The 57,671-nt window shown below is 68.9% G+C and carries 39 protein-coding genes and 5 pseudogenes; 21 read left to right on the top strand and 23 right to left on the bottom strand.

Annotated elements, in window-relative coordinates:
• The coding region (locus ACIA8E_RS11365) for a transglycosylase SLT domain-containing protein (RefSeq protein ID WP_399296838.1) at positions 1-213 on the top strand (213 nt) is incomplete at its 5' end.
• 254 nt (positions 214-467) lie between these two features.
• On the opposite strand, the gene sph is transcribed toward ACIA8E_RS11365, so the two are convergent.
• Positions 468-1,448: a sphingomyelin phosphodiesterase gene (gene sph, locus ACIA8E_RS11370; protein WP_399296840.1), complete on the bottom strand. Its 981-nt coding sequence runs from the start codon at positions 1,446-1,448 to the stop codon at positions 468-470.
• Between the two features lie 702 nt (positions 1,449-2,150).
• Here sph and ACIA8E_RS11375 point away from each other — a divergent pair.
• Positions 2,151-4,238, top strand: a complete 2,088-nt coding sequence (locus ACIA8E_RS11375) for a hypothetical protein (protein ID WP_399296842.1) — start codon at positions 2,151-2,153, stop codon at positions 4,236-4,238.
• Between the two features lie 95 nt (positions 4,239-4,333).
• Here ACIA8E_RS11375 and ACIA8E_RS11380 read toward each other — a convergent pair whose 3' ends face one another.
• On the bottom strand, positions 4,334-4,807 hold the full coding sequence (locus tag ACIA8E_RS11380) for a hypothetical protein (RefSeq protein WP_399296844.1): 474 nt from the start codon (positions 4,805-4,807) through the stop codon (positions 4,334-4,336).
• 343 nt (positions 4,808-5,150) lie between these two features.
• Here ACIA8E_RS11380 and ACIA8E_RS11385 point away from each other — a divergent pair, with 343 nt between their 5' ends.
• Positions 5,151-6,167 (top strand): alcohol dehydrogenase catalytic domain-containing protein, encoded by a 1,017-nt coding sequence (locus tag ACIA8E_RS11385; protein ID WP_399296846.1) that lies wholly within the window; start codon positions 5,151-5,153, stop codon positions 6,165-6,167.
• A gap of 2 nt (positions 6,168-6,169) precedes the next feature.
• Positions 6,170-6,898: a hypothetical protein gene (locus tag ACIA8E_RS11390; protein WP_399296848.1), complete on the top strand. Its 729-nt coding sequence runs from the start codon at positions 6,170-6,172 to the stop codon at positions 6,896-6,898.
• A 98-nt stretch (positions 6,899-6,996) separates the two neighbouring features.
• Here the strand turns inward: ACIA8E_RS11390 and ACIA8E_RS11395 are convergent, their stop codons facing one another.
• The gene (locus tag ACIA8E_RS11395; protein ID WP_399296850.1) at positions 6,997-7,569 is read right to left on the bottom strand and encodes a TetR/AcrR family transcriptional regulator; all 573 of its coding nucleotides are present in this window, start codon (positions 7,567-7,569) and stop codon (positions 6,997-6,999) included.
• A 534-nt stretch (positions 7,570-8,103) separates the two neighbouring features.
• Between ACIA8E_RS11395 and ACIA8E_RS11400 the strand changes: the two genes are divergently transcribed.
• Both ACIA8E_RS11400 and ACIA8E_RS11405 read left to right on the top strand, forming a co-directional pair.
• On the top strand, positions 8,104-9,066 hold the full coding sequence (locus tag ACIA8E_RS11400; RefSeq protein ID WP_399296852.1) for a hypothetical protein: 963 nt from the start codon (positions 8,104-8,106) through the stop codon (positions 9,064-9,066).
• Positions 9,067-9,164: 98 nt separating this feature from the next.
• Positions 9,165-11,243 carry a PQQ-dependent sugar dehydrogenase gene (locus ACIA8E_RS11405; RefSeq protein WP_399296854.1) on the top strand — a complete coding sequence of 693 codons (2,079 nt, stop codon included), beginning with the start codon at positions 9,165-9,167 and terminating at the stop codon, positions 11,241-11,243.
• 96 nt (positions 11,244-11,339) lie between these two features.
• Here the strand turns inward: ACIA8E_RS11405 and ACIA8E_RS11410 are convergent, their stop codons facing one another.
• Positions 11,340-12,509 carry an ATP-grasp domain-containing protein gene (locus ACIA8E_RS11410; protein WP_399296856.1) on the bottom strand — a complete coding sequence of 390 codons (1,170 nt, stop codon included), beginning with the start codon at positions 12,507-12,509 and terminating at the stop codon, positions 11,340-11,342.
• Between the two features lie 391 nt (positions 12,510-12,900).
• Between ACIA8E_RS11410 and ACIA8E_RS11415 the strand changes: the two genes are divergently transcribed.
• Together ACIA8E_RS11415 and ACIA8E_RS11420 are read left to right on the top strand one after the other, a co-directional pair.
• The gene (locus ACIA8E_RS11415) at positions 12,901-13,893 is read left to right on the top strand and encodes an alpha/beta fold hydrolase (RefSeq protein ID WP_399296858.1); all 993 of its coding nucleotides are present in this window, start codon (positions 12,901-12,903) and stop codon (positions 13,891-13,893) included.
• 491 nt (positions 13,894-14,384) lie between these two features.
• Positions 14,385-15,710, top strand: coding sequence for an epoxide hydrolase family protein (locus ACIA8E_RS11420; protein ID WP_399296859.1), 1,326 nt, complete (start codon positions 14,385-14,387; stop codon positions 15,708-15,710).
• A gap of 16 nt (positions 15,711-15,726) precedes the next feature.
• On the opposite strand, the gene ACIA8E_RS11425 is transcribed toward ACIA8E_RS11420, so the two are convergent.
• Together ACIA8E_RS11425 and ACIA8E_RS11430 are read right to left on the bottom strand one after the other, a co-directional pair.
• A complete protein-coding gene (locus ACIA8E_RS11425; RefSeq protein ID WP_399296861.1) occupies positions 15,727-16,122 on the bottom strand; it encodes a VOC family protein in 396 nt (131 codons plus the stop codon).
• 108 nt (positions 16,123-16,230) lie between these two features.
• Positions 16,231-16,365 (bottom strand): annotated as a pseudogene (locus ACIA8E_RS11430) (helix-turn-helix domain-containing protein); the annotation flags it as partial.
• 228 nt (positions 16,366-16,593) lie between these two features.
• Here ACIA8E_RS11430 and ACIA8E_RS11435 point away from each other — a divergent pair.
• Positions 16,594-17,172, top strand: a pseudogene (locus tag ACIA8E_RS11435) (IS5 family transposase); the annotation flags it as partial.
• A gap of 14 nt (positions 17,173-17,186) precedes the next feature.
• On the opposite strand, the gene ACIA8E_RS11440 reads toward ACIA8E_RS11435, so the two are convergent.
• Complete coding sequence (locus ACIA8E_RS11440; RefSeq protein ID WP_399296863.1) at positions 17,187-17,702, bottom strand: DinB family protein; 516 nt, start codon at positions 17,700-17,702, stop codon at positions 17,187-17,189.
• A gap of 471 nt (positions 17,703-18,173) precedes the next feature.
• Here ACIA8E_RS11440 and ACIA8E_RS11445 point away from each other — a divergent pair, with 471 nt between their 5' ends.
• On the top strand, positions 18,174-18,686 hold the full coding sequence (locus tag ACIA8E_RS11445) for a hypothetical protein (RefSeq protein WP_392839706.1): 513 nt from the start codon (positions 18,174-18,176) through the stop codon (positions 18,684-18,686).
• Between the two features lie 187 nt (positions 18,687-18,873).
• Here the strand turns inward: ACIA8E_RS11445 and ACIA8E_RS11450 are convergent.
• Positions 18,874-19,337: pseudogene (locus tag ACIA8E_RS11450) on the bottom strand (ATP-binding protein).
• A gap of 166 nt (positions 19,338-19,503) precedes the next feature.
• On the opposite strand from ACIA8E_RS11450, the pseudogene ACIA8E_RS11455 reads away from it, so the two are divergent.
• Positions 19,504-20,342, top strand: a pseudogene (locus tag ACIA8E_RS11455) (helix-turn-helix domain-containing protein).
• On the top strand, positions 20,339-20,551 hold the full coding sequence (locus ACIA8E_RS11460; protein ID WP_399296866.1) for a DUF397 domain-containing protein: 213 nt from the start codon (positions 20,339-20,341) through the stop codon (positions 20,549-20,551). Before ACIA8E_RS11455 ends, ACIA8E_RS11460 begins: the two are co-directional and overlap by 4 nt.
• 145 nt (positions 20,552-20,696) lie before the next feature.
• Here ACIA8E_RS11460 and ACIA8E_RS11465 read toward each other — a convergent pair whose 3' ends face one another.
• On the bottom strand, positions 20,697-23,369 hold the full coding sequence (locus ACIA8E_RS11465; protein WP_399296868.1) for a TIM-barrel domain-containing protein: 2,673 nt from the start codon (positions 23,367-23,369) through the stop codon (positions 20,697-20,699).
• A gap of 263 nt (positions 23,370-23,632) precedes the next feature.
• Between ACIA8E_RS11465 and ACIA8E_RS11470 the strand changes: the two genes are divergently transcribed.
• Together ACIA8E_RS11470 and ACIA8E_RS11475 are read left to right on the top strand one after the other, a co-directional pair.
• The gene (locus ACIA8E_RS11470) at positions 23,633-24,931 is read left to right on the top strand and encodes a cytochrome P450 (RefSeq protein WP_399296870.1); all 1,299 of its coding nucleotides are present in this window, start codon (positions 23,633-23,635) and stop codon (positions 24,929-24,931) included.
• Entirely contained in the window at positions 24,928-26,181 is a 1,254-nt protein-coding gene (locus ACIA8E_RS11475) for a cytochrome P450 (protein ID WP_399296872.1), read from the top strand. The genes ACIA8E_RS11470 and ACIA8E_RS11475 overlap by 4 nt, the downstream gene beginning before the upstream one ends.
• Before the next feature lie 276 nt (positions 26,182-26,457).
• Here the strand turns inward: ACIA8E_RS11475 and ACIA8E_RS11480 are convergent, their stop codons facing one another.
• Positions 26,458-27,672, bottom strand: coding sequence for an acetyl-CoA carboxylase biotin carboxylase subunit family protein (locus tag ACIA8E_RS11480; protein WP_399296874.1), 1,215 nt, complete (start codon positions 27,670-27,672; stop codon positions 26,458-26,460).
• Between the two features lie 420 nt (positions 27,673-28,092).
• On the opposite strand from ACIA8E_RS11480, the gene ACIA8E_RS11485 reads away from it, so the two are divergent.
• The 4 genes from ACIA8E_RS11485 (at position 28,093) to ACIA8E_RS11500 (ending at position 32,538) form a co-directional block, all read left to right on the top strand.
• Entirely contained in the window at positions 28,093-29,439 is a 1,347-nt protein-coding gene (locus ACIA8E_RS11485; protein ID WP_399296875.1) for an extracellular solute-binding protein, read from the top strand.
• Entirely contained in the window at positions 29,436-30,383 is a 948-nt protein-coding gene (locus tag ACIA8E_RS11490; RefSeq protein WP_399296877.1) for a carbohydrate ABC transporter permease, read from the top strand. Before ACIA8E_RS11485 ends, ACIA8E_RS11490 begins: the two co-directional genes overlap by 4 nt.
• Positions 30,384-30,436: 53 nt before the next feature.
• Entirely contained in the window at positions 30,437-31,234 is a 798-nt protein-coding gene (locus ACIA8E_RS11495) for a carbohydrate ABC transporter permease (protein ID WP_399297575.1), read from the top strand.
• A gap of 293 nt (positions 31,235-31,527) precedes the next feature.
• Positions 31,528-32,538 (top strand): LacI family DNA-binding transcriptional regulator, encoded by a 1,011-nt coding sequence (locus ACIA8E_RS11500; protein ID WP_399296879.1) that lies wholly within the window; start codon positions 31,528-31,530, stop codon positions 32,536-32,538.
• 54 nt (positions 32,539-32,592) lie between these two features.
• Here the strand turns inward: ACIA8E_RS11500 and ACIA8E_RS11505 are convergent, their stop codons facing one another.
• The 7 genes from ACIA8E_RS11505 to ACIA8E_RS11535 form a co-directional block, all read right to left on the bottom strand.
• The gene (locus ACIA8E_RS11505) at positions 32,593-33,300 is read right to left on the bottom strand and encodes a hypothetical protein (RefSeq protein ID WP_399296881.1); all 708 of its coding nucleotides are present in this window, start codon (positions 33,298-33,300) and stop codon (positions 32,593-32,595) included.
• Between the two features lie 45 nt (positions 33,301-33,345).
• Complete coding sequence (locus tag ACIA8E_RS11510; protein WP_399296883.1) at positions 33,346-35,655, bottom strand: glycosyl hydrolase family 95 catalytic domain-containing protein; 2,310 nt, start codon at positions 35,653-35,655, stop codon at positions 33,346-33,348.
• Complete coding sequence (locus ACIA8E_RS11515) at positions 35,652-37,628, bottom strand: beta-galactosidase (RefSeq protein ID WP_399297577.1); 1,977 nt, start codon at positions 37,626-37,628, stop codon at positions 35,652-35,654. The genes ACIA8E_RS11510 and ACIA8E_RS11515 overlap by 4 nt, the downstream gene beginning before the upstream one ends.
• A gap of 14 nt (positions 37,629-37,642) precedes the next feature.
• The gene (locus ACIA8E_RS11520) at positions 37,643-39,913 is read right to left on the bottom strand and encodes a 1,4-beta-glucanase (protein WP_399296885.1); all 2,271 of its coding nucleotides are present in this window, start codon (positions 39,911-39,913) and stop codon (positions 37,643-37,645) included.
• A gap of 76 nt (positions 39,914-39,989) precedes the next feature.
• Positions 39,990-40,973, bottom strand: coding sequence for a carbohydrate ABC transporter permease (locus ACIA8E_RS11525; protein ID WP_399296887.1), 984 nt, complete (start codon positions 40,971-40,973; stop codon positions 39,990-39,992).
• Positions 40,970-42,061, bottom strand: a complete 1,092-nt coding sequence (locus ACIA8E_RS11530; protein WP_399296889.1) for an ABC transporter permease — start codon at positions 42,059-42,061, stop codon at positions 40,970-40,972. The genes ACIA8E_RS11525 and ACIA8E_RS11530 overlap by 4 nt, the downstream gene beginning before the upstream one ends.
• A gap of 102 nt (positions 42,062-42,163) precedes the next feature.
• Positions 42,164-43,834, bottom strand: a complete 1,671-nt coding sequence (locus tag ACIA8E_RS11535; protein WP_399296891.1) for an extracellular solute-binding protein — start codon at positions 43,832-43,834, stop codon at positions 42,164-42,166.
• Positions 43,835-44,340: 506 nt separating this feature from the next.
• Here ACIA8E_RS11535 and ACIA8E_RS11540 point away from each other — a divergent pair.
• Together ACIA8E_RS11540 and yicI are read left to right on the top strand one after the other, a co-directional pair.
• Entirely contained in the window at positions 44,341-47,238 is a 2,898-nt protein-coding gene (locus ACIA8E_RS11540) for a glycoside hydrolase family 3 C-terminal domain-containing protein (protein ID WP_399296892.1), read from the top strand.
• Positions 47,239-47,299: 61 nt separating this feature from the next.
• Entirely contained in the window at positions 47,300-49,585 is a 2,286-nt protein-coding gene (gene yicI / locus ACIA8E_RS11545) for an alpha-xylosidase (protein WP_399296894.1), read from the top strand.
• Between the two features lie 69 nt (positions 49,586-49,654).
• Here the strand turns inward: yicI and ACIA8E_RS11550 are convergent, their stop codons facing one another.
• From ACIA8E_RS11550 to ACIA8E_RS11565, 4 genes are all read right to left on the bottom strand, one after another.
• Complete coding sequence (locus ACIA8E_RS11550) at positions 49,655-50,158, bottom strand: DUF4232 domain-containing protein (protein ID WP_399296896.1); 504 nt, start codon at positions 50,156-50,158, stop codon at positions 49,655-49,657.
• 460 nt (positions 50,159-50,618) lie between these two features.
• Positions 50,619-51,017 carry a DUF6221 family protein gene (locus ACIA8E_RS11555; protein WP_399296898.1) on the bottom strand — a complete coding sequence of 133 codons (399 nt, stop codon included), beginning with the start codon at positions 51,015-51,017 and terminating at the stop codon, positions 50,619-50,621.
• Positions 51,018-51,178: 161 nt separating this feature from the next.
• Positions 51,179-52,546, bottom strand: a complete 1,368-nt coding sequence (locus ACIA8E_RS11560) for a cytochrome P450 (RefSeq protein WP_399296900.1) — start codon at positions 52,544-52,546, stop codon at positions 51,179-51,181.
• Between the two features lie 186 nt (positions 52,547-52,732).
• Complete coding sequence (locus tag ACIA8E_RS11565) at positions 52,733-54,541, bottom strand: ABC transporter ATP-binding protein (protein WP_399296902.1); 1,809 nt, start codon at positions 54,539-54,541, stop codon at positions 52,733-52,735.
• A gap of 152 nt (positions 54,542-54,693) precedes the next feature.
• On the opposite strand from ACIA8E_RS11565, the pseudogene ACIA8E_RS11570 reads away from it, so the two are divergent.
• Positions 54,694-55,347, top strand: a pseudogene (locus ACIA8E_RS11570) (ThuA domain-containing protein); the annotation flags it as partial.
• Positions 55,348-55,430: 83 nt separating this feature from the next.
• On the opposite strand, the gene ACIA8E_RS11575 reads toward ACIA8E_RS11570, so the two are convergent.
• Positions 55,431-56,276: a hypothetical protein gene (locus ACIA8E_RS11575; RefSeq protein WP_399296904.1), complete on the bottom strand. Its 846-nt coding sequence runs from the start codon at positions 56,274-56,276 to the stop codon at positions 55,431-55,433.
• Positions 56,276-57,562, bottom strand: coding sequence for a VWA domain-containing protein (locus tag ACIA8E_RS11580; RefSeq protein ID WP_399296906.1), 1,287 nt, complete (start codon positions 57,560-57,562; stop codon positions 56,276-56,278). The genes ACIA8E_RS11575 and ACIA8E_RS11580 overlap by 1 nt, the downstream gene beginning before the upstream one ends.
• Between the last annotated feature and the right edge of the window lie 109 nt (positions 57,563-57,671).

Consider the following 57,671-nt stretch of genomic DNA (forward strand, 5'->3'; position numbering starts at 1 on the left):
GGCAACCCCAACGCCATCAACAACTGGGACTCCAACGCCATGAAGGGCATCCCCTCCAAGGGCCTGATGCAGGTCATCGACCCCACCTTCAAGACGTACCACGTCGCCGGCACCTCGCAGAACATCTACGACCCGGTCGCCAACATCACGGCCTCCGCCAACTACGCCGCGCACCGCTACGGCTCGATCGACAACGTCAACTCGGCCTACTGATCCGGCCCGACGAAGCACCCCGGTCGCCCAGCAGGTCCCGGGCGACCACCGCCCGAACAAGACCCACCGGGCAAAGAACCGCAGGCCGCGCCCCCGCGACCGGCCTGCCGACCACGACCACAGCCGTTCCCGCAGCCACCGACGGCACGCCCCGACCCCGCGGCGCACCCCCGCATGGCTGCGGTCGAGGCGGCACCGGTCGGCACGACGTATGACGCGAATGATTCCGAGGCCGGCCGGTTGACACTGTCCCGCTAGCCGACGGAGCCGATCAGCGGGTAGTGGTCGGAGAGATTCGTGTACGTGTAGTCCGTGCCCCAGCTGGAGACGGTCCAGGGCGCGCTCTGCTCCTTGACCACCTCGTTGGTCCACCCGGACGGCTTCGCGTGCCCGGTGCGGTGGAGGACGTAGTCGAGATCCTCGCGGGGGTCGTCGGGATAGCGGTACGAGGCGATCGAGTTGTCCTGGGTGTCGAAGGAGTACGGGTGCCCGGTGCGGGCATCGGCTCCGGCAAGTCCGGCATCGGCGAGCATCGATGCGTACTCGGGGGAGCGGGAGTCGACGTTCATATCGCCTGCCACGATGACCTGTTCGGACGCGGGGATGTTCTTGGCGTCGAGGAAGGCGTCGATCTGCTTGAACTGCCGGCTGCGCATCTGCGCCGCCTCACCCGATGCGCATCCGGAGTCGGTCGACTGCGCGTGGGTTCCCACCACATGCACCGTCGTGCCGTTGACGTCCAGTTCGGCATAGACGAAGCCCTTGTTGGACCACCAGTCGCTGCCGCAGGCGTCCTTGTAGATGAACTGCTCCTTGCGGATGATCGGCCACTTGCTCAGTACGGTGACGCCGCCGTCCTCCGGAGTGGTGGCCGAGTAGGCGCCGCCCGTGGCGTCCCAGCCGCTCTTGCTCCGGCCCACCACCGGCGTCCGATACGGGTACTGGGCGGACGCGTTCTGTGCCAGCGCGTCGGAGGCGGAGTTGTCGAACGCCTCCTGCAGCACCACGACGTCATTCCCCTGGAAGAACGCTGCCCTCGCGATCTCCGTCGCCCGGTGGTCCTGACCCCAGTTCGGGTACAGGTTCTTGCTCATCAGGAACGTGTTGTAGGTGAGAACCTTCAGCGACGGGGTGTCGGCGGCCGATGCCTGAGGAGCATGTGCGGCCAGCGTGACGGCGACGAGCGCGGCGGACAGAGTCACGCCGGAAGTGCGACGGAGCGCGGTGAGCGGCACGGGGTCTCCTGCTTCTGCTGATGGGGGGTGGATCGAACAACCCACATCAAATCAGCGGGAGTTACCCATGGGTAGACGCCCGGTGTCCGGAGTCTCTCCATCGGCGTACCACTGGTGTTGGGGATCCGGCGCGCGCGTCGCAGTCGGTTCCGGTCAGCGGGCGGTCAGCGCGCCGACCCGCAGGGCGACTTCGGTAGTTCACCGACCAGTTGGTCCGCGTACGCCGCGGGCACTGTGCGGGCCGTGGCCCGAGGCCGGAGATGGCCGCGCACCGAGACATGGCATCCGCAGCCCCGGCACGGCGCACAGTGCGTCGGCCGCCGTCGCACAGCGCGAGGAGGCGGCGGCGAAGAGCGGCATCGACAAGGCGAGCACGCGCTCGCCGCCCGACGCCGTTCCGGTCGCAGGGACGCACCGGCCGCTGCGACCCGTGGGGCGCCATCGTCCGGACCCCATCTGCACCTGAGCCAAGCCCTCGCTCCCGCTTCCCGCACTTTTCACAGCGCCCTGAACCCAACGGGGACCCGTTGTCGGCAGCGCAGAATCATCTCGTCCTCCCGTCAGTCTCTGCGGTCGGCGGCGGACCGGTTACGGTTCAATAGTGACCGCCTGGTCCCGCGGAACCACGATCTCCACCGGGCCCGGGGCCGCTGGCATGCTGTGGGACGGCGGCCGTACGACAGGACAGGCAGGGTCCGTGTGATGAGGATGTTCTTCGCGCCCGAGGAGACCGAAGAATTCGAGGCGGCGCGTTCGCTGCTGATCCGCCGGATGGGCCAGTGGGCCCGCGAGCGGGGCGAGAGCGTGGACCCGTTCTTCGTCGAGACGGCGCTCGATTATCGCCACCGAGGTACCTGCGACGGGCGGCTGGGGCTGTGGGAGCCCCGGCACATCGAGGAGTATCTGCTGGACTGGGTGCCGCGCACAGTCACCGTGCTGCCCGGCGAAGAGCCGGCGGATGCGCCCGGCACACTTGCGGCCCTGCTGCGCTACGTCGATGCGATGGGCCTCAGCGACCCGCGCGGGGCCTCGTCGGCCGACAACCTTGCTGCGATCGAGACCCTCACACCGCAGTTCGCCCCCGCCATGGCTGACCGCCGCCGCTGGGGAATGGCGAAGTTCTGGGCGGTCACCGCAGCCGAGCAGGGGGTCGATGTCCAGGATCCGGCGGCGCTCGAAAGCTTCGTGGAGCAGGCTCAGCAAGGCGAGGTGCCGTACGACCAGGACGTACTGGACGAGGTGTTGCGCAACCACCTGACGCGCGGCCCGGCAGCCGTGACACGTGCCGAACCGCAGCTGCCGGTCCTGCTGCCCGCGGAGAAGGAGCTGCGTGCAAGCGCCGAGACGTCCCGCGCGCTGCGGTGGCTGCGAGGGATCGCCGACTGGGCGGGCCCTGAGGGGCGCGCGCTCACCGCGACGGGCAACCTGCGAATGGCGGACGCGCGAGCCCTCGTCGTCGAGCTGGGGACAGGCGACGCGGTGGAGACTGCGCGCTCCTCCACGCAGCTGCCGCGGCTGGGGCTGGCGGTCGAATGGGCGAAGAAGGCCCGGCTGGTACGGGTGGTCAAGGGGCGGCTGTACGCGGTCGCCAAGGCGCAGCCCCTGCTGCAGGACCCGCTCGCGTTGTGGCGGCACGCCTTCGAGACCTTCTCCGAGCTGCGCGTGCCACTCCTGGGCACCCGCAGTGGCCGACACGTCGGGTCGATGCTCTTCGACAGCTTCGAGGACATCGTGCCGGATGTTCTCAACACCCTCTACAGCCTGCCGCACGCCATGCCCTGGCCCCGGTTGCGCGATTCGCTGCACCTGAACTACCGCACCGAGTACGACCTGACCGGGCACTACGCCTGGCAGTTGGAACTCGGACATGCGGACCGTGATCTGCGCACCGCGTTGGACGTGCTGGAGGACCTGGGCGCGATCAAGCGGCACGAGGGCATGGCCGACCCGGTCTTCCTCGACATACCGCTCGAGGAGTCCGTGCTGCCGCCCGCCGGGATGCCACCGGAGCTCGCCGAGCTCTTCGGCGTCGTCGCCGTTGGACAGGGGGAGAGTGAGGATGCCGAAGAGCGGAGCAAGGCGCAGCGGGCGGAACTTGCCGACGGACCGGTCGAGTTGATCCGTCTCACCGCCCTCGGCCACGATTCGGTACGCCGTCGGCTGCTCGCCGAGGGGCGTGATGCCCCGCGCGTCGGTGAACTCGCCCACGTCCCCGCCGCCGGGCTCCTGGGTGTCATCGCAGAGCACTACGACCTGGATGCCGCCCGCACCGAACTCGCTGCCTGGGTCGCCGCCCGGGAGAGCTCTGCCGAGGCGCTGCAGAAGCTGACCGACGCCGTGCGCGCGACCCCGTTCCGTACTCGCGCCGAAGCCATGCTGGACGCGCTCGTCGACGCATGCCCGGACGGCGAGGCCCTGCTGCGCGGTCTGCGCGGCGACCCGCTCCTCGGCCCCACTGCCCTGAGTGTCCTGGTGCGCCGGGAGGTCCTCGGTGCCGAGGACCTCAATGAGCCCGAGAGCCTCGTCATGGTCGCCGAGAGTCTGCTCCAACTCCTGGAGACAGCGGGACCCGAAGGCTTGCTCGAAATCCTGGGAAGCCAGGAACTCTCCGCGCATAAGGCTCTTGAGGCCGCTCTCGCATCCGGTCACCCCGACCAGGCGGGTCTGGCGGATCTGAGGACGGTCGCCGAGCAGGCCCGTCGGCGGCCGGCCGCGCATCTCGGCCGCAGCCATCAGCGGCGCCGGCCGGGCGCAAGCGGCAGGGGCAGGGGCGGCAGGCGACGGCACTGACGCCGCCGGGAACGAGGCCGTGGAAGCAGCGAAGGCCGCGGGCCGGGAGCCGATTACGCAGCGACGCACTCCACGATTCCCGGAAGGCGGCGATCTCACGCAGCCATCGCCACCGCAGCCTTGCTGAGCGAGGCGTCGGGCGCGGGGGTCCGGTCGGCGAAGACGACGGCCCGCAGTAGCGCGAACCGTCCGATCCCCGCCAGAGCGGACGCCGACAGGTAGACCGTCTGCTCGACCAGGGCCGAGGGCTCGGACCGGACGGCGTAGAGGCAGAACAGCGCCCCTGTCGTGAACGCGTAGCTCACGGCGACGGTCACCCCGGACTGAAGATGGACGCCCCACCCCGTTCGCCCGCTCCGGAAGGAGACCCGCCCGTGCAACTCGGTGGCGATGACCGTGGAGACGACGGTGACCAGCGCGTTGGCGAGGGCCATCGGGATCCGGTCGTCGAGCAGTACGAGCACCCCGCTGGACGCCAGCCCGACACCGCCACCACACACGACGAACCGCACAAAGGCCGCGACGAGCGGATGAGGAGTGCGCGTCTGCGGACGCGAAGGGGCGGTCACGAGAGGCCTCCGTAGGCTGAGTGGAACGGTGTTCCGATTCCACCTCAGAACCTACGGACCGGGCGTCGTCCGAGCGACCGGGTTAATCCCCGACTTCATTGGGGGGTAACCCCCAGCTGTCCCCTGGGGGAAGCCCCTGAGGTGTCCCCGCTGAGATGCCGCAGGGGGCTTCAGAGGGCGAAAGCGGCGGTCGCTGCGGTGTCCCCGTTTGACTTGACGCTCCCGGGAAGACCAGCCATTGTGGAGGTAAGACGACCGGTCATATTGACCGGATGCGACATCTGTCCACGGACGGTATTCGCGGGCGATCCGGCGTGCGAGCCACCGACGAGCAAGGAGTGCCATGTCCACATACCGAGCGTTCGAGGTCACGGGGGCGCGGAAGTTCGAGCTGGTGGAGCGTGAGGTGCAGGAGCCGCCGCTGGGACATGTGCGCCTGCGGGTCGAGGCATGCGGGGTCTGCCACTCCGATGTGGTGGCCGTCGAGGGGATGCGGCCCGACCCGTCCTCGCCGGTGGTCCCCGGGCACGAGGTCGTCGGCGTGATCGACGCGGTCGGTCCCGGGGTGACGACATGGCGGGTCGGTGAGCGGGTGGGCGTGGGATTCCTGGGCGGCCAGTGCGGAGTGTGCGACTTCTGCCGGCGTGGCGATTTCGTCAACTGCGCGGACCAGCCACAGACGGGCAGTGACGTCGACGGCGGCTATGCGGAGTCGATGGTCGCCAGGGCCAGCGGCCTGGTCCGGATTCCTGAGGGGATCGGATCGATCGACGCTGCGCCGCTGTTGTGCGCGGGGCTGACGGTGTTCAGTGCGCTCCGGCAGATCGAATGCGTCCCGGGCGCGCTGGTGGCCGTGCAGGGTATCGGCGGCCTGGGGCACCTGGGCGTGCAGTACGCGAAGAAGCTCGGGTTCCGCGTCGCCGCGATCGCCCGGGGCATGGGGAAAGCGGAGTTGGCCGAGCGGCTCGGCGCCGACCACTACATCGACAGCTCCGCCGGGGACGCCGGCGCGCAGTTGCAGAAGCTGGGCGGCGCGGCCGCGGTCGTCGCGACTGCCGCGAGCGGTGCCTCGATGTCGCCGCTGGTCTCTGGGCTGGCGCCGCGCGGCCGCATGGTGGTCGTCGGTGCCGCCGCCGACCCGGTCCAGGTGCAGACCACCGACCTGATCTTCGGCACCCGCACGGTCACCGGAAGCCTGACCGGCAGCTCTATCGACAACGAGGACAGCCTCCGGTTCGCCGAGGCCCGAGATGTCCGCCCGATGACCGAAGTCATGCCGCTCGCCCAGGCGCCCCAGGCGTACGAGCGCATGATGTCCGGCGAAGCCCGTTTCCGTATCGTCCTGAATGTGGCGGTCTGACAATGAATGAAGACGGTAACCTCAAGGATCTGACCATCGCAGCGCACGGCGGCCTCGACCGGTGGAACGAGTTCACATCCCTCACCGCGCACATCCGCAACGGCGGACCACTGTGGGGGCTCAAGGGGCAGGAAGGTGTCCTTGCCGACGCTCATGTCCGCGTCGACCTGCACAGCCAGTTCGCAAGCCACTTCCCGATCAAGGAGGAGGGGCGGCGTACCGCTTTCACCCCCCAGCGCGTCGCGATCGAGACCGACGCGGGTGAGGTATTGGCCGAACGGGACAACCCGCGGGACTCCTTCACCGGACACGTCCTCAAATCCCCGTGGGACGAACTGCAGTTGGCCTACTTTGCCGGATATGCCATGTGGACGTATCTGACTGCACCCTTCTCCTTCACCATGCCCGGCTTCACGGCCGAGGAGCTGACGCCCTGGGAGGAGGACGGGCAGACGTGGCGCCGGCTGAAGGTGACGTTCCCCGACGGTGTCGCGACCCACTCCAAGGAGCAGACCTTCTACATCGGCAGCGACGGTCTGTTCAAGCGGCACGACTACAACGCCGAGATCGTCGCGGGCGGCCCCGCCGCGCACTACCCCTCGGAGTACCGGGAGTTCGACGGGATCAAGGTCCCGACCGAACGGCGGGTCTATGCCCTCAACGAGGATGGAACGCCCAACCTGGATCTGCTGCTCGTCACCATCGAACTCGACAAGATCACGCTCGAGTGACGTGCGGTGTACTGCACCGCTGAGCCCCCGGCCGTCCGCGGCAGGGGGCTCGGTGGTCGCGTTCTCGGGTCGTGGAACCGGAGAAGCACCCCATGTGCTCAGGCGAGCAGGGTGCCGAACACCGTGTCGAAGAACACCTCGTAGGAGGCTTCCGAATGCTCGGACCGGGCGGAGATGAGCGTCCCCTCCCAGGCGTTGAGGATGAACCGGGCGAGCGTCTTCGCGTCCGTGGTCGCCGCGACCTGGCCCGACTCCTGCGCCTGGGCGATCGCAGCCGCGAGAGCCTGTGCCCAGCGCTCCAGGCTGACCCGTACCGCCTCGCGGATCACATCACTGTGGTCGGCCATCTCCGTGCCGAAGCCGCCGATGAGGCAGCCGCGCGAGAAATCCCGGCCGGTGTTCTCGTCACGGAGGAATTCGAAGTGCTGCCGCAGCCGGAGCAGCGGATCGACCGACGCGTCGGTGAGCTCCGCGAGCTGGCGGCTCTCGCCGTACCGCTCCAGGGCCACCACGGCCAGCGCCTCCTTGCTCACGAAGTGGTTGTAGAACGACCCCTTCGGGACACCCGCGCTGTCGGTGATGTCCTTGACGCCCGCCGCGTTGAACCCGCGCGCGTGGAACTGCTCGACCGCCGCGTTGACGATCTCCTCGCGCACACTCCTTCTGCTCACCAGGACTCCTTCATGGCAATATGACCAACCATCTTAGAACTTTACCATGCACCTTTTGTCACCATTGGGCAGGGATCGACGGGGTGCCGACCACGCCGTGCGGTCAACCGCCGGACGCCTCGGTACTTCGCGCCGGCGAGGGAGCGGCTGTGGTCGGGATCTCAGGTAACTAGTGACTTTCCGCGATGACTTGAGGCCGAGGCGCGCGATTCGGTCCGGCGGGTGAACCAGCACCCGTGCGACCCCCACCGGACTGCCGCACGCACCCGCCGTACCCGCCCGGACTCGGAGCGAGGTGCTCGTGAACCGCCGCGAGCCGGTGCCGTCTGTGCCCTGATGGGCCGCTCCCGGTCTGCGCCGTTGTCCGCAAGGAGGTCCGTGCGCTGGCGAAGGACGCCCAAGAGATTGGCGGTTACGCGCCCATTGTCAGGGTCACGGCGAAGGAGTTACATGGTCCCTGCACGCGGACGAAAGCGCTTTCTGTCACCCGGGAGACCCCGGTCGACTGCCCCTTCGCTGCCGCTGGGAGGCTGTATGACACCGCCCCGCACCAGACGCTACTCACTCGCCGTCGCCGCGCTGGCCGCGACCGCCTCGCTCGCCGCCGCCACGATTCCGGCCCAGGCGGCCCGCCCCTCAACCCTCCACACTCCGCTGCGGGCCCAGGCCGTGGCGGCGTACGACTTCGGGCACCCGGACCCCGCCGACCCCGGTCGCGAGCGCGACATCGGACGCTCCGGTACCGCGCTCAGTCTGATCAACGGCGGTTCCGCGATGCGCGTGGCCGACGAGGCGTACCCGGGTGCTTCGCCCGCCTTGCAGGTGCGCCAGCAGAACCCGGCCACTGCGGGCAACGACGACTGGAAGGCCGGGACCTGGGACGCCGGGGGCATGTCGTCCCTCGACGCCTTCCGCAGTGCCCGGGGGGCCACCGTCATGGGCTGGTTCAAGATGACGGGCGACAATCCCGCCCTCAACTCCAGCACGGCCGACCCGAGCGACCGCTACAACGCGATCGGGCTGGCCGGCGTACTGTCCGGAACCTCCGACGGCCACGCGGTGCGTGCGCTGCTCGAACTCATCCAGGTCAACGGTGAGTTGAAGCTGGTCGCGCTGGGGAGACGCCTGGACAGCGGCGACTCCCAGACCTTCGCTGCCGAGGCACCCTGGGAAGAACTGCTGCCCCGCGGTGAATGGGTCCACCTGGCCGCGACGTTCGACTTCCGCGACGGCACCCTCGCCCTCTACCGCGACGGCAAGCCCCTGGACGGCTTCTACGTCACGCCGGGCGACCCGTGGGAACTCGCCACCACGCCGGCGCCCCACCGCGCCTCGCCCACCGATCCCCGCGGCATCAAGATCGGCGGCAGCTTCCCCCAGAACACCCGGGAGAACAACGCCTGCGACTGCCGCATGGACGACCTCCTGTTCCTGAACCGTCCGGTGCCGGCCGGAGCTGTGGCGGCGGAGTACCGCCGCATGACGCGGGGTCGCTGACCCTTCTCGCCCCCGGATCGTCCTTTCCCTACTTGTCACGCCAGCCCGAAGGGACCCGCATGGCGTCACGACGTACATACCGAAGGCACTGGGCAGCCGTGGCCGTCAGCGCAGCCCTCGCCCTCACAGGTCTCGCCGCGCCTTCCCACGCCGACGAGCCCGCCGCGGCGACAGCCGCCCTGACCGACCCGATTCCACAGAAGCCCGTCCAGTCCAGGACGGGTCTCGTCCTGCAGGAGTTCGCACAGTTCCCCAAGTCGGAACCCGTGCCGGCGCCGACGGATCCGCGCCTGATGCGCCACGCCCGGATCAACACCATCAACGAACTCCCCGACGGCTCCGGCCGGATGGCGACCCCCGACCTCAACGGCACCCTGTACCTCACCGATCCCGGCACGGCGACGCGCACCTCCGGGGGCACCCCGCACCCCTATCTGGACGTCAAGGCGACATTCCCGCACTTCTTCTCGGGCCGCGGTCTCGGTCAGGGCTTCGGGTACGCCGCATTCCACCCGGAGTTCGGGGCGAACGGGCGCTTCTACACCGTCCATTCCGAACTCGCCTCGCAGGCCACCGAGACCCCTGATTACCAACAGGCAGGCACGCTCACCTATCACAACATCATCACCGAGTGGACCGCCGACGACCCCTCCGCGGACGTCTTCCACGGCACCCATCGGGAGGTGCTGCGTATCGGCTTCACCGGCCAGGTCCACGGCATTCAGCAGATCGACTTCAACCCGACGGCCAGGCCTCACGACGAGGACTACGGCCTCCTCTACCTCGCGGTGGGCGACGGAGGCCAAGGCGTCGGCAACGGCGAGCCGCAGAACCTCGCGCTCCCGCACGGCAAACTTCTGCGGATCGACCCCGCGGGCCGTGACAGCACCAACGGCCGGTACGGCATCCCCAAGTCCAACCCGTTCGTCGGTGAGCCCGGTGCGCTCGGGGAGGTCTACGCCGTAGGCATGCGGGACCCGCACCGCTTCAGCTGGGACGCGGGCGGCAGCCACCGCATGTATCTCGGTCACATAGGCGAGCACGCCATCGAGTCGGTGTACGAGGTCAAGGCCGGTGACAACTTCGGCTGGAGTGAGCGCGAGGGCCCCTTCGTATTCGACAAGAAGGCCACCGACCCGTGCGCCCGTATCCTTCCCCTCCCCGCCGACGACGCCCAGTACGGCTACACCTACCCGGTCGCCGCCTACGACCACGACCCGGGACCCGACTGGAACTGCCGGTCAGATGTGGGCCGCGCCATCGCCGGAGGCTCCGTCTACCGCGGCAAGGACGCGCCGGCGCTGCGCGGAAAGTACATCTTCGGCGACCTCGTGGACGGCCGGATCCTGGCCGCGGACACCCGCGACATGCATCGCGGTGGCGAACTCGCGCCGCTCGAGCAGCTGATGCTCTTCGACAAGTCCACCGGAAAGACGGTCACCATGCGCGACCTCGCCGGTGACCAGCGTGTCGACCTGCGCTTCGGCACCGACCGCAGCGGCGGCCTGTACATCGTCTCGAAGGCCAACGGCAAGGTCTGGAAGGTGACCGGGACCCGCACCTTCGCCGACTGCGAGGTGGGCAACACCCCCACCACCCACACCACCGGGCCGGACAACTGGGCACCGGTCACCCCGGCGAAGTGGGCGTACACCACACGGGAGACGATCATGACCGAGCCGGGCGTCGCCCGTCCGGGACCGCGCCGCCCCTTCGAGTACGCCGTCCTGACCGCGGGCCCGCGCTACTCCTCGGTCACCGTCGAGGCGGAGGTGCGGATCGACACCCCCGTCGAGATCACCAACCGTGACGTCATTCTCATCTGGGACTATCAGTCGGACACCCGGTTCCAGTACGCGCACCTGTCGAGCGACAACACCATCTACCCGCACAACGGTTTGTTCACCGTCGACGACGCCGACCGGCTGCGCATCGACGACCAGTGGAACGGAACCTACGGCGCACCTCCGGCGATCAAGGACGACGGATGGCACAAGGTGCGCCTCACCCACTGCGCCGACACCGGTGAGACCGCCGTCTACCTGGACGGCAGCCGCAACCCGCTGATCACGGCCACCGACCCGGTCTTCGCCTCGGGCCGGGTGGGCTTCGGATCCTTCGACAACGCGGGCCGCGTCCGTCACCTGAAGGTGAAGGGCACTCGGGCCGGCGACTGACCTCGCGGGAGCGGGCCGAGACCGTCGGCCCGCTCCCGCGCTGTCACGAAGGATCGAGGCTCAACGCGCACACTCGGGTGGGAGGTCAAGAGACCCTCAGCTGATCGGCAACGCCGTGTCGGCACGCTCGGGCTCGGAGGGCGCGCAGGGCGCGGGGGCGGGCGCTGTCGCCGGCGAGGGAGTGGGCGTGGTCGGGGCTGTGAACTGCAGAACCGGGGAGTCGGTCCGCTGCTGCGGCAGTGCCATCGGCTGGAGCGGGCGCGGTCCCGCCACGACCGCGTAGTCCGGTCCGAGGAAGCGCGGCTCGAGGTCGCCCGGTTCCTCGCCGAGGGCGAGCTGCACGGCGGCCCAGGGGGCGTTCAGCCCGCACTGGGAGAGCTGGTGGAGGCCACCCGCGGGGCGGGTGTTGACGTCCAGCAGGACCGGTTCACCGTCGTACAGCCGGAACTGAATGTTCGTCAGGTGATGCAGTCCGAACGTCTCCGCGATGCGGCGGGCCGGTCCGGTCCATGAGGGGTCGAGCGTGAAGCCGCGCCGGCGTCCGTTCTTCGTGCGCCCCACTGCCATCCTGACCCGTCCGTCGGGGCCGGTGAGGCAGTCGACGGACACCTCCGGCTCGTCCAGGCGTGGCATGACGAGCCAGTCGACGCGGCGTTCGGTGCGGCGCAGGGCGTCGACGACCAGCTGCAGGGGGACGTACGGGCTCGGGAAGCCGCCGAGGTGGAGCAGTGAGAACGGGGTCCGCGTGATGATGCGGAAGCCGACACCGCCCGCTCCCGCAGCCGGTTTGAAGCATGCCTTGTGGCCTGCCTCCTCCAACGCGTCAACAGCGGTGAGGAGTTGTTCCACCGTGCGCACCCGCCACCACGGCGGCACCGCGACACCTGTCTCCTGCACCTTCTCGTACGCACGCGCCTTGTCCTGGAACGTGGCGACGGCCTCGGCGGGCGGCGTGAGCAGGGCGGTACCGAGCGCGGCGAACTCCTCGCGGTGCGCGGACACGGTCGCCTGGTGCAGAACCGGGACGAACACGTCGATGGCGTGCCGAGCGCACTGCGCCAGCGCGTATTCGAGGTACGCGGCCGGGGACAGGCCCTCCGGTTCGAGCGCCGCGGTGTCGGCGGCCGCGAGGACGGGGGAGTCGGGGTCGCCGTGCGTGGCATGGATCTCCACGGGCCGGTGTTGGGGATTGTCCCGCAGCTGATCCATGAAGAACACGTTCTCCGCGTACGTGCGGTTGAGCCAGACGCGTACGCGAGAAGCCATTCAGGCCGCCTTCCAGGGGTCGCGGGCATGGCAGGGCAGGGCCGTGCCCGGTCAGGGGGAGGGAGAAGCACAAAACCGCGGCAGGTGAAGGGAATCCGGCGGCGAGTGTGCTGGGGGTGATCATAGGGTGCGCAGACCACCCGACTGCTACGTCCGTGTTACGGAATTCGCGGGCACGTGGTTCCATGCCGAATCGACGGGAGTCCTTCCACTTTCCGCCCGGCCGAATTCGCCGAGCAGACGCGCGCCGCCTGAAACGTCCCGGAAATCCCCTGTGCGCCAAAAGCTCTACGCTCGAGAAGAAAGCGGGGAGAAGCAGACGGGAGACGAGACTGTGGTCGGCGCCCCAGAACCTGAACCGAGCCCGCCCAGAGCAGGCCGGCTGCGCTCGGTGTCCGGGCAGGACGTACCGCTGCGCCACCACGTGGTGCACGGCTACCGCCGCGCGTACCGGATCGCCGGAGACGGTCCCGTGATCCTGCTCATCCACGGTATCGGCGACTCCTCCGCGACCTGGGCGGATCTGATCCCCGACCTGGCGCGCAGCTACACCGTCATCGCCCCTGACCTCCTGGGCCACGGGGCCTCGGACAAGCCGCGGGCCGACTACTCGGTGGCGGCATACGCGAACGGCATCCGCGACCTGCTGGGAGTGCTGGACATCGAGCGTGCCACCTTGGTCGGTCACTCGCTTGGCGGCGGCGTGGCCATGCAGTTCGCGTACCAGTTCCCCGAGCGGACCGACCGCCTGATCCTGGTGAGCACGGGCGGGGTGGGGCGCGAGGTCAACCCTGTCCTGCGGGCGGTGTCGCTGCCGGGCGCAGACCTCATGCTGTCCGCGCTGAGACTGCCCGGCATGCGCAGCCAGGTCGACCTCTTCAGCCGGCTGATGAAGATTCTCGACACCGACCTGGGCCAGGATGCCGCAGAGCTGCTCAACGTGGTGGACGCCCTCCCCGACGCCACGTCGCGCAGCGCGTTCATCAGCACCCTGCGGTCGGTGGTCGACTGGCAGGGCCAGGTGGTGACCATGCTCGACCGCTGCTACCTGGCGGAGGGCATGCCCACGCTGCTGCTGTGGGGATCGCGGGACAGCGTGGTGCCGGTCCGGCACGCCTACCGCGCGCACGCGGCGATGCCCGGCAGCCGCCTGGAGATCTTCCACGGTGCGGGCCACTTCCCCTTCCACAGCGACCCCGCGCGCTTCCGGGCCCTGGTCGAGGACTTCGTGCGCACCACGGCCCCGGCCGACTGGAGCCAGGAACGATGGCGGGAGCTGCTACGGGTGGGGCGGCCCGGCAGCGCGGCGGGGGAGTTGGACTCCGCGTACCACCGCGCCGTGGAGCGCGATATGCGTGAGGCGAGTGAGCGCAGCGCGACGTGAGGGGCGGCGGGCTCCGCGTGCCGGGGCTTTCGGGGCAGGTCCTGCCGGTCTCTGCCCGCCCTCAGAGGTCGTCGGGCAGGAGCCGGACCGCCTTGTGGGCGGTGATCGGTCAAGTTCAGTAGCGGGCGAATCGGCCGCGGGTGATGCGGCGTTCGTAGCCCATGCGGCGCCGATCGGGTGAATGCCGGCCCATGCGTTCGGCGGGCCGTGGCGGGTGATGGAGACGAACAGCGAGTCGGTCCACAGGTCGCCCACGACTGCCAGGCCGCGCTGTCCGGCTCCGAGTTGCGAGTTCACATGAAGGTGAATAACGTGACATTCGGTCGTAATGTCCAGAATGTGAATATCGACGTCTCGATGCCGCCTGTTTACGGCTCGAATCCGGGTTGAATGGTTCCCCGGGTCGCAGGGGGTTCCGTGTCGGATTTCGACTGTCGACGGCGAAAAAATCTGGGCGCCCGAAAATGCGGAAATGGTTCAAGGAGATATTCATGCCCGAGACGTCCCGATGGCTCTCGCGACGAAAGCTTCTTCTCGCCTCGGCCGCTGCGACGACCGCAGCAACCGCGGGAGCCTTCAGTCGGCTGCCCGAGAAGCCGGTCGGCGTGGACAGAGACGAGAGTATCCGGCCATTCCGCGTCGACGTTCCGGAGCGAGATCTCGCTGATCTTCGGTGGCGGATCACTTCGACGCGGTGGCCCGACCGAGAGACTGTCCGGGATCAGTCACAGGGTGTCCAGTTGGCGACCATCAAAGAACTCGCACGCTATTGGGGTACGGCCTACAACTGGCGGAGGATCGAGGCAAGGCTTAATTCCTTGCCGCAGTTTCTGACAAAGATCGACGGGCTTGACATTCATTTCATTCACGTCCGCTCCCGTCATTCGAACGCTCTGCCTTTGATCTTGACTCACGGCTGGCCGGGATCCATTCTGGAATTCCTCAAGGTGATCGACCCGCTCACGAATCCCACCGCCCATGGTGGACGTGCGGACGATGCCTTTCATCTCGTCATACCATCGATGCCGGGTTACGGCTTTTCGCAGAGGCCGACGAGTACCGGGTGGGGTCCCGACCGCATTGCGCGCGCGTGGGCCGTACTGATGGAGCGTCTGGGATACGAGCACTATGTGTCCCAGGGCGGCGACTGGGGGGCGGTAATCTCGGACAAGATGGCGATACAGCAACCTGCGGGATTGCTCGGCATCCACGTCAATTTTCCGGCCACCGTACCTGCGGACATCGCGAAGAAACTCAGCTGCGGCGACCCGGCCCCGGCCGGCCTGTCCGTCGAGGAGAAGGCGGCCTACAACAAACTTGCTGCCTTTTACAAGACGGGCTCGGGCTACTCCGCCATGATGGTCACCCGTCCCCAGACTGTCGGATACGGGTTGTCGGACTCGCCAGTTGGACTGGCTGCCTGGATGTACGACAAGTTCGCCGCATGGACGTACAGCAATGGCCATCCCGAGCGAGTGCTCACCAGGGATGAGATGCTCGACGACATCACGCTCTACTGGGTCACGAACACCGCGATTTCTTCCGCCCGCCTCTACTGGGAGAACAATGCGAACAATTTCAATGCTGTTTCGGTTTCCATCCCGGCTGCCGTCACCGTATTCCCTGGCGAGATTTACCAGGCGCCGCTGAGTTGGACGAAGCGTAGCTACCACAATCTCATCTACTTCAACAAGGTCCACAACGGTGGTCACTTCGCCGCGTGGGAAGTGCCGGACATCTTCACCAGCGAACTGAGGTCCGCATTCAGGTCACTGCGCCCCGATGCCCCCGATGCACAGAGGTCGGTCGGGAAGTGACCTGCCCGCTCGCGGCCTAGTACTGCGGTGCAAGCGTGCGTAGGACGCAGAACTCGTTGCCCTCGGGGTCTGCCATGACCACCCAGTTTCGATCCGAGCCCTGGCCCACATCCGTCTTGGTGGCGCCGAGGCTGAGCAATCTGGTCACCTCGTCCTCGGTGCTGCCGTCGATCGGGCTGACGTCGAGGTGCAGTCGGTTCTTCACGGTCTTGCTCTCGGGCACCTGGATGAACAGCAGGGTGGGCGCCATCTGACGGGCCCGAACATCCTCGACGGTCGGCACCCAGGAGCCGATCTCGACCTTGCCCTCGCTCCGATCGATCACCTTGAAGTCCAGGACCTCGCACCAGAAAGCCGCAAGCCTCTCCGGATCGTGGCAGTCAACGGCCAACTCGGTGAACCTACTTGTCATGACTCTCCCAGATAGTGCGGACGGGGCTCAGAATATGCCGCCCGTCCGACAGATCCGAGATCTTCCTGACTAAGGGTTGTCCCGTAACTGCTGGTCACAGGTGAGGTGATAGGGCAGGCCGTGCTTGGCCGGCTTGGACTTGGCGATCTTCTTGATCTCGCGCCGCTCGGGGAGCGTGAGAGTCCTGGGGCGTCCGCCCTTGTACTTCGGGTACAGCGCATCGAAGTCGTGGATCACCGGCCGGCCGGGCGTCAGACTCCGCGTCGGGGCCGTCAGTCGGCGGTAGCGGTCCTCAGCAGGCCAGACGCCCTCGGTGCCCGCCGGACAGGGGCGATACCTTGCCGCCATGTGTATCTCGACAGGTGAGGCCGCGTTCTCTGGCACGATCGTGTACTGCGGGCGTCAGCACCACCGCGTGCACGGCCTCGTCCACGTCCTGGGCTACCAGAACACGGCCGTCAATCTGGCGGACGGCCCGAACGCCATGCTGCTGCACCTGCCCACCAGGCAGCTCACACCCCGGCACTTCCTTTCCGCCGCACGCCCTGGCAGCACCGCCCCGACGAGGGACTCGGACGCTCCCGGGGCGGCCTGACCTGCAAGATCCACCTCGCCGGTGAGGGTGGATACGCCCGCCGGCCCTGGTGATCACGCAGGCCAGTGGGGCGACGCTCCGCAGCTCCTCCCGGTCATGGAACGCATCCGCGTCGGCCGTCTCGGCGGCGGACACTCGCGCACGCGGCCCGCCCACCTTCGCTTCCCATCAGGCGTACTGCTCCCGTCGCAACCGCCGTTACCTGCGCCGACGCGAGATCAAGCACACCATCCGAGCCGCAGAACCAGCGGGCCAACCGCCAACGCCGGGGCAGCAAGGGCGGCCGACCCGCCTGCTTCGTCAAGACGATCTACAAGCGGAGGAACGAAGTTGAGCGGACGATCAACGCCCTCAAGAACCTCCGGGCCGTGGCCACGAGGTTCGACAGACGCGCCGCCTACGTCTTCCACGGCACCGTCCCCCTCGCCTCGATCAGACTCTGGCTCCGCCCATGAATGCCGGGCAGAAGCTAGACGCCGGTCTGCCCGTCGACGAGTTCACGCACGACATCGAGGTGACCGTTGTGGCGGGAAATCTCTTCGATGAGGTGGAGGACCACCCAGCGCAGGTCCACGTGGCGGCCGTCGCCGATAGGACGCTTGGCCGTTGAGTTCAGGTCGTGGTCGGACACCAGGCGGCGATAGCGGGCGCTCTGTTCCTCGTACTCGGCGAGAAGCTGGGTCAACGGGATGTCGACCGCTGTCCGCATCTCGGGGTCGGGGTCGTCGTCGGTCGCCTCCGTGAGCGGCCCCTCGGGCTCCTCACCGAGAAACATCACCTGGACCCAGTGATGCTCGACCCATCGCAGGTGGCTGATCAGCCCGCACATCGTCATCAATGGTGAATTCGGGAGCGGTGCCTTGCGGGCGTCCTCTACGGACACGCCCTCACACTTGGCTCGCGCCGTGTCACGGGCGTAGTCCAGGAAGGTGGCCAGCTGCGTACGTTCGTCCCACGTGGGGGGTGTATCGGTTCGTTGTGTCATCGCGCGTGAGGTTTCCACAGCTCGGAGGCGGTGTCGCGTGATTTAAGAAGCCACGCAGGCAAGCGTGCAACCACCGCCTTGTGTCAGCACGGCCTGCAAGCTCCGACGCACAGCCGGCAGCTGACACACATTGACGAGACCGAACCACCCGCTCACGCGCCGAGCAGCCGGAACAGACTGGCTGACCTCAGGCACGGCATCTTCACCGCCCGGCTTGTAGTAGGCCGTCTGCTCTGCCAGGAGAGCGTCGTCATCCATGCAGGTTCCTCGCATCCGGGTTCGGTCAGAGCCAAGCATGCTCAGCTCGCCGGCTTCGTCGCCACAGACACTGTCGGCCTTCACCTTTGGGCAAGGTCAAGAGTCATGAGGGCCGTCCCCGCCCACATCACCCTCCAGTTCGATACACCTAGCGCGTCACACTGCACCTGGGAGATTTTGCGTCGAGTAGCCGGACGTTCATAGATTGATCCGATGGGCCTCTTTGACAAACTGACCGGCACCAAGCACCCAAGCAGTGGTGTCGCACCGCGTTCCGCCGAGGAAGTCCGGGCGGCGCTGCTCGCGATCAACGGGCCGGACGTGCCGTACCGGGTGCGCAATGCCACCCCCAAGGAGGGGGTCGGCCTGGTGGCGGAGTGGCGGATCCTGGAACCTGCCATGCGCACGTTCTTCGTCCGAACTCGGCTGGACCGGACGCTCAAGACCCGGATGCGTCTGGTCCCGGAGAAGCACGAGGTCCGCACCTTCGACGAGCAGTGGGAGGTCGCGTGGGTCGGGGACACGCCCAGCCTGCGGGCGTCGCGCGAGTACTCCCGTGGACAGGTGACCGCGGTCTCCCGGGAGTGGGTGGTCGAGCGGGGGGCCGACGGACGGCTGCACAAGACGGAAGTGTTCCGCTTCGACCCAGCAGAGATGAAGGATCCCCTGCGGGCCGCGGTCCTCGACGCGGGATGGACATGGCGCGGAGTGGTGTTCAAGCTGTGACCGTCCTGCGAGACACGGAGCTGGGCGGAAGCTCCAAGGCTGCTGAGACCGTGTCCCACGCGCTGCGGCGCATCAGCGGTTTGTGGAACTCCGCAAGTGGGGCCTCCTGTGCGGAGCTGCCGCCCGGACCGTGTCGATCACTGGCGCTGATCAGGCGGCGCTGGGGGGCACGGTTCCGGATGATCGACTACGACAGGCCCACGTCCAGAGCGGCCCACACCGTTTTGCCGGGCCCGTCGATGCACGGATACCAGCCCCAGCGGTCGGTGAGTGCGGCCACCAGGAGGAGGCCGCGGCGTCCGTCCAGGTGGTTGGACGTTCGGCCAGCGCCGGGATGCTCTCGCCGCGTGAGTCGGTGACCTCCACACGCAGGGCCGCGCCCTCGGCCGAGAGACGGAGGCGGAAGTCGCGGCCGGGTACACGTCCATGGCGTACGGCGTTCGCGCTGAGCTCCGCCACGATCAGCGTCAGCACGTCGTGGGCATCGCTTCCGTAAGGGATTCCCCAGGCGTCGAGGCGTTCCCCGGCCAGGCGTCGGGCGAGACGGGCGCCGCGTGGGGTGGAACTGAAGCGCATCGTGAAGTGGCGCCAGGGAAAGAGGGGTTGGCCGGTGCGGGTGAGACGTACGGGGAGTGGCTGCTTGCTCGTCATGCCTTCACGGTGACGCTCGGTGGCGTAGCGTGACCAGCAGTGACGCGCTGTCGGATGTCGGTTGTACGCGACGGCGTGCGGTGTGTACGAGGCACGCCGCGTGACGAAGTCCGGGGCGCGGCGTTGGGTCGGTGAGGTGGTGGGGCCGATGGACTCTTCGGAGCCGATGGAACAGGGCGAGCAGGGCGTACGGGATGGCGCCGGGACCCGACCGGAGGACGAACCGGGATCGGGCGTGGTGACCGCTTTCGGCAGGCAGTTGAAGCTGCTGCGGATTCGAGCGGGGCTGGAGCGGCCCGAGTTCGGGGAGCGCGTGGGCTACGCGGGACAGTCGGTCGCGTCCTTCGAGCAGGGGAGGCGTATCCCGCCGCCGAGGTTCATCGACCGGGCGGACGAGGTACTGGATGCCGGGGGCGTTCTCAAGGCGCTGAAGGAGGAGGTGGGGCGGGCGCAGTACCCGGCCTTCTTCCGGGACATGGCGCGCTTGGAGGCGGAGGCGGTCGAGCTGTGCGTGTACGACACTCACGTCGTCAACGGGTTGTTGCAGACCGAGGAGTACACGCGGTCGTTGCTCGCCATGCGTCGCCCTCTGCTGGACGAGGAGACGATCGAGCTGCGAGTGACAGCACGCCTCGCTCGGCAGGAGATCTTCAATCGCTGGCCTGCGCCGTTGCTCAGCTTCGTGCTCGAAGAGACAGTGCTACGTAAGCCACTTGGCGGGAAATCTGTGTTGCGAGGGCAGCTCGAACAACTGTTGCTCATCGGTCAGAAGCGCAATGTCGAGATCCAGGTCATGCCCCTCGATCGTGAGGACAATGCGGGCGTCGACGGCCCATTCACCGTCATCACGCGCAAGGGTGGCGAGCAGCTCACGGCCGAAGCAGCCTGTTGACGGATCGCGAAGAGGTCCGGCTCGCTGCCGCGCGTTATGGGATCATCCGGTCCCAGGCTCTCAGTCCGCGAGAGACCCTGGGATACATCGAGAAGTTGCTGGGAGAGCTATGAACACCGCAGAGACCCCGGGTGCCGCTCAGGAACTCGCCTGGTTGAAGAGCAGTTACAGCGGTGCCGAGGGTGGGCAGTGCGTAGAGGTGGCCAACGCCACCGGAGCCGTACACATCCGGGACTCAAAGATCGCCACCGGACCGGTCCTGACCGTCTCCCCCCACGCGTGGGCCGGATTCGTCGGATTGGCCTCCGACCCGTCGGCCTGAGCCATGCGCAACCCCGTGGGACCTGCCACGCACCACCGTGGCCGGGTCCCACGCGTATGTCTGGCCTCCGGCCGTCAGGCCGCGTCGTCCACGCTTCAGGGGCCGTCCGGAGACGGCCCCTGACACTGCCTTGTGATTGTCCTCGCTACTTCCGCAGCTCAACCATGAAGCCGTGCCCCGTGGAGACGGACCGCGTCTTGATCTCCGTGATCCCCGTCGCGGGGTCCGTGTACCAGCCGGACTCGGCAGAGGCGAGCGCCGTTGCGGAGGTCAGTCGCTGGAGGCGGCTGCCGTTCATGACCACCTGCGACGGTGCGTCCTTGCCGTGCACGGTGAATCGGTACGTCCTGGCGGCCGGCTTCCCTTCGTAACGTCCCACACTCGCACCGACCTTGATGGTGGTGCTCGCCTTTCCGGGGGTGGGTGCCTGCACGCGTACCTGTTGCGTCGCCGAGGCGCCCTCCGTGAACTTCCGGGTCACGCCGTCGTCCTCGTACAGGGTGTACGTGCTCGTGCCCTGCGGGTACAGGTCGTAGTCCAGCTCGCTTCGGTCCCGGGTCTGCCAGGACGTCGTGCCCTTCGGCCACATCGGCACGATCGATCCGCCCTTGACGAAGAGGGGCAGCGTGTCGAGGGGGGCGTGGTAGCCGTTGATCGTGGTCGGGCCCTGGTAGGTCCTGCCCGTCCAGTAGTCGGTCCAGGTGCCCTTGGGCAGGTAGATGCCGTTCCGGGTGTCGGAGTCCTCGTAGACCGGGGCCACCAGGAAGTCGGAGCCCGCCAGGTACTCGTACTTGGCGTTCGCGCCCAGGGTCTCGGGGTCGTCCGGGTACTCCAGCCACAGCGGGCGCACCGAGCCCACGCCGGTCTTCGCGGCCTCGGCGGACAGGGTGTAGAGGTACGGCAGCAGTCGTTCCCGCAGCTGGAGGTACTTGCGGTTGATGGACGTGTACGGCTCACCGTCCACCCACGGCTGCTGGTTGATCTTCTGCTTGGTCGTCAGGTCCGTCGCCCAGCCGTCCATCGTCATCAGGGCCGGGAGGAACGACTTGGCCTGCAGGTCGCGGGCGTACATCTTCGCGTCGTGGCGGTAGATGCTGCCGACGTCACCGGTGTTGTACGCGATACCGGACATCGTGGCGCCGGCGTAGGTCGGGATCTGCCAGCGTACGAAGTCCCAGGACAGGGACTGGTCGCCGCTCCACAGGACGCCGCAGCGCTGCGCGCCGGCCCAGGAGACGGGCAGCCAGACGAAGCCGCGGGCGTCGCTGTTCTCCTCGATGCCGGCCTTGGCCTTGTCGCAGGCGTCCAGCGCCATGCCGTAGCCCTGGCCGACCCAGGCGACGTCGAGCTTCGCGACCCGCTGACCCGCCTTCACCTGGTCGGCGAGCTTGTCGAGGCCGTTCTGGGTCCAGAGCCCCAGCTGGGCGTTGTGGTCCTGGAGGCCCTTGGCGGTCTCCGGCAGGCTCTCGTAGCCGCAGCCGTAGCCGTCGTTGACGAGCATCCAGCCCAGCGGTATCTGGTTCTGGGTATAGCCGTCGGCGACCTTCAGGGCATCCAGGGTGTGGCGCTCGCCCTGGTTGGCGTTGTGCAGATAGCAGTCGGCGTCGCCCGGCTCGAGGCCGTACACCGGTGGCATGAACGGCTTGCCGACCAGGGCGGTGTACTTGCCGATCACCTGCTTCGCGTCACCGATGAAGTAGTACGCGTCGAGGCGCCGCTCCTGCTGGCCGGTCTGGACCGGGGAGCCGAAGTTGTAGACGCCGGGTGCGAAGGTGTTGCGGTAGACGCCGTAGCCGGCACTGGAGAGGTAGAAGGGCTGCGAGTTGTTGTAACCCCCCTCGTTCCAGTTGGTGTTGTTGGCCACGTAGACCGTCTTGTCGCGGTGCGAGAAGCTGCCGTTCTGTTCGCCACCGCCGAAGAACTGCTCGTCCGCGCCGCGCTCCAGGCTCTGCCGCATACCGCCGGTGGACCAGCGCAGGGGCTTGTCCTCCTGCCAGATACGGGTGCGGTTGTCGGCCTTGTAGAGGCCGAAGCGCAGCGGCTTCTTGTAGACGCGCAGGACGGCGTCGGGGGAGCGGATGCCGTAGTAGTCGCCCTTGTCGAAGGTGCTGGTGTGCTTCTGCACCGCGGGCTGCTCGCGGATGATTGCCGAGCCGGTCGGGTCGGTGAACTCACCGGAGGGAGACGCCTGGAGGCGAAGTTGTCCACCCGTCAGGAAGTCTGCCTTCGCCTTGAGGTCGCCGGCCTCGATGGAGTAGCTGCCGTGGCCTCCGCTGAAGGAGGTCAGGTTCCCGGAGTCGGTGGTCTCCGGCAGATAGGCCTTGCCCGTGAAGGAGTTGTCGGTGACGTCGTACGGCACGACGATCACGTGGTACGTCCCGTCGGCCCGGGGGATCACCGTGGCCTCGGGGTCGGCCGTGCCCGCGCTGGAGGCGACCTGCTTGCCGGCGGAGTCGTAGATGTACATGTCGAAGTCCTCGGCGGGCTTCTGCCACTCGATGGAGATCGGCACACCGCCCTCCGGGTTGTCGTCCCAGTAGCCGTCGGGAGTCGACACGGTGAGGTCGAAGCGGTCGCAGACCTTGTTGTCGGGGTCCTCGGCGGCGGGCGGACAGTCGTTGGGGCCGCCGACCGTTCCCTTCGGATAGACGGGGCTCTGCCACGTCACGCTCTTGTGGGCGTCATCGAGCACGGCGCTCGCGGGGGTCGCCGCGTGGGCGGGCCCGGCGGGGGCGCCGAGCAGAGTGGCGGCCAGGGCGGCGGCAAGTCCAACCGCGGCCAAGGCCGGCCGGCGGGCCCGGTGGTGAAGTCTTCGCACGGGATGCATCCCCTCGGACTGAATGTTTGTAAATGCTTGAACATGCGTCAGATCGAGCAACTTCTCGCGCGAGGATTCACTATTACGCAGGTGCATGTCAACGGGTGGTTGCCGGGTCCGGTGCGACTCGGAGGGTGTCGTGATCAAAGATGTGGAGAGAGTGATCGCGATTGGCATCGAAGTTTCACTCCGCATCCCTATAGTGGTGCCGCGTTGATCGTGGGTACGCAACGCGAGTCGCCGCCGCCGAAGGAGTCAGCTCGATGACGCGCCCCTCAATCGTCGATCCCGCGTCCTCTGAACCACTGGGCCGTGGCTGCCCCGTTCAGCACGGTGCGGGCGCAGTGCCCCTCAGTGGCCCCGAGTTCCATACCGAACCCCAGGCCCTCTACCGCACCATGCGGCGCGATCACGGTCCCGTCGTGCCCGTCGAGCTGCCCGGCGGGTTCCCCGCCTGGCTGGTCATCGGCTACCGGGAACTCCACCAGGTCACCAGTGACGGCGAGTTGTTCCCCCGGGACGTCGGGCTCTGGAACCAGTGGGAGCACATCCCCGAGGACTGGCCGCTGCTCCCGATGGTCGGGCGCCCGATGCCGTCGATCTACTTCACCGCGGGCGCCGAGCACCGCCGCCACGCCGAAATGGTGGGCGCCGCCCTGGAGGGCGCGGACCCGTTCGAAATCCGGCGCCACTGCGAGGAGTTGGCGGACAGGATCATCGACGGCATCTGCACGCGCGGCACCGCCGATCTGGTCGCGGATTTCGCCGAGCCGCTGCCCGTGCTGGTCCTCGCCCGGCTCGTCGGGTTCCCCGACGCGGAAGGTGCGGACATCGCCCGGGTGCTGAAGGACCTGGCCGACGGCGGGCCCGAGGCGCAGAGCGCGTACGCGAGGTTCGGCGAGCACATGCAGCGGCTGGTCGCGGCCAAGCGGGTGGTGCCCGGGGACGACGTGACCTCGCGGATGCTTGCGTACCACGAGCCTTTCACCGAGGAGGAATTCGTCCTCGACCTGATGGCCATCACGGCTGCCGGGCATCTGACCACCGCCGACTGGATCAGCAACTCCCTGCGGCTGATGCTCACCGACGACCAGTTCGCCGACTCCCTCTCCGGCGGCCGGCACAGCGTTGCCGAAGCGATGAACGAGGTCCTCTGGGAGGAGAGCCCGACCCAGATCCTCGCCGGCCGCTGGGCGGCCCGGGACACCCGGCTCGCCGGCCGGTCGATCCGGGCCGGGGACATGCTGCTGCTCGGCCTGGGCGCGGCCAACTCCGATCCGCATGTACGGCAGCATCTCTCCGCCGGCCACCAGTCCGGCCAGAGTGGCAACAGTGCGCATCTGGCGTTCAGTTACGGCGAGTACCGCTGCCCGTTCCCCGCCCAGGAGATCGCCGAGACCATCGCCCGTACCGGAATCGAGGTGCTCCTCGACCGGCTGCCCGATCTCGCCCTGGCGGTTCCCGCGCAGACACTCGTCCGGCGGCGGTCCGCCTTTCTGCGCGGGATGGAATCGCTGCCCGTCCGGTTCAGCCCCGTACGTACGACAGGAGACTTCTCTTGAACTGCCCTCACGCCGCTGCCCACGAGGCAGCCTCGGCCGGCGCGACCGTGGTCATCGACCCCATGGTCCAGGACCTGGACGGTGAGACGGCGCGGCTGCGCGACGCCGGACCGCTCGCCAGGATCGAGCTGCTCGGTGTGCCGGCCTGGACCGTCACCCGGCATGCCGAGGCCCGCCAACTGCTCGTCGACCCACGCCTGGTGAAGGACATCAACACGTGGGGGCTGTGGCAGAGCGGAGCAGTGACCCACGCCTGGCCGCTGATAGGCATGATCGATGCCGGGCGCTCCATGTTCACCGTGGACGGCGAGGAGCATCGGCGACTGCGCACCAAGACCTCCCAGGCGATCACACCGCGCCGCCTCGAAGCGATACGACCGGACATCGCGAAGTTCACCGAGGAGCTGCTGGACGCCCTGGCCGAACAGGGCAAGGACGGCGTGGTCGACCTCAAGTCCGTGTTCGCGCAGCCGCTGCCGATGCGGGTGGTCGGCATGCTGATGGGCGTCGAAGAGTCCCAGCACGCCATGCTGACGAAGAAGTACAAAGCCTTCTTCTCCATGCTCACCCCGCACGAGGAACGGATGGCCCTGCTCGCCGAGCTGGACGTCTTCTACGCCGGCCTCGTCCGCGAGAAGACCGCTCGGCCGACGGACGATCTCACCAGTGCGCTCATCCTTGCCGAGGAGGGCGGTGACCCGCTCACCGAGGAAGAGGTGGTCGGCAATCTCAAGGCGATGGTGGCGGCGGGGCACGAGACCACCATCGGGCTGATCCTCAATGCGGTGCGGGCCCTGCTCGCCCACCCCGACCAGCTGCGCAAGGTCCTCGACGGCGAGATCCCGTGGGAGACGGTGATCGAGGAGACGCTGCGCTGGGACACCCCCACCACGCACCTGCTGATGCGGTTCGCCACGGAGGACATTCAGGTCGGCGACAACGTGATCGCCAAGGGGGAGGGCGTCGTCATCTCCTATCGGGTCATCGGTCGTGACGTCGAGCAGCACGGACCGGATGCCGACGCCTTCGACATCACCCGGCCGACCCCGATCCGCCACATGACCTTCGGCCACGGCCCGCACATCTGCCCGGGAGCGGCGCTCTCACGGGTGGAGGCCGGGATCGCTCTGCCTGCGCTGTTCGGGCGCTTTCCCGGGCTGCGGCTTGCTGTGCCGGACGAGGAGATCGGCAAGCTGCCGGTGATGACGCAGAACGACATGGAGGCCTTCCCGGTTCTGCTGAACGGATGAGCGAGGACGGGGGCCGCGGCTTCGAGCGGCCCCCGTGCGAGCGCTTCCTCACCCGGCCGGAGCGAGTCGATCGTCCCAGGACGAAGAGGCCGGGAGCACCGACGCCTATCGCCTTGATGACCCCGACCGGTTGCGGCGTGCTCCGGCAGGACCGCCGCCACCCCGCCGCGGTCGAGGTGGGGTGCGGTGAGATGGTCGTTCACCCGGGAGTACGTGGTGCCGTCGGCCCGCTCCTTCCGGCAGGCGAGGGCGCCCAGCAGCGGCGGCTGAGGTCCGTCAGGGGATCAGCTTCCGTACGTCCGCCACGGCTGTCGGCAGCTCCGCCGGGTCCTCGGTGACGACGACCGCCACCACCGTGTCCGTACCGGGCCAGTCGTCGGCGAGCGTCACACGGGGGTGGGCGAGCGCGGTTCCGACGAGCTCTGTCACCGGTTGACCGGCCTTGGGGAGCAGCACCATGGCCGCGCCCCGTGCCGGTTCGGTGAGTTCGCCGGGGAGTTGACCGGTGGTCAGCAGGGTGAGCAGCGCCTCGTAGGGTCGCACGGCATCTTGGCGGCTCAGCGGGATCAGATGAGAGTTGATCAGATCGCCGCCGAGCCGTCCGCCGATCTCCAGTACGACCGGTCCTGCGGCGGTGTACCGCAGGTCGACGTGGAAGCCGCCGGTCCGCAGGCCGACGGCGAGAACGGCCTTCTCGGCGGCCCGCTTCAACTCCGCCACCTGCGCGTCCGTACGACCGGACGGCACGGTCGTGGCCCAGGAGGCGGACAGCGGACCTTCCAGGTACTTGTCGGTGACGCCGAGGATTCGAACGGTGCCGTCGGCGACGAGCCCGGAGACGGAGTGCTCGGAGCCGCCCGCGTACTCCTCCACCAGGAAGTCGGTGGTACCGGTGTAGTTCTCGACGGTCAGCTTGAAGACGTCGTCCAGGTCGGAGTCCGCGGTGATCAGGGTGATGCCCCGGCCGCCCGAGCAGTGGGCGGGCTTGAAGACCAGGGGCTTCCCCGACGCGCCGAGGATGTCGACGGCGGCCCGGAGGGCGTCAGGAGTCGTACCCGCCCGCCAGGCCGGGTTCAGCCCGTACGGCTCCATCACGCGACGCTGTGCCACCTTGTCCGTACTGACGGCCGCGGCCGCCGTGCCGATGCCCCGGACCCCGAAGTCCTCGGCGAGCCGCGCGGTGAGGCCGACGTGCTTGTCACCCCAGCAGGCGATGGCCGCCGGGGCCTCGTCGGGCGCCGCCCGGGCGGCCTGGTCCGCGAGCGGGGTGGTGCGGTCGAAGGAGCCCCGCCGCTCGGCGGGGAGTCCGGTGTGGCTGACGTCGGAGTCGGAGGACACATGGATGCGCAGTCCCAGTGCGGTGGCGGCGTCCAGCTCCGCCTGCCACTCCAGGGGTGAGCGTCGCAGCCCCAGATAGAGCGCGGTGGGTGCGTCGGGCCTCAGCTGCGCCGTCGTCGAATGGGCCACTGCCGACGTCACTTGGTCAGACACTCTTCTCACCTGTCGTCCTTGCGTTCGCGCCCGCCGCGAGAGCGTCGGCACCATAGCGTCCCTGGTGGAAGCCGCGCAGGACCTCTCACATCGCGACCGTGCCCCCAGATCCGGGGGAGACCGTACGTGTCGCCCCGCGGCCTCGCGGACCTGCCGGGATCCGAACCCGTCGACCCCAACTCCCCAGCTGTGGACGGTAGATCGGTACGCAGGTCGCACTGATCCGCGGCAGACCCCAGGCGGCATCGCGTGCGGCCTGTAGGCGGCGGATGCCCGCGGCATCCGCATGCGTGTCTCCGAGATAAGCGTGCGCGATGCGTTGACGCAAGGTCTGTTCGACTCTACGGTCCCGTTCGAAGTTACGAGCGCCATTCGAAATTTCGAACAATCCGGAAACGATCAGGAACGCTGAGGTGGGGTGTGAACCAACCTTCTCTTGACCGCAGGAAGGCACTTGCGGGTCTGGGCGGCCTGGCTGCTGCCGGAGCCGTCGGCTTCGGGGCAGCGGGCTGTGCGGCTCCCGCGAGCGCCACCGCCGGCAGGACCGGTCTGCGGTACTGGCACCTCTTCGGAGGTGGCGACGGTGTCAACATGGCCGCGCTCGTGGATGCCTTCCGCAAGGAACACCCCGACATCGACACCGAGGCGACCCAACTCCAGTGGGGGACGCCCTACTACACCAAGCTCGCCATGGCCGGCGCCGGCGGGCGGGCGCCCGATGTGGCGGTGTTGCACCTGGCCCGGCTCGCCGGCTTCGGCCCCGGCAAGCTGTTGGATCCCTTCGACCTGGACCGGCTCGCCGACGCGGGGATCACCCCGGACCGCTTCCCCGCGGATGTCTGGCAGCGGGGAGCGGTCGACGGCAAGCAGTACGCCGTCCCGCTCGACACCCACCCGATGGTCCTCTACTACAACACCGAGGTGTGCAAGAAGGCAGGGCTGCTCGACGGGTCGGGGAAGCTGCGGCCGATCACCGGCGCCGCGGAGTTCACCGACGCCCTGCGGGCTGCGAAGAAGGCCACCGGTGCGCCCGGTCTGACCGCCGAGACCCTCGGCCCCGACTGCATCACTCCCTGGCGGATCTTCGCCACCTTCTACTCGCAGACCGGCGGCACCGTGCTCACCGAGGACGGCAAGAGCCTCGCCCTGGACGACGCCAAGGCACTGAAGGTCCTCGACTACATGGCGACTCTCACCAGCGAGGGGCTGATGGTGCGCCGCACAGATTACCCGGGTGCGATCGGCGTGTTCAACGGCGGCAAGACCGCTTTCCACCTCAACGGGGAGTGGGAGGTGTCCACCTTCACCAACTCCAAGCTGCCGTTCTCCATGACCCGAGTGCCCGCCCTCTTCGGCCGCCCCACTGCCCAGGCCGACTGCCACTCCTTCGTCCTGCCGCACCGCAAGGACCGTACCGGCACCGCCTCCGACGAGGCCGCCCACACGTTCGTCGCCTGGATGCTCAAGCACTCCGTCGACTGGGCCAAGGGCGGCCACGTACCCGCCTATCTGCCCACGCTCTCCGACCCGGACTATCTGGCCCTGCAGCCGCAGTCCGCTTACCGCGACGTCATCGACGACGTCGCCCTCGACCAGCCTGCCTGGTTCGCCGGCTCCGCCTCGCCCATGTGGATCGAGCTCGGCGCCGTCTTCTCCGGAGTGCTCACCGGATCCCGTACTCCCGGCGGCGCCCTGCGCGAGGCCAAGAACCGCCTGCGCAAGCTGCTGGACACCCGAAACCCGCTCGGAAACGGAGGCGCCGCATGACCGCCACCACCGTCGCCGCGCCCGCCGCCCGGGACGAGGCCGCCGCGTCCCACACCGTGGGTGTGCGCCGCCGCTGGACCGAGCACGGACTCCTCTTCATCGCACCATTCCTCCTCGTCTACGCGCTCTTCCTGATCTGGCCGCTGGCGTCGGGCGTCGGGATGAGCCTGAGCAGCGACAACATCACAGGAACCGGCGGCGAGTTCATCGGCTTCGACAACTATGCGGAGGCGCTGCAGGATCCGAACGTCTGGTCCTCGATGTGGAACACCGTCTGGTTCACGATCCTGTCCACGGTCCCGCTCGTCCTGACCGGAATGGTCCTCGCGCTGTTCGCCCACCACCTCCGCGTCGTCCAGTGGCTGTGGCGTCTGTCGTGGTTCGCGCCGTTCCTTCTCCCGTCCGGCGTGGTCGGACTGCTCTTCCTCTGGGTGATCTTCCCGTCCGACTTCGGCTTTGCGGACCAGCTGCTCGCCTCGTTCGGCCTGCACCCCGGCATCGGATGGCTCACCGACGAGCGGTACGCGATGCTGTCGATCGTCCTGGCCACCGTGTGGTGGACGGTCGGCTTCAACTTCCTGCTCTACCTGGCCGCGCTCCAGTCGATCCCGCAGCACCTCTACGAGGCCGCCGAGCTCGACGGTGCGGGAGCCCGGCAGCGGCTGCTCCGCATCACCCTGCCGATGCTGCGACGGACGACGGGTGTCGTGGTCGTCCTCCAGGTCCTGGCCTCGCTGAAGATCTTCGACCAGGTGTACATCATGACGGGCGGCGGCCCCGACGCCTCCACCCGGCCGATCCTCCAGTACGTCTACCAGGCAGGGTTCACCGGCTACCGCATCGGCTACGCCTCCGCCGTCTCGTACATCTTCTTCGCCCTGATCGTGATCGTTTCACTGGTGCAGCTGCGGCTGTCCCGGCGCAACGGTGAGGAGTCCAAGTGAGTGCCGCAGCCGAAGCAGGACGCAAGGCCCGCTGGACCCCGGGGCGCATCGCCATGCTGGTCGCGGCCGCAGTGCTGGCCGTGGCCTGGCTGCTGCCCCTGGCCTGGGCGTTGGCCACGTCACTCAAGCCCGAGGGCGAGACGACGAAGACCCCGCTCGAGTGGATCGGTTCGAAGATCACCTTCGATGCCTACCGGCAGGTGTGGGCGGCCGGGGACCTCGGGCGCTGGCTGTTCAACTCGGCGTACATCTCGGTCATGACGACGCTGCTGACCGTCACGCTGTGCGCGATGGCGGCGTACGGATTCGCGCGCACCGACTTCCGTGGCCGAAAGGCTCTCTACGGCATCGTGCTGGCCGGGATCATGGTGCCCCCGCAGGTGCTGATCGCCCCGTTGTTCGCGGAGATGCTGCAGCTGGGTCTCGTCGACACGTACTGGGGTGTGATCCTGCCCCAGGTGGCCGTCCCCGCCATGGTGTTCATCCTGGTCAAGTTCTTCGAAGGGGTGCCGCGGGAGCTGGAGGAGGCAGCATTCGTCGACGGCGCCGGGCGGTGGCGGGTCTTCTGGACCATCGTGGTGCCTCTGTCGCGACCGGTGCTCGCGGCCGTGGCGATCTTCACCTTCATCTCGACGTGGAACAACTTCCTGTGGCCGTTCCTCGTCACCACCGACCCGAACGGTATGACGCTGCCCGTCGGACTGGTCAACGTCCAGACCTCGTACGGACTTCGGTACGCGCAGATGATGGCGTCCGTCGTCATCGCCGGGCTGCCCCTGCTGATCGTCTTCGTGCTCTTCCAGCGCCAGATCGTCCGAGGGGTCGCGCACACGGGTCTCGCAGGGCAGTGACGCAGCGCCGGGTCCGCCCGGTGGCTCTTGGCCCGCAATCGCCGGACAGGCTCGGAATCGAGCCTGTCCGGCGATTGCGTGAGCGGACGCCGTGGGCCACCTGGGCCGCTCTGCGTCAGGCGCGTCGAAGCGCTTCGACACGAGCTCTGGACTCGCTGCGAGAGTCAGTCTAGGCTCCAACTGTCCGTGCATGTCGCAGGCGGGTAAGTCGGAATCGAAGCGCTTCGCCAAAACTGTCGGTACGTGTCAGAGTGTGTGCCGGAATCCGCCGTCGTCCTGTGATGGAGAGCCGAATGGTCACCCTTGCCGAGGTCGCCCAGCATGCCGGAGTCTCCGCGAGCACGGTGAGCTATGTCCTCAGTGGGAAGCGGTCCATCTCCATGTCCACCCGGGAGCGGGTGGAGCGAAGTATTCAGCAACTCGGATACCACCCCAACGCCGGAGCCCGCGCGCTCGCCAGTAGTCGGTCCAACATCATCGCACTCATGGTGCCGCTGCGCACCGACATGTATGTGCCCGTGATGATGGAGATCGCCATCGCCGTCGCCACCACCGCACGCGCGCACGGCTATGACGTCCTGCTCCTGACTGGGGAGGAAGGTCCGGCGGCCGTTCGGCGGATCGCGGGCAGTTCGCTTGCCGATGCCATGATCCTGATGGATGTGGAGCTGCACGACGAGCGACTGCCGCTGCTCCTGGAGACCGACCAGGCCGCCGTGCTGATCGGTATGCCCGCCGAGACCGACGGGCTTACCTGCGTGGACCTCGACTTCGAGGCGACCGGGGCGCTCTGCGTGGAGCACCTCGCCGGGTTCGGCCACCGCGAGATCGCGCTGATCGGCGAGGCGGCCGCGGTGTACGAGCGGCACACCGGGTTTGCCGAGCGGACGATGGACGGCGTGCGGACGAAGGCGCAGCAGACCGGGGTGCGGGTGCTGCACCGGCCCTGCGAGGGCGGGTACGCGGCGATGGAGCGGACGCTGGCCCGGATCTTCGACGAGCGGCCGGGCACCACCGGGTTCATCGTGCAGAACGAGTCGGCGGTCGAGCCGCTGCTCAATCTGCTGCGTCAGCAGGGGCGCGCGGTGCCCGAGGACGTGTCGGTCGTCGCCATCTGTCCCCAGCAGGTCGCCTCCGAGGCATCCGTGCGGCTCACCTCGGTCGCCATACCGGCACAGGAGATGGGGCGACGCGCCGTCGAGCAGGTCGTCGCGAAGCTCGCCGGCCGCGGCGCGGACGAAGTCGAGCTGCTGGCACCGGAGTTGACAGTGCGGGCGAGCAGCGGTCCGGCGCCCGTGGACTGAGATCACGCCGCGAACGAGCCGGCCCCGCGAGGGGCCGGCTCCTTCCTGTGCGGGTCAGCTCGACGAGACGCTGAACCCGTTCGTCGTGAAGTCCAGGCCGCCGGGCGACGACGTGATCTCGTAGCCGAACTGGACGTCACCGATGGTCTCGTTGCCCCACCAGCCCTTGGTGTCCTTGATCCACTTCAGGATCGGAAGGATGTTCACCGTGCCCGAGGAGGAGTCCGAGGTCCGCAGGAACGAGAAGACCTGGTTGGACCCGTTGTCGCCCTTGTAGACGGTCCAGGTGTGACCGCCGAGCGTCACCGTTCCCTGCGAGGTGCCGAGCGCGCCGACATCGCCGTTGTAGTTGACCCAGAGCATCACTTCGTAGTCGTAGTCGGTGTCCCAGATGTCGTACGACGTGTTGTAGTCGCCGGTCGACGGGACGGTGACGTTGTAGCTGCTGGTGAGCGAGGCGAGCGAGGTGATGGACTTGCCGACGACCTTCTTGGCGTTGGGGTACGACTTGATGCCGCCGGTGTCCGGGTGGTTGGCCCAGACGCCCCAGTTGCTGGAGGAGTTGGCCCAGATGGTCTGGGAGCCCGCGCCGGAACCCCAGATGTTGTTGTAGAGGGTGTATCCGTCGCTGGTGGTGTAGTTGCCCCACTGGTCCGAGGAGGACCAGATCGCGGCCTGTGCAGGTGCGGCGGCGAAGCCGATCAGGGCGGCGACCGCGGCCGCCGGTGCCAGTGCGAACCTGCTGAGGATGCGTCGTGCCATGGTTGTCCCTTCCATGGTGCGGGGAGTTGGGGTGGGGGGGATGTGCTACCGCGGCCTCAGAGTGAGGACACGGTCCACGCCGGCCGTCAGGTCCAGCAGGGCAACGGGAGTTCCGGCGGAGGTCTCGGTGGGGGACTCGGTGGGGGTCTCGACGCAGCGCCGTGTCGCGGTTTCGGTGAGCATGAGTCCACCGCCCGTGCGTACATCGACACGCGCGTCACGGGTGGGGTGCAGGACGACTGTGGCGTGACCGTCGTCGTACCAGGACAGATCCACGCGGGCGCCGAACCTGGTGCGCACCCCGCGCAGCTCGCCGGACGGAAACGTGGCGGGGAGCGCGGGCAGCAGCACCAGCCGCTCCGGGGTGGACTGGACGAGCATCTCGATGACCGTCGCGGGCAGTGCATGGGCGGCGTCCGCGTTGTAGACATCGCGGGACGGATAGTGCGAGGTCATCAGCGAGGTGTGGAAGAAGTCGCCCGCCAGCACGGCGTTCAGCGCGTCCATCGCCCGCGTGCCGTCCCGCAGCCGTGCAGCGATCAGCGCGTGGTGCAGATGGCCATGGGCGGAGTCGTTCTCGGCGCCGCGCAGTTCCAGTGCGCGATGTGCGGCGTCCGCGAGGTCAGGGGTGTCGTACGGGTTGATCGCGCCCAGCGGCCACACCGGATAGAGATGGCTGAGGTGCCGGTGGTCGTACGTCTCCTGCAGGCCCGGCCAGGCCCATTCGGCGAGCGCCCCGTCCTCGTTGACGCGGTACCGGGGGAGCCGGTCGGCGAGGGCACGCCAGCGGCTCGCGGCCGGGTGGCCGGGGGAGCGTCCGGCGGCGGTGGTGAGGGCGTGACGGGCCGCCGCGATGTCCATGGTGGCGTTGATCGTCCCCCAGCTCGCGTTGGCCGGACGGTTCTCCGGTGAGTACGAAGGGACGACGGCGAGGATGCCGTCCGAAGTGCACCGGGTGAGGAAGTCCTCGTAGAAATACGCCACTTCGGTGAGTGCATCGGTCAGCCAGGGGTCTGTGACACCGGTGGTCTCGGCGTGCTCCAGAAGGGGCTGCAGCAGCCAGTCCGCACCCGCGGTCCACAGGTGCAGCGGATAGGCGCGCTGGAAGTGGCGGGTGTGGCCGGACTCGCCGTCCGTGTGTGACGGGGCGACGATCCCCCGGGTGCCGAAGATCGCGCGGGCGTTGTCCCGCCAGTCGGCCAGCTGGCCGCGGACCAGACCGGCATGGGCTTCCGACACCTCCGGCAGCGCCGCCGCGGCGGCCGACGCGATCTGGAGATTGAGATTGGCGTTGGTGGTGAACGCACCGGACCAGGCGGTGTCCCAGTCGCCGGTCCAGAGACCGGTCAGCCGTGGCGGGAGTGCCCCGGCGGCGGAGAGCAGGTGGTAGCGGCCCGCTGCGCACAGCCGCTCCAGGAGTGCGGGACTCTCGTGGTGACGTATCAACTCGCTTCCTGGCATGGCGTGTTCGGTCGCCTTGCCATGCAGGGTGAGGGTGGTGCGTTCGTAGGCGGTGCGGTGCAGGGGCTGATGCCGGGCGAGGAGCGTCTCGTACTCGGCGTACGACAGAGCTCCCCACTCCTCGGCGAGGTCCAGGTCGCCGGTGTGACGCCGCACCCGGGTCAGCAGCAGCAGAGTCCGTGCTCCGTCGATACGGATGCCCTCCCCCGACACGGTCACGGATCCACGGTCCACCCGGGCCACGGTGACGCCCGTGTAGGCGAGATCGCTCTCCGGGTAGCGGGCCCGCAGGGCCAGCCGGGCGCCGTCGGCCGTCAGTGCGGTGCTGCGGCCGACGGCGAGACGCGGCGGTGCACCCGGCAGTGCGTGGTCCAGGGTGAGCTCCCCGTCGAGCCCGAACCCGGTGATGCACTGGACGATGACGTCGTCGGCCCGTGAGACGAAGACCCGGCTCCGCCAGTCCTCGTGCGACGCGCAGATCTCACCGGTGGCGAAATCGACGGATCGGCGGTAGCCGGCCGTCCCCGTGCGACGGTCGACGGGAGACGGCAGGCGGCGGACCCGGGTCTGGAAGGCGGGATGGAACGGCTGGACCCACAGCAGCGGGTGTTCCGCCCCGAACTGCTCGGGCGCCGTCGTGTCCCCGGCGAGAAGCGCGTCCTGGAGGTGCTCCAGCCGCTCTGCGAGCCGGGGCGGGCGGGCGTGCTCGCTGCCGTTGGGGCGGACGAGGGTGTGATGGTTGACGATGACCCGGTCGTCGGCCGGATCTCCGTACACCATGACGCCGTGCTTGCCGTTGCCGCCGAGGAAGGCGTCCTCCCAGCGGGCCGCGGGGCGTGGCTCCCACGTGCCGTCACGGCCCGGGGCGCCGGCCTCCGTACCGGCGGCGATCACCGGGTTGCGCCGCGCAGCACGGCCACGCCGTAACGGCCCAGCTGCACACTGCCGTTGACCGCCGCACCGGTCAGCAGATCCACCTGTGCACCGGGAACCGGTACGGTGACGCTGCCCCGGCCGTGGTGGAGCAGGAACAGCAGATCCCCGCGGCGGACCGCCTCCACACCGTCTGGCAGCCCGGCCAGCACGGGCCCCGTCCCCGCCTCGGCCGCCACCCGGCCGAGCAGGGCGCGCAGCGCCTCCGGCTCGGGCAGCGTCGAGACGTAGTACGCGCGGTCGTTGCGCACCACGGCGGGCAGCCCGTCGAGCTCGCCGCCCCGGTACGTGGAGACGACCTCCGCACCCGGATCCGCTTCCAGCTCCTCCGACCAGACCGACGCCCGGAAGCCGTCGCAGTCCACCGTGGTGTCCGCGTCGAGCGGCCACCACTCGTGGAGCGTACGGATGCCGCACAGCTCACGCAGCCGCACGTCCATGCCGCCAGGCCTGATCCGGTCGTCCGCGTCGGCGATCCCGCTGAAGAAGCCGCAGACCAGTGTCCCGCCGCCCCGTACATAGGCGACCAGGTTGTCGATCGCGGCGTCCGTCAGCAGATACAGCTGTGGTACGGCCACCATCCGGAACCGGCGCAAGTCGGCCTCGGGGCGGGCGAATTCGGTGGAGATTCCGGACTCCCACAGGGCCCGGTGCCAGCTCTGCACGATCTCCGTGTAGTCGAGGAGCTTGGACGGCCTGCCCTCCTGGGCGCCCGCCCACCAGGAGTCCCAGTCGTGCAGGATCGCCACCTCGGCCGGCACGTCCGCACCGCTCACCGCCGCCCCGATCGTGCCCAGCTCGGCGCCGAGCTGCTTGACCTCCCGGAACGTGCGGCCGTTCTCGCCCGCGTGCGTGACCATCCCGGAGTGGAACTTCTCCGCGCCCTGACGGGACTGCCGCCACTGGAAATAGCAGACGGCATCGGCGCCGCGCGCCACCGACTGGAGCGACCAGAGCCGGTTGAGGCCGACCGGCTTGGGATGGTTCACGCCCCGCCAGTTCACCGGTCCCGCGGCCTGTTCCATCAGCATCCACGGTCCGGCCGCCTGGGAGCGCGTCATGTCGGCCAGCATCGCGTTGTACTGGGCGCCCTGCGGGTCCTTCGGGTCCGGATAGATGTCGACGGAGACGATGTCCTCCTGGGCCGACCACGCCCAGGCGTCCTGCCCTGACCACAACGGCATGAAGTTGGTGGTCACCGGGATGTGAGGGGTGTGCCGGGCGACGATGTCGCGCTCGGCCAGGTAGCACTCCATCAGCGCGTCGGACGTGAACCGCTTGAAGTCCAGCACCTGCGTGGGGTTCTTCATGTACTGCGCCCTGCGCGGGGGCAGGAGCTGCTCCCAGGTGTCGTAGCGCTGGCTCCAGAAGGCTGTTCCCCAGGCCTCGTTGAGCGCCTCGACGGTGGCGTAGCGGCCGCGCAGCCACCGGCGGAAGTGCGCGGCTGTCCCGTCGCACCAGCAGTGCGTGCAGTACTCGTTGTTGATGTGCCACACGGTCAGCGCCGGATGATCGGCGTACCGCGCCGCCAGGTCCTCGGTGAGGGACGCCGCGTAACGCCGGTAGACCGGCGAACTCGCGCAGAACTGCTGCCGCGATCCGTACCAGACGACCGAGCCGTCCTCGCCGCGCGGCAGCGTCTCCGGGTGCTCCGCCCCCATCCACGGCGGCGGGGACGCGGTCGGTGTGGCGAGCACGACCCCGATGCCATGGGCGTGCATCAGATCCATCAGACGGTCCAGCCAGCCGAATTCTCGTGCGCCTGGGCGTGGTTCGATCTTCGTCCAGGAGAACACCCCGAGGGTGACGGAGTTGACCCCGGCGTCCTTCATCAGCCGTACGTCGTCCTCCCACACCTCCTCGGGCCACTGCTCGGGGTTGTAGTCACCGCCGAAGAGGATGCGGCCACGGGCTGCGTCGCGCAGGGACGGCATGAACTTCTCGTTCCTCATTCCGGGTCTGCGTACTGGATGCCGCGGCCGTTGGTGCCCAGGTAGACACGGCCGTGGACGCGGGGGTCGCCGGTGATCACTTCGCCGGTCCAGCCCCACTGGTGGCTGTCGTCGTTGATCCGGACCCAGGTGGCGCCGGCATCGTCCGAGCGCAGCACCGCCACCCCGTCGAAGGTGGCGGAGACCCGTCCGGTCTGGAAGATCGCCGGGTAGGAGTCGCGGACCCGGTGGCCGGACTTCCTGGGGCCGGCCGGCGCGGCCGCGCCGAAGCCCAGTGCGTGCGAGGCCTGGCAGCCCGCCACGGCGCTGAAGGTGAGTCCGCCGTCCGTGGACCGGAACAGTCCGTTGTCCTTTGCCGACAGCCACAGGTCACCGCTGCGGCCGGGTGCGGCAGCAAGCTTGAACTGGATGTCACCGGCGGGAAGTTGAGTGGCGCCTTGGGTGAAGGTCGCACCGGAGTCGGTGGAGCGGAACACGGCCCCGGTGTCCGTGTCGTACACATAGAACCGCGTCGGGTCGAGCGGATCGGCCAGCGGTATGCCGCCCTTGGGGAAGGTGGCCACTTCGGTCCAGGTCACGCCGTTGTCCGTGGAGCGGTGGGCCGGATACTTCGTGCCGTCCCAGTGGATGAACGACCAGAGCAGAGTCGCCCCGTCCGCCCCGGCGGCGACCGGTCCCGGGGCCGTGGCCGCGATCTCCGGCTGCGCGGCGAACGGCTGCCAGCTGCTGCCGCCGTCCTCGGAGTACGCCCCGGCCGCACCCGAGCCGGACGGCCAGCCCGTGCGTACGACATAGGACGGTTCGAGCGCGGCCAGTGCCAGACCGGTGGCGGTGCCGAAGACCGGGTTCGATGCCATGCCGCGCGACGGGGACGCGGTCAGTGACTCGTGGTACATCACGCCGATGTCGCCCAGTCCGCTGAGCAGCCGGGCACCGTCCGTCGGCGGGGCGATCAGGAACTTGACCGCGGATTCCTCCAGACCGCGGATCTGTGGCGCCCAGTGGACGAGGTCGCGGGTCCCGAAGATCGTGGCGCCCGTGCCGAACACGATGTGCTGCGAGTCGTACGGATCGACGGCCAGGGCCTGGATCCACCAGCCGAACTTGGCCGCGTCCCCGCCCCAGCGCAGATACGGCGTCTCGGCCACATCGAGGACCGCCGTGTCCTTCAGCGACGTCCAGGTGGCTCCGCCGTCGGTGGACCGGAACAAGGTGTCGATCTGCGACCACCGGTTGTTGGTGGTGACGACCAGCGTGCCGGCCCGCCCGGCATCGACGGCGACCCCGCCGTACCCGAAGCCGTCCCCGGCGCCGGAGTTCGGCGCCACCGGAGTGACATCCGTCCAGCTGCCCGTGACCGTGTCGAGGCGGTGCACCGAACCGTCGGCCTGCCCGTTGGGGCCGGGTGCGTCCGCGTAAGTGACGTACAGAGCATGGGTGTTGGTGTCGTACGCCGCCCGGATCGGTACCTTCGACGCCGCGACACCGCCCGACGGCTGACCGGGCACCGCCTCCCAGCCGCCGGAGGCGTTCGTACGGTAGAGAGGCGTACCGCCGTCTCCCCAGCCCGCGTACACCGCACGGTCCGCGGCGACGAGGAACATGATGCCCTGGCCGTTCGCCGACGGTGTGGCGGGGAAGTCGGCCGACGCCCAGGTCGCACCCCGGTCCGTGGAGCGGAGCAGCCCGTCGTGGCGGGTGCCGAGCCAGAGCCACTCACTGTCGCACGGGTCGACGAGCAGCCGCTCACCGGCGCCCCGGCCGTCCTCGTTCGCCCCGAGCCGCACCGTCAGATCCGTACGGGCCCAGGTCGCTCCCCGGTCCTCGGACCGCAGCACCGCACCGGGTCCGGCCCACGACTGGGCATACGTACCGAGCGCGAGATACAGCCGGTCCGGGTGGGCCCGGTCGACTGCCAGCGCCTCGACGCCCAGCAGGTTCCAGTCGTCCCAGCCCAGTTGATCCGTGAGCGCGGTCCAGCGGGAGTGTGTGTCGTCCCAGCGGTAGGCGCCGCCGATGTCGGTACGGGCGTAGGCCAGTCCCTTGACGGAGGGGTGGAACAGCAGACCGGTGACGAAGCCGGTGCCGCCGATCGCCGCCGTGCGCCATCGGTGGGCCTGGGCGCCCTGCACTCCATGGGGCGTCCGCCGGCTCGCGGCGTGGGCGGCGGCGGGAGCCGCGGCCGGCAGAGCGACGGCCGCAGCCGCGACAGCTGCTCCCGCCAGCACTGTGCGACGACGGGGCGTGGGCGCGGACGAAGCGCGCATGGCGAACACCTTCCGGTGGAGGAAAGGAGAGGGAGAGAGCGAAGGAAGCGGTGAGGTCCGGCGCGTCTGGTGCGTATCAACCCTTCACGGCGCCGGTGAGCATGCCCTTCTGGAAGTGCTTCTGGACGAACGGCGACAGCACCGCGACCGGGATCAGCGCCAGCACCATGACCGCCATCTGCACGGCGAGACTGTTGATCGCCCCGCTGCTGACCGCCGCGCCCATGGCGCCCGGCGGCACCTGGTGCTGAAGGACGAGCTGGCGCAGGATCATCTGGAGCGGGTACTTGTCGCTGTCCTGGATGTAGAGCATCGAGTTGAACCACTGGCTCCAGTAGCCGACCGCGTAGAACAGCGAGATCACGGCGATCACCGCTCGGGACAGTGGCATGACGATCTGCAGCAGGATCCGCCACTCGCCCGCGCCGTCGATCCGGGCCGCGTCGATCAGTTCGGGCGCGGTGTCCATGAAGAAGCCGCGCAGCACCAGGATGTTGAAGACGCTGATCGCGCTGGGCAGGATCATCGACCAGTAGCTGTTGCTCAGCCCGATGCCGGTGACCAGCAGATAGGTGGGGATGAGCCCGGCGCCGAAGAACATCGTCGCCATCAGCGTCATCAGCAGCTTGCTGTGCGCGAAGGAGTCCCGCCGGCTCAGCCCGTACGCGCAGAGCACCGAGATCACCATGCTGAACGCCGTACCGACGAGGGTCAGGCCGACGCTCACCAGGGCGGCCCGGGTGACGGCGCCGCCGCCGAGCAGCTCCTTGTACGCGACGAAGGTGACGGTCCTCGGCCAGACGACCAGACCTCCCGCGTTGTTGATCGTCTTCGTGTCGGAGAGGCTGGTGACGACCACCACCCACAGAGGTACGAGCACGATCGCGCAGATCGTGACGAGACCGAAGCCCTTGAAGGCGAGACCTGCCTTGGTGGGCTCTTCCTCCCACACGGGGCGGGGCTCGATCCGCAGTGCGCGCTGGAGCGGTGACTCCTTGGGTGCCGTGGAGGGCTGCTCCGTCCGGCCGTTGTCCTTGTCCGTTTCCAGGAGAGTCGTCATTTCTTGGAGTACACCCCCTGCTCGCCCAGCATGTGAGCGACCTTGTTCGCACCCAGCACCATGGCGACGCTGAACAGTCCCTTGAAGATTCCGGCGGCGGCCGCGTAGCCGAAGTCGCCGGTCTTGATGCCCGTCCACCAGATGTAGGTGTCGAGGATTTCGGAAGCGCCCGGACCGACCTGGTCCCGCTGGAGCAGGATCTGCTCGAAGTCGAGGTTGAGCGCACTGCCGACCCGGAGGACGAGCAGCAGGGCGATGACCGGACGCAGCGCGGGCAGTGTGACGTGCCACATGCGGCGCCAGCGCCCCGCACCGTCGACGGCCGCCGCCTCGTACAGATCGGTGTTGACGGCGGCGAGCGCGGCGAGGAAGACGATCACACCCCACCCGGCGTCCTTCCACACGGCCTGTGCGGTGACCAGGAACTTGAAGAAGCTCGCATTGGTCATCAGGTCGAAGCCCGCATGGCCGTGTTCGCGCATCCACTGTGCGACCAGGCCGGCTCCGCCGAACATCTGCTGGAAGACGGTGACGACGAGCACCCAGGAGAAGAAGTGCGGCAGATAGACGACGGCCTGCACCCAGGCCCGTACCCGCGCACTCATGATCGTGTTGAGCAGCAGGGCGATGGCGATCGGGATGGGGAAGAAGAGGAGCAGCTGGGTCAGGAAGATGACCAGCGTGTTTATGAGGACCTGCCAGAAGCGGTAGTCCGCGAAGATCCGGGTGAAGTTGTCGAAGCCGACGAAGGGGCTGCCGGTGATGCCCAGGTCGTACACGTCGTAGTCCTGGAAGGCCACGATGTTTCCGAGCAGCGGGATGTAGTTGAAGATCAGCAGCAGGGCGATGGCGGGCAGGGTCATCAGGACCAGCGTGCGGTCCCGGCGCAGGCGCAGCCGCCAGGTGATGCCGCCCGCTGCCGGTGGAGTCCTGTCCGCGGCTCGGAGCTTCCTGCTGCTGTCCCTGCCGCCTGCGGTGCTTGCGCTGTGCCGGCTCCTGCTGTGCCCGCTCCCGCTGTCGCCGATCGGGCCCGTCGCCCGGTCGGCCGCTCGGTCCGTTTCGGTCGCAACCGTGGCCCGTGGCTTCACCGTGTGCTCCCCATGTCGTGCTCTCCGCCCTGGCCGCCGGGGATCCCTGTGCCCGGCGGCCGTCTCGCTGTCGTACGTACGGGTCCGTATCCGTCGTACGCGTCAGTTGCCGGAGCCGTTCTTGTCGAGAATGTCCTGGTACCAGTCGCGCAGCTTGTCGCCGCCGCTGTTCTTCCACGTCGTGACCGCGGCATCGACGTCGCTGACCTTCTTGCGGCCGCGCCGGATGTCCTTCTGCAGGTCGTCGAAGGGTGTGTACAGGGAGGCGTACCGCTGCGGTTCGACGATCTGCATGCCGAAGAAGAGCGGCTTCTTGATGTTCGGGGCCTGCCGGGCCATCCAGCCGGCGTAGTCCTTCACCAGCTGCGGCTCGTCCGGGAAGGCGATGGTGTGCGGGGGTGAGGCCAGGAACAGGAACGTGGAGGGCTGGGCCTCCTGGATGCCCTGCGGGGTGAAGGTCGGCACCCCGTCCTTGACCGTGTAGTGGGTGTCCTGCACGCCGTAGTTGGTGAGCATGAACTCCTTGGTGCCGTACGGCGCCGCGGCGAAGTCGGCGATACCGAGGAACTCCTCGATCTTCGCCTTCGGCAGCGTCTTGCTGAGGAAGGTGAAGATGCCGGCCGGGTCGTCCTGCCACAGGACCGGCTTACCGCCGTCCTGGTCGAAGAAGTCCAGTGCCTGCATGTCGAACTTCGGGTTGGCGGCGGCCTGCTCGGTGACCATGCCCTTCCAGCCGCCGGTGCCGTCGTTGTACATCAGGACGTGCCCGCCGGTGAAGCGGATCTTGGAGTCGGCGTCCTTGCCGGCCTCGGCGTCCGGGTGGACGTACCCGCCGTCGTGGAGCTTGCGGGCGAAGGCGAGCGCCTCGCGGTACTCCTGTGTCTCGATCTTGTGGACGAGCTTGCCGTTCTCCAGCTTCCAGTAGTGCGGGGCGTCGGGCAGCAGCCCGAAGATCTTCTGGATGCAGGTCCACAGGTCGTCGAAGGCCCAGACCTTCTTCTTCGCGTCCGTGTACTCCTTGCCGAAGGCCAGCAGGTCGGCGGCGCTGCCCGGGACGGCGCCGGAGCCGATCAGGTCCTTGCGGTAGAAGATCGCGTTGCCGAGGATCGGCTGCGGCATGGGCAGACCGCGGAGCTTGCCGCCGAAGACGGAGTACTGCCAGGCGCCGGTCGGGATGTTCGCCAGGTTCGGGTACTTCTTGATCGCGTCACCGGCCAGGTACGGGCTCAGGTCGGCGAACTTGGCGGTGATCGCGTTGCGGATCTGACCCTGCATGTTCCAGCCGGGGATGGTCATGACGTCCGGGATGTCGGAGCCGGCGAGGACCGCGCCGATCTTGTCCTGGTACGTGTTGCCGTCCTGCGGGTCGAAGTTCAGCGTCGCGCCGACCGCCTTGTTCACGGCCGTGTAGTACGGGTTGTTCTTCTTCGGGACGGTGCCCCACAGCGGAGTCATGATCCGGAACGCGGAACCCTTGCCCGGTGCGGACTTCACCGAGGTGACCAGCGGGTCGGGCAGCTCGGTGAAGCCGGGGCTCGAACCGTTGACGCCCGCCACGTCGGGCTGGACCAGGTTCGACGGGACGTAGTTCGGCAGGATCTTCTTGAGCGCCTTGCCCGTCGTCGTACCTTCCTTGCTCCCGGAACCGGAGCCGCCGCCGCAGGCGGCGAGCAGCGGCACCCCGCCGGCCACGGCGACCGCGGCGACAGCGCTCGAAGCGAGAAAGCTTCGACGGCTCGGGGCGGTGGAGGCGGGGGAGGAATTCGGCGTCATTGCGTCAACCCTTCGAGGCGCACCAGGACGACACGCGGCGGGCGACCGCCGTTCGGCTCCTGTGTCTGAGGTGGGGCGTTACTGGCTGAGCCGGATGGGCCGGTGGAACCGGACGGACCGGTGGAACCGGCTGAACCGGCCGAGGTGAAGCGGTTCAACAAGAAGGTGACACGGTGACAGAACGCGTCACCGTCCCGGGAGATCGAGGAGATTGCGGGCGACCGGTACCCCATCGAAATCTGTCGAAGCGCTTCGATGTTGCAGCGAGATTAAGTGAAGGGTCCCGGAGGCACAAGAGGCCGTTTCCAGATTCCTCCGACCTGTTTCCGAACCGTTTCCCGGCGTGATCGAGCCGGGTTGACGGTGAATGGCGCAGCTGCACCCTTGACACTCGCGGGGGTTGACGCAGAGCATCGAAGCGCTTCGAAAGATCTTCCGAGGCCTGGACGGATCCTCAGCAGGCCCGGACATCGCAAAACCTCCCACCTCTCCAAGGGGACCCGCACGTGACGGAACAACCGCAGCCCTTCCGCGACCCGCAACTGCCCTTCGCCCGGCGCATCGACGATCTGCTTCAGCGGCTCACCCTCGACGAGCGGATCGCGATGCTGCACCAGTTCGCACCCGCGGTCGACCGGCTCGGGATCGGTGCCTTCCGCACCGGCCAGGAGGGACTGCACGGCGTGGCCTGGATGGGCCCCGCGACCGTCTTCCCGCAGGCCGTCGGCCTGGGCGCCACCTGGAACGACGACCTGGTGCGCCGGGTCGGTGAGGCAGTCGGCAACGAGGTCCGGGCCAAGCGGGCCAAGGACGACCGGGTCGGCCTCAACGTCTGGGCCCCGACCGTGAATCTGCTGCGTCATCCGCTGTGGGGGCGCGGCGAGGAGGGGTACGCGGAGGACGCCGCCCTGACCTCCGCGATCGCCGTCGCGTACACCCGGGGACTGCGCGGCGACCACCCGCACTACTGGCGCACCGCCCCGGTGCTGAAGCACTGGCTCGCCCACAACAACGAGACCGACCGGGACACCTCCTCCTCGTCGGTCCGCCCGAGGGTGCTGCACGAGTACGACCTGCGGGCGTTCCGCGACGCCGTGCGTGCGGGCGCGGTGGCAGGGATCATGCCCGCCTACAACCTGGTCAACGGGCGGCCCAACCATGTCTCGCCGCTCCTGTCCCAGCAGCTGCGGCGCTGGACCGAGCAGTCGCTCGTGGTCTGCTCCGACGCCGGGGCGCCGTCCAACCTGGTCGACTCCGAGCACTACTTCGACACCCACGAGGAGGCCACGGCCGCCGCGCTGAAGGCCGGAGTCGACAGCTTCACCGACCACGGCCAGGACTCCACCGTCATGACCGGCCGCATCCGCCGCGCGCTGGAGCAGGGCCTCCTCGACGAGACCGACATCGACACCGCCGTCCGTCGCCTGCTCGAACTGCGCTTCTCGCTGGGGGAGTTCGACCCCGGACTCGACCCGTACGCGGACACCACCGCCTTCGACACGACCGAACACCGGGCGCTCGCCCAGGAGGCCGCCGAACAGGCCGTGGTCCTGCTGAAGAACGACGGTCTGCTGCCGCTCGATCCCGGGGCGCCCGGGACGATCGCGGTCGTCGGCCTGCTCGCCGACGCCTGCAAGCTCGACTGGTACAGCGGCACACTGATCCACCGGTCCACCCCGCTCGACGGAGTGCGCAGCCGGTTCGGCGCGGACCGGGTGACCTTCGCGGAGGGCGCCGACCTGGTCCGCCTGAAGTGCGCGGCGGGCTGGCTGCAGATCCCCGATGCCGACACCGACACCGGCACCGGCACCGGCACCGGCCAGGGCGCGGAAGGCGCCCTCGACCCGGCGCTCCTCGCCGGCCGCACCGACCTTCCGCCGCTGAGGTGCGGCGAAACCCCGTCCGATCTGGCACTCGTCGACTGGGGCAACGGTGTGCTCACCTTGCGGGACCCCGACGGCCGCTATCTGTCGGTCGCCGAGGACGGTTACGTACGCGCCTCCGCGGACGAACCCGGCGGCTGGATCGTCCAGGAGACATTCCGCTGGGAGAAGGTGGAAGGTCACGCCGGGGGGCACCGCCTTGTGCACATCGGAACGGGTGGGTACGTCTCGGTTGCCGCCGACGGCGTAAAGGTTGCCGGGGTGGACGAAAAAATTTCCGGACATGGCAGGACGGATGCCGGACCGGCCGCCACCGTCTTCGAGATCGAGGTCGTCGAGCGCGGCGAGGACGCCGTCGCCCGCGCGGCCGCGGCCGCGGACACCGTGATCGTCGTCGTCGGCAACGACCCGCACATCAACGGCCGCGAGACCGAGGACCGCACCACCCTCGACCTGCCCGCCCACCAGGAACGCCTCTGGCACGCCGCGCACGCCGCGAACCCACGCACCGTGCTGGCGGTCACCTCCGCCTACCCGTACGCACTCACCGACGCCGCGGCCGCGCTCCCCGCGCTGCTCTGGACCGCGCACGGCGGCCAGGCGGCCGGGACCGCGCTCGCCCGCATCCTGTCCGGCGACGTCTCCCCGGCCGGCCGGCTCCCGCAGACCTGGTACACCTCGGACGCGGAGCTGCCCGGCCTGCTCGACTACGACATCATCGGCTCACGGCAGACGTACCTCTACTACGAGGGCACGCCGCTCTACCCGTTCGGCCACGGACTGTCGTACAGCGCGTTCACCTACTCCGGGCTGACGGCCGAACGCGACGGCGACCGGCTGCGCGTGTCGGTGACCGTCACCAACTCGGGCGTCGTCGCCGCCGACGAGGTCGCCCAGCTCTACCTGAGAGCCTTGGCATCGTCCGTCGTCAGGCCCCTGCGTCAGCTCGTCGGCCACCGGCGCCTGCACCTCGCGCCGGGTGCCGGGCAGCGCATCGAGTTCGCCGTCCCGGTGACCGAACTCGGTCACTGGGACGTGGCGCACAGCCGCTGGACCGTCGAACCCGGGGCGTACGAAGTCCGGGCCGGAGCCTCCGCCGCGGACATCAGGCTCACCACCGTCGTCACGGTCGACGGAGAACCTTCCGGCCCCCGCCCCGTCCTGCACCACGAACTCGAAGCGGCCGACTACGACGAGCAGCTCGGCACCGAGATCGTCGACCGCACGAAGACGGACGGCGACGCCGTCACCGCCACCGCCCCAGGGAACGAACTCCTCTTCCGACGTTGCGACTTCGCGGCCGGTACCCGCACCGTCGAGGTGTCCGCGGCAGGGGAGGGCTCCGTGGAGATCACGGTCGACGGCCGCACGACAACGGTCGGCATCCCCGCCACCGACGGCCCCTACGACTACCGCAGCCACGAGAGGCCGTTGACCGCCTCCGGCGTGCGGGACATACAGGTCGCGCTGCGTGGCACGGTGCGTCTGGCCCGAATCGCTTTCACGGGAGCAACCGAGTGACCCCGCCGTACCCACGTCCTGACTCTCACCTCCGTCCAGTTGCCCCCGGCAAGGAGTCCTCATGAAGTTCACCGACGGCTTCTGGCTGATGCGAGAGGGCGTCCGCGCCTGCTACGCGACCGAGATCCGCGACCTGCGGGTCGACACCGACCGGTTCACCGCCTACGCCGCGGTCAAGCAGGTCCAACAGCGCGGCGACACCCTCAACACCCCGCTCATCACCGTCGATTGCTTCTCGCCGGCCGAAGGGATCATCGGGGTACGCACCACCCATCACGCCGGCAAGGTCAACCACGGACCGGACTTCGATTTCCCCGGACTCGACACCGCGACCGCCGCAGCCCGCACCCGCCGGGACGGTGCCGTCACCGAACTGACCAGTGGCCCGCTGACGTTGCGCATGGACGGCGACGGCCCGTGGGGCATGACGTTCCTCGACGCCCGGGGCAGCCGGCTGACGGCAGTGGACAGCAAGGGCACCGCCTTCGCCACCACCCCCGACGGCGCACACCACATGATCACCCAACTCGCCCTGGACGTCGGCGAGAACGTCTACGGGCTCGGCGAGCGCTTCACCCCGTACGTCAAGAACGGCCAGACCGTCGACATCTGGCAGGCGGACGGCGGCACCAGTAGCGAGCAGGCCTACAAGAACATCCCGTTCTACCTCTCCTCACGCGGCTACGGCGTCTTCGTCAACCACCCCGGCAAGGTGTCCTTCGAGATCGGCTCGGAGTCGGTAGGCCAGGTGCAGTTCAGCGTCGAGGACCAGTCGCTGGAGTACTACATCGTCGCCGGGCCGACGCCGAAGGACATCCTCGCCCGCTACACCGCCCTCACCGGCCGGCCCGCGCTGCCCCCGGCCTGGTCGTTCGGCCTCTGGCTGACCACCTCGTTCTGCACGTCGTACGACGAGGAGACCGTCACCTCTTTCGTCGACGGCATGGCGCAGCGGGACATCCCGCTGTCGGTCTTCCACTTCGACTGCTTCTGGATGCGCGAATACCAGTGGTCGGACTTCCAGTGGGACCCGGACGTCTTCCCCGACCCGGCCGGCATGCTGGCCAGGCTCAAGGAACGCGGCCTGCGCATCAGTATGTGGATCAACCCGTACATCGCCCAGAAGTCACCGCTCTTCGCGGAGGGCGCCGAGCACGGCTATCTGGTGCGCCGTCCCGGGGGCGACATCTGGCAGTGGGACCTGTGGCAGCCAGGCATGGCACTCGTCGACTTCACCAACCCGGCCGCCCGCGAGTGGTACAACGCCAAGCTGCGGGTCCTTCTCGACCAGGGCGTCGACTGTTTCAAGACGGACTTCGGCGAGCGGGTGCCGACGGATGTCGTCTGGCACGACGGCTCCGACCCGGAGCGGATGCACAACTACTACGCGCAGATCTACAACCGCACCGTCTTCGAACTCCTGGAGAAGGAGCGCGGGCACGGCGAAGCGGTGCTCTTCGCCCGGTCGGCGACGGCCGGCGGCCAGCAGTTCCCGGTCCACTGGGGCGGCGACTGCTTCGCCTCGTTCACCGCGATGGCGGAGTCGCTGCGCGGTGGTCTGTCGCTGTCGCTGTCCGGCTTCGGTTTCTGGAGCCATGACATCGGCGGTTTCGAGGGCACCCCCGACCCCGCGGTGTTCAAGCGGTGGCTCGCCTTCGGCCTGCTCTCCTCGCACAGCCGGCTGCACGGCAACGTGTCGTACCGCGTGCCGTGGGCGTTCGGCGACGAGGCCGTGGACGTGGCCCGGAAGTTCACCCTCCTCAAGCACCGCCTCATGCCGTACCTGTACGGGGTGGCGGCCGAGACCCACCGCACGGGCATCCCGATGATGCGGCCGATGCTGTTGGAGTTCCCCGCCGATCCGACCACCCGGATGCTGGACCGCCAGTACATGCTCGGTCCGGATCTGCTGGTGGCCCCCGTCTTCACGGAGGACGGCCAGGTCGAGTACTACGTCCCCGAAGGCACCTGGACCCACCTCCTGACCGGCGAGACGGTCACCGGACCGGTCTGGCGCCACGAGACGCACGGCTTCGACAGCCTTCCGCTCCTGGTCCGACCCGGCGCGGTACTCCCGTGGGGCGCGGACGACCAGCACCCTGACGGCGACTGGCTGGACGGCCTGACGCTGCGGGCCTTCGGCCCGGCGCCCTCGACGACCGACACAGTTGTCACGTTGGTGGACCTGACGGGCACCGCTGCGGCGGCCTTCCGGGTCGTACGGGACAGCGCCTCAGGTTCGACACGGGTCACGGCCGAGGGGACGGACCGTCCGTACCGCGTGATCGTGGAGGAGACCGGGGCGACGGGGCAGGGAGCGGGGACGGTGGAGGTGGCGGCGGTCTGAGGGGACGCGTCGACGTACGCACGGACGTGCCCTCACCTCGCGCCGCGGGGGCGGGGTGAGGGACAGCCCTCAGCGCAGCGCGTCAGCCAGCGCCGAGGAGGCGGCCGCCGCCGACCCGTGCCAGAGCGTGGTGATCGGCTCCCAGACGTGGATCCCCTGCGGCATGCCCACGGCGGCCGCGCCGAAGGTGACCCCGTAGTGCGAGGGATCGGCCGACACACTCAGGGTGCCGACGAAATGCCCCTCGGTACTCGCCGGGTCCGCGGTGCGGAGGGCGGCGTACGCCCGCCCGCCGCGGGCGAGGGTGTACGGCCCGCTCTCGGCGGGCGGCACGGTCTGGGCGGAGCCGTCGAGCCCGGCGAAAGTGATCGTCGGAATCCTGTCCACGACGCAACTGGAACCGCCGTGATTGGTGACGCTGATGTGCACCACGTTCTCCGGGCCACCGGGCGCCGCCTTCACACCGAGGGCCTTCTCCTGACACGTGCCGAGCCGGCTGAGCCCTGCCGAGTGCACGGTGCCGACCGTGGCCGAAGCGCTGGTGGCGGCCAGCAACACGGCGGTCGCTGCCACGGCCGGGACGCTGATTGCGGAGGTCGGAGGGCGGCGGAGACGCATGGTGTTGCTCCCGGTTGCTCGACGGCCTGATTGCGGCAGGGTGGCCGGTGTCGCGGCGAAGGTCTGGTGCGGAAGGACCAGATCAGTATCTGCCGTCCGGTTGCGACCTGCCCGCTGTGAGGACTGTGAACCTTCGGCGGGGGAACGCAGGGGTGGGGAGGACCGGCCGGACGTCCGCGGCCGGCCCGTGGTGGCCGCAGTGCTCGGCGAAGAGCTGCGCCCCGAAGGACGGCAAACCTGTGGTTGCGGCATGTCGCCGCAACGTCCACGTACCCGTCACCGACTGCGGACGCGACGCGGTGCGGGCCGGATGGTGGGCGTCCCGCTCGGCGAGGCGCCCACCCACGTCGACCGCCGACGCCGACGGCGGGCCGACCCGGCGTGCCCGGTGGGGCCGCGTTGCACGGACGGTTGGTCACTGGGTGAACCGGGGCAGCCACTTCGCCTGGTAGTCGGGGTGCCCGGCGTCCTCCGCGGCCATCTGCCGTACCACGAAGCCCAGTCCGACCGCGCGGCCGGAGGCGAAGTCGTGGTGGGGGCGGTCGGCGTCCAGGGCGGCGACCTCTTCGTACTCGTCCAGCAGGACCCTGCTCGTCTCGACGCGGCGGAGCGTGCGCGCGGGATCCTGCAGGGCGATGTGATCGTCGTAACCATGGGTCCGCAGGCTGAACGCGATGGCGCCGGTCCGGTCATGGACCTCCCCCGGCGTCTCGGCCGGGCACCGCCAACTCTGGCCGCCGGCCGCTCGCGCAACCTGTTCCTCCTCGGCCAGGCGCGCCCGCACAAAGGCCACCATCTCGGAGTTGTCAGTCATCGGGTTCCGCATCCTCCGCCGTCAGGTACGGCCCCGCACCGGCGTGATCGCCACGGAGTCCGGGGCCGGACTACTCGTTCAGCACGAGGATGCCGTACGGCGGAAGGCGGTTGCACACCGCGCCCGCCACCGTTCCGCCATACGGACACGCTCCCGGCGGACTACCGGGCCCGTACCGTCGCCATGACATCCCGGTCCGGCTGGAGTGTCAGCGTGGGCACGGGGTTGACGTCGCCCGCGTCCACCTCCAGCTCGAACCGGCGCGCCAGCACCGCCAGGATCAGCACCGCCTCGACCATCGCGAACCGCGTACCGAGGCAGACCCGGGGGCCGCCGCCGAACGGGAACCACGCGTACTCCGCGATGTCGTCGCCGCTCTCGGCGTCCCAGCGCTCCGGGCGGAACTCCTGCGGCTCCGGGAACCACCGCTCGTCGCGGTGCGTCGCCCATTGGCTCGTCCACACCCTGGTGCCCTTCGGCATGTCCACGCCGCCGATCCGCGCCCCCTCCTTGGCGACCCCGGTCACCAGCCAGATCGTCGGGTACAGCCGCAGCGTCTCCTTGACCACGGCCTGGGCGTACGTCAGTCGCGCGTAGTCGTCGAACTCCGGCTCCCGGTCGCCGAGAACCCGGTCCAGCTCCTCGGTGAGCGCGGCCCGCGCCTGCGGATTGCGGGACAGCAGGTACCACGCCCAGACCAGGGTGGAGCTGGTGGTCTCGTGGCCGCCGATGTAGAGGGTGACGGTCTCGTCGCGGATCTCCTCGTCCGTGAGCTGCGCGCCGTTCTCGTCCACCGCGGTCAGCAGCCGGCTCAGCAGGTCGGGGCGCTCGCCGTCCCCGTCGCGGTGCCGGGCGACGACCCGGCCCACCTCGGCGTCGATGACCGCGGCGGCCTTCTTGATCCTGGAGCGGCCCGGCGTCGGCACCCAGTCGGGGAGCAGCGCGCCGATGCCGCTGAACTCCTTGCCGATCTCCTGCTGGGCGACATCCATCGCCCGGCCCATCGCCTCGGCGTCCGCCGGGGTGTCCACCCCGAAGATGGTGCGGACGGCGATCCGCTGCGTCAGCGCGGCCATCTCCCGCTTGATGTCGATGCGTTCACCGCCGGACCAGGTGTCCGCCAGCTCCACCGTGCTGTCCGCCATCGTCGCCGCGTACGACCGCACCTGCTTCGGCCGTACCGACGGCTGCACCAACGACCGCTTCCGCCGCCAGTCCGGACCGCGCGCCACCACCACGCCGTTGCCCATCACGGTGCGGAACGCGATGCCCAGCGCCGGCTGGTCGAAGGTGCGTTCCGTCGCGGTGAGCATTTCGCCGATGCACTCCGGATCGGCTATGAACACACAGGAGTTGGGGCCGAAGCGCCAGCTGACCATGTCCCCGTACCCGCGCAGCCGCTCGAAGAACGCCAGCGGGTTCTTCCCGAACTGCGGCAGATTCCCGAGAAACGGCAGCCCTCTGGGGCCCGGTACGGGAACGTGGCCGCGCGGCTCGGCGTCGATGGCCGGGCCGGTCTCCGTGGACATGAGAGGTCTCCGCTCGCTGATGGCGTACCCGGATCCGGTACGCGGCGACATGGCTGGACTTCACGGTGGCCGATGGATCGGGAAGCCCATCTGCCTTATGGGGTACGTGAGTTGTCGAGAGTAACCGTGCCGCGTTACGGGAGTGTGGTCGGGCGTGCCGTGCTTTCGCCCTTGCGCCGACAGGCCCTACGCGGACTTCGCCGGCTGCAACCCCGCGTACACCCCGCCCCGCCCCAGCAGCTCCTCATGGGTCCCCACCTCGGCTATCCGGCCCCGGTCCATGGCCACGATGCGGTCCGCCGCCCGGATGGTGGAGAGCCGGTGGGCGACGACGAAGACCGTGCGGCCGTGGATCAGCCGGGCGAGCGCCTCCTGGACCAGGGCCTCCGAGCGGGTGTCCAGGGCCGAGGTCGCCTCGTCCAGGATCAGTACCCGGGGGTTGCGGATCAGCGCGCGGGCGATGGCGAGTCGCTGCTTCTGGCCGCCCGACAGTCGCGCCCCCCGCTCTCCGACGACCGTCGACAGGCCGTCGGGCAGGTCTTCGACGAAGTCGAGCGCGTTCGCGTCCCGCAAGGCCTGACGGACCGTCTGCTCGGCGGTTTCGCCCATGCCGTAGGTGACGTTCTCCCTGATGGTGCCCTCGAACAGGATGGACTCCTGCGGTACGACGGACAGGAACCGGCGGTAGCTGCGCAGATCCAGGGTGGCCATGTCGGTGCCGTCCAGCAGGATGCGGCCCGACGTCGGGCGGATGAAGCCGATGAGGAGGTTCAGCGCCGTCGACTTGCCTGCCCCCGAGGCGCCGACCAGAGCGACCGTCTCGCCGGGGCGCGCCGACAGGGTGAAGTCCTCGACAGCGGGGCCGTTCACTCCCTCGTAACCGAAGCCGACCCGCTCGAAGTCGATGCGGCCCTGCACCTCGTCGACCCGGTCCTTGCCCGCGTTGCTCTCCAGGTCCGGAGCCTGAAGGACCTCGCCGGCCGAACGCACCGACTCCAGGCCCTTGCTGATGATCGGCGCGAGGCTGAGCAGGGTGGTCATCGATCCGGTGAGCGTGGTGAAGAAGGCGCTCAGCATCACCACGTCGCCCGCCGTGATGGGAAGCCAGCCGTGGTACGCGACCAGGGCCGATCCTGCCAGGCAGGCCACGCCGAGCGAGTTCAGCAGGATCCAGGCGAGCGATCCGAAGCGGCCGTTGAGCAGATCGAGACGCAGGCCGGCCGTGAAGACCTGGCGCAGCGAACCGTCGACGCGGCCGAGCGCCGTGCGCTCCAGACCGTGGGCACGGGTGATGGGGATCAGGCTGGTCATCTCGCTGACCCGGGCGGAGAGTTGCTCCACCTCCTGGCGGAACGACTCGTTGTGGCTCCGCAGCCGGGCCCGCAGCCGCATGACCAGCAGGGCGGCAGCCGGGACGACCACCAGGAACACCGGCAGGAACGACGGAACACGGACGGCGATGACGGTGAGCCCGCCGATCAGCGTGACGACGGCGGCCAGCCCCATGTCGGCGGACTGCTGCACCATCTGCTCGACGCTCTCCACGTCCCGGACCACCTTGGCCTGGAGAACACCCGCGCTCGTCCGCGAGTGGTAGCCGATGGACAGCTGCTGCATGCGGCGGCAGAGCGCGTCGCGCAGCGCGGTGCCCATCCGACGTACGCTGCCGCCGAGACAGCGTACGTAGAGCAGATGCATCGGGTAGTTGAGGACGAGCACACACAGCAGTGCGCCCGCGTTGAGCCACAGCTCCCGTTCGGGGCGGTGCTGGACTACCACGTCGATGATGTTCGCCGTGATCAGCGGAAGCAGCCACACGGGACTGTGCTTGACGACGAAGACGGCTGCGGCGATCGCGATGCGTCGACGGTCGGGCTGCAGAAGATAGCCGAGGGTGCGCACCGGGTGCTCGCCCCGGTAACGGTGATCGAGTGTGCCCGGTCGGTGGGATGCGTGGTCATGCGCATGGTGGTACGAAGAGACCGTTCGCTGCATGGGACAAGCGAATCCCGGCGGATCGAACAGCACAAGCCCCTTTCCACCAGCTGGATCCGACCGTCCCCGGCCCCGTCCGTGAGTCGGTGAAAGTGGTCGTCCGGCGGGCATGATGAGGGGCGTCCCGCCCGAGCCGGCCTCCGGAGCATGAGATGGCGTCGCGCAGTCTCCCGAAGATCCTCGTCTTCACCCGTACCACCGCTTACCGGCACGAATCGATCCCCGACGCAGTCACCGCGTTCCGTGAACTCGGTGCCGGGCACGGCTTCGCCGTCGACGCGACAGAGGCGCCGGACGTCTTCGAGAGCGAACTCGCGGGCTACGCCGCCGTGGTGTTCCTCTCCACCAGCGGGGAAGTCCTCACCCCTGCCGGGCGCACCGGACTTCGGGCGTACTGCGCTGCGGGCGGCGGGTTCATGGGGGTGCACGCCGCGGCCTGTACGGAGTACGACTGGCCGTTCTACGGCGAACTCCTCGGAGCCAGGTTCGACCGCCATCCCGCCCTCCAGCCGGGAACGGTGATCGTCGAGGACCACGGCCACCCGGCGACCGCGCATCTCGGTGCCACCTGGGAGTTCACCGACGAGTGGTACGACTTCCGGGCGAACCCGCGGGGCAGTGTGCGGGTGCTCGCCCGCGCCGACGAGTCCACGTACGAAGGCGGCGGCATGGGAGCCGACCATCCCCTGGTCTGGGCCCATGAACATGCCGGCGCCCGGGTCTTCTACACCGCGCTCGGGCACACCCGCGAGGCGTACCTGGACCCCACGTTCCGCGCCCATCTCCTCGGCGGACTCCGTCATGTCGGCCTGGCGCGCCACGGCGCCCCCGCCCCGGAAATGAGGGACGAAGGCGCCGCGGAGGGGGCCGGAGTGCGGCCGAAGGGCGGTCAGACGCCCGGCGGGACCCGGGACGGGCGGCCGCTGCCGCGGGTCAGGGAGTAGCCGAACACGGCCGCGAGCGCGCCGAGGACGCCACCGCCGACGGTCCAGATCCAGCGGTCCGTCCACCAGCCGGAGGCCCAGCCGTCGTCCGGCTCGCTGCCGAGTGACACCCGGGTCGTGGACTCGTCGCCCGAGGACGCGTCGTCGGACGTCTGCTGCACGGAGGACGCCCCGGGCACCAGTGGCTCGCTCAGTGCGCCGTCGACGTCGTGGGCTCCGCCCTTGCCGGCCGCCGTCACCTCGACCTCGGTCCGCACCGGTTGCCCGAGATCCGCCGACGGCAGATCGACGACGGTGAGGCGTACGTAGTAGCTGCCCGGCAGCGGGTCGTCGGCCCACGGCTCGGACCAGGCACGGACCGTCCGCAGGACGCAGGAGAGTTCGACCGTCGACGCGTCCGCGGCCGCTTCCCTGGTCTGGTGGCCGTACATGCACGCCTGTCGGCGCCGCAGCCCGTCGTACACATCGACCTGCCAGGTCGACACGCCGTGCCGGGTTGCGCTCTCGGGCAGGGTGACCGTCGCCTTGACGGTGGCTCGCTGGCCCGCGTCGGCGGGGAACACCCAGTACAGGTAGTCACCCGTGGACGCCCCGGCGGTGGCGCGCTGGTTCTGCTGGATCGCCGTGGCGGTACGGAATGTGGTGCCTGCCTCGGTGGGACCCGCACTGCCGTCGGACGCGCTCGGGCTCGGGCTCGCGGACGGGGCGTCGGCCGCGGCCGCCCCCGCCGAAGTCAGCAGGGCGAACCCGGCCAGCAGCGCACCCGCGAGTACTCGTCTTGTACGCACCATCAGTTGGTCCTCCATACGGCGATGCGCCAGCGCGAGATCCAGCCGAGGAGCAGACCCGCGATCAGTCCGGTCAGGACGAGTACGCCCAGCAGCCACCAGCCGCGGCCGAGACCGAACGCGGCGGCGTCGGCCGCGTCGTCCGGCGCGTCCACCACGTCGACGGTCAGCTCGACCGGCATGCCCGGCGAGGTCTTCACGGAGGCGGGGGCCGAGAAGGAGTTGCTGAGCTGGAGGCAGACGGTCTCCGCCGCCGGCTTGTCCTCGCCGTCCGTGCTGTCCGTGTCGTCCTGCTCGGGCTTGGGGTAGCGCAGACCGGACGAGATCGCGTCGGTGCGACCGGTGCCGGACTCCGATCCTCTGACGATCTCCCGGCCGTGCACCGTGACGGCGCGCAGCAGCACGCCGTAGTCGTTGTTGACGGCTCGGTCCGCCGACACACTCACCGAGGCGCGCAGCTCCTGGCCCGGCAGCACGTCCACCCGGTACCAGCGGTGTTCGCCGAGCTTCTCGCGGTCGGTGTAGAGACCCGCCTTGAGCTGCGGGGCGGCGGAACAGCTGTCCGCGCCCTCGGTCGCCACCGGGGTGACGACGGGCTCGGCCGCCCGGTCCACCAACTGGGTCACGCGGCCGGAGAGTTCATCGGTGTGCTGGACGGCCGTGTACGTCCCGCCGGTCGCCTCGGCGATGCAGGTGAGCTGCTGGCGGATCTTCGCGTTCGGCACCAGGCCCAGCGTGTCGATGACGAGGTGGATGCCGCGGGCCGCGATGTCGCGTGCCACCTCGCACGGGTCGAGCGGGCCGCAGGTGTCCTCGCCGTCGCTGATCAGGACGATCCGGCGGGTGGAGTCACCGCCCTCGAGGTCGTCGGCTGCGCCCAGCAGGGCCGGGCCGATCGGGGTCCAGCCGGTGGGGGCCAGGGTCGCGACCGCGGTCTTCGCCTCGGTGCGGTCGAGCGGGCCGACGGGGTAGAGCTGCTTGGTGTCCTTGCAGCCGACCTTCCGGTCGTCGCCCGGGTAGTCGGCGCCGAGGGTCCGGATGCCGAGCTGCACCTGCTCGGGCACCGCGTCCAGGACCTCGTTGAACGCCTGCTTCGCCGCGGTCATCCGGGACTGACCGTCGATGTCACGGGTCCGCATGGAGCCGCTGACGTCGAGTACCAACTCGACCTTGGGGGAGGCTTTGGTGGGGGCTTCGTCGGCGGCGGCGGGGAGGGCCGTGCCGAGCCCGGCGGTCAGGGTGGCAAGCAGAATGCCCACCCCGACCGTCAGCCTTCTTCTTATGATCATCGCCGGATACTAGTGAAGATCACATGGCTTCCCCAAACCGGCGATCAAGCCCGTCCGGCGATTGACGACAAATGCGTTACCGGGGCTGCACCACCCGGTGAACGCGCGA

The sequence above is a fragment of the Streptomyces sp. NPDC051664 genome, from assembly GCF_044453545.1.
Lineage (GTDB): Bacteria > Actinomycetota > Actinomycetes > Streptomycetales > Streptomycetaceae > Streptomyces.

Excerpts from the sequence above, each read along its gene's own strand:
- ACIA8E_RS11375 (WP_399296842.1), top strand. The coding sequence starts at position 2,151 with ATGAGGATGTTCTTCGCGCCCGAGGAGACCGAAGAATTCGAGGCGGCG.
- ACIA8E_RS11385 (WP_399296846.1), top strand. The coding sequence starts at position 5,151 with ATGTCCACATACCGAGCGTTCGAGGTCACGGGGGCGCGGAAGTTCGAG.
- ACIA8E_RS11390 (WP_399296848.1), top strand. The coding sequence starts at position 6,170 with ATGAATGAAGACGGTAACCTCAAGGATCTGACCATCGCAGCGCACGGC.
- ACIA8E_RS11400 (WP_399296852.1), top strand. The coding sequence starts at position 8,104 with ATGACACCGCCCCGCACCAGACGCTACTCACTCGCCGTCGCCGCGCTG.
- ACIA8E_RS11410 (WP_399296856.1), bottom strand. The coding sequence starts at position 12,509 with ATGGCTTCTCGCGTACGCGTCTGGCTCAACCGCACGTACGCGGAGAAC.
- ACIA8E_RS11420 (WP_399296859.1), top strand. The coding sequence starts at position 14,385 with ATGCCCGAGACGTCCCGATGGCTCTCGCGACGAAAGCTTCTTCTCGCC.
- ACIA8E_RS11425 (WP_399296861.1), bottom strand. The coding sequence starts at position 16,122 with ATGACAAGTAGGTTCACCGAGTTGGCCGTTGACTGCCACGATCCGGAG.
- ACIA8E_RS11440 (WP_399296863.1), bottom strand. The coding sequence starts at position 17,702 with ATGACACAACGAACCGATACACCCCCCACGTGGGACGAACGTACGCAG.
- ACIA8E_RS11445 (WP_392839706.1), top strand. The coding sequence starts at position 18,174 with ATGGGCCTCTTTGACAAACTGACCGGCACCAAGCACCCAAGCAGTGGT.
- ACIA8E_RS11460 (WP_399296866.1), top strand. The coding sequence starts at position 20,339 with ATGAACACCGCAGAGACCCCGGGTGCCGCTCAGGAACTCGCCTGGTTG.
- ACIA8E_RS11470 (WP_399296870.1), top strand. The coding sequence starts at position 23,633 with ATGACGCGCCCCTCAATCGTCGATCCCGCGTCCTCTGAACCACTGGGC.
- ACIA8E_RS11490 (WP_399296877.1), top strand. The coding sequence starts at position 29,436 with ATGACCGCCACCACCGTCGCCGCGCCCGCCGCCCGGGACGAGGCCGCC.
- ACIA8E_RS11495 (WP_399297575.1), top strand. The coding sequence starts at position 30,437 with ATGCTGGTCGCGGCCGCAGTGCTGGCCGTGGCCTGGCTGCTGCCCCTG.
- ACIA8E_RS11500 (WP_399296879.1), top strand. The coding sequence starts at position 31,528 with ATGGTCACCCTTGCCGAGGTCGCCCAGCATGCCGGAGTCTCCGCGAGC.
- ACIA8E_RS11505 (WP_399296881.1), bottom strand. The coding sequence starts at position 33,300 with ATGGCACGACGCATCCTCAGCAGGTTCGCACTGGCACCGGCGGCCGCG.
- ACIA8E_RS11515 (WP_399297577.1), bottom strand. The coding sequence starts at position 37,628 with ATGCCGTCCCTGCGCGACGCAGCCCGTGGCCGCATCCTCTTCGGCGGT.
- ACIA8E_RS11520 (WP_399296885.1), bottom strand. The coding sequence starts at position 39,913 with ATGCGCGCTTCGTCCGCGCCCACGCCCCGTCGTCGCACAGTGCTGGCG.
- ACIA8E_RS11525 (WP_399296887.1), bottom strand. The coding sequence starts at position 40,973 with ATGACGACTCTCCTGGAAACGGACAAGGACAACGGCCGGACGGAGCAG.
- ACIA8E_RS11535 (WP_399296891.1), bottom strand. The coding sequence starts at position 43,834 with ATGACGCCGAATTCCTCCCCCGCCTCCACCGCCCCGAGCCGTCGAAGC.
- yicI (WP_399296894.1), top strand. The coding sequence starts at position 47,300 with ATGAAGTTCACCGACGGCTTCTGGCTGATGCGAGAGGGCGTCCGCGCC.
- ACIA8E_RS11555 (WP_399296898.1), bottom strand. The coding sequence starts at position 51,017 with ATGACTGACAACTCCGAGATGGTGGCCTTTGTGCGGGCGCGCCTGGCC.
- ACIA8E_RS11560 (WP_399296900.1), bottom strand. The coding sequence starts at position 52,546 with ATGTCCACGGAGACCGGCCCGGCCATCGACGCCGAGCCGCGCGGCCAC.
- ACIA8E_RS11565 (WP_399296902.1), bottom strand. The coding sequence starts at position 54,541 with ATGCAGCGAACGGTCTCTTCGTACCACCATGCGCATGACCACGCATCC.
- ACIA8E_RS11575 (WP_399296904.1), bottom strand. The coding sequence starts at position 56,276 with ATGGTGCGTACAAGACGAGTACTCGCGGGTGCGCTGCTGGCCGGGTTC.
- ACIA8E_RS11580 (WP_399296906.1), bottom strand. The coding sequence starts at position 57,562 with ATGATCATAAGAAGAAGGCTGACGGTCGGGGTGGGCATTCTGCTTGCC.